The organism is Streptomyces sp. NTD91, from assembly GCF_059510455.1.
Window position 1 is genome coordinate 1 of the sequence record NZ_JCAJZW010000047.1, and the last position, 55,971, is coordinate 55,971.

51 protein-coding genes and 1 pseudogene (1 of these 52 only partly in view) are annotated in these 55,971 nt (G+C 73.6%); 28 read left to right on the forward strand and 24 right to left on the reverse strand.

From position 1 onward, the window contains the following. Positions 1-655: TMEM175 family protein (locus AC5WRT_RS32555; protein WP_496098290.1), on the forward strand; the 655-nt coding region annotated here is incomplete at its 5' end. Positions 656-971: 316 nt separating this feature from the next. Here AC5WRT_RS32555 and AC5WRT_RS32560 read toward each other — a convergent pair. The 5 genes from AC5WRT_RS32560 to AC5WRT_RS32580 form a co-directional block, all read right to left on the reverse strand. Further along, positions 972-1,394: an acyl-CoA thioesterase gene (locus AC5WRT_RS32560; protein ID WP_496098291.1), complete on the reverse strand. Its 423-nt coding sequence runs from the start codon at positions 1,392-1,394 to the stop codon at positions 972-974. Between the two features lie 51 nt (positions 1,395-1,445). After that, entirely contained in the window at positions 1,446-2,069 is a 624-nt protein-coding gene (locus AC5WRT_RS32565; protein WP_496098292.1) for a hypothetical protein, read from the reverse strand. Positions 2,070-2,177: 108 nt separating this feature from the next. Then, the gene (locus AC5WRT_RS32570) at positions 2,178-2,780 is read right to left on the reverse strand and encodes a histidine phosphatase family protein (RefSeq protein WP_496098293.1); all 603 of its coding nucleotides are present in this window, start codon (positions 2,778-2,780) and stop codon (positions 2,178-2,180) included. Between the two features lie 35 nt (positions 2,781-2,815). Then, positions 2,816-3,976 (reverse strand): serine hydrolase domain-containing protein, encoded by a 1,161-nt coding sequence (locus AC5WRT_RS32575; protein WP_496098294.1) that lies wholly within the window; start codon positions 3,974-3,976, stop codon positions 2,816-2,818. An 86-nt stretch (positions 3,977-4,062) separates the two neighbouring features. Then, positions 4,063-5,838, reverse strand: coding sequence for a trypsin-like serine peptidase (locus AC5WRT_RS32580; protein WP_496100867.1), 1,776 nt, complete (start codon positions 5,836-5,838; stop codon positions 4,063-4,065). A 136-nt stretch (positions 5,839-5,974) separates the two neighbouring features. On the opposite strand from AC5WRT_RS32580, the gene AC5WRT_RS32585 reads away from it, so the two are divergent. Then, on the forward strand, positions 5,975-6,175 hold the full coding sequence (locus tag AC5WRT_RS32585; RefSeq protein WP_496098296.1) for a hypothetical protein: 201 nt from the start codon (positions 5,975-5,977) through the stop codon (positions 6,173-6,175). A 129-nt stretch (positions 6,176-6,304) separates the two neighbouring features. Here AC5WRT_RS32585 and AC5WRT_RS32590 read toward each other — a convergent pair whose 3' ends face one another. Next, positions 6,305-7,513, reverse strand: a complete 1,209-nt coding sequence (locus tag AC5WRT_RS32590) for a pyridoxal phosphate-dependent aminotransferase (RefSeq protein WP_496098297.1) — start codon at positions 7,511-7,513, stop codon at positions 6,305-6,307. Between the two features lie 81 nt (positions 7,514-7,594). Here AC5WRT_RS32590 and AC5WRT_RS32595 point away from each other — a divergent pair, with 81 nt between their 5' ends. After that, entirely contained in the window at positions 7,595-8,221 is a 627-nt protein-coding gene (locus tag AC5WRT_RS32595; protein WP_496098298.1) for a winged helix-turn-helix transcriptional regulator, read from the forward strand. A 201-nt stretch (positions 8,222-8,422) separates the two neighbouring features. On the opposite strand, the gene AC5WRT_RS32600 is transcribed toward AC5WRT_RS32595, so the two are convergent. From AC5WRT_RS32600 to AC5WRT_RS32610, 3 genes are read right to left on the reverse strand one after another with little or no spacing between them, the layout of a single operon-like run. Continuing rightward, positions 8,423-9,226 (reverse strand): hypothetical protein, encoded by an 804-nt coding sequence (locus AC5WRT_RS32600; RefSeq protein WP_496098299.1) that lies wholly within the window; start codon positions 9,224-9,226, stop codon positions 8,423-8,425. Next, positions 9,226-10,488 carry a VWA domain-containing protein gene (locus AC5WRT_RS32605; RefSeq protein ID WP_496098300.1) on the reverse strand — a complete coding sequence of 421 codons (1,263 nt, stop codon included), beginning with the start codon at positions 10,486-10,488 and terminating at the stop codon, positions 9,226-9,228. Before AC5WRT_RS32605 ends, AC5WRT_RS32600 begins: the two co-directional genes overlap by 1 nt. A 24-nt stretch (positions 10,489-10,512) precedes the next feature. Next, positions 10,513-12,012 carry an IucA/IucC family protein gene (locus AC5WRT_RS32610; RefSeq protein WP_496098301.1) on the reverse strand — a complete coding sequence of 500 codons (1,500 nt, stop codon included), beginning with the start codon at positions 12,010-12,012 and terminating at the stop codon, positions 10,513-10,515. Positions 12,013-12,096: 84 nt separating this feature from the next. On the opposite strand from AC5WRT_RS32610, the gene AC5WRT_RS32615 reads away from it, so the two are divergent. Next, on the forward strand, positions 12,097-13,611 hold the full coding sequence (locus tag AC5WRT_RS32615; RefSeq protein ID WP_496098302.1) for an IucA/IucC family protein: 1,515 nt from the start codon (positions 12,097-12,099) through the stop codon (positions 13,609-13,611). 7 nt (positions 13,612-13,618) lie between these two features. Here AC5WRT_RS32615 and AC5WRT_RS32620 read toward each other — a convergent pair whose 3' ends face one another. Continuing rightward, positions 13,619-14,371, reverse strand: a complete 753-nt coding sequence (locus tag AC5WRT_RS32620; RefSeq protein ID WP_496098303.1) for a CAP domain-containing protein — start codon at positions 14,369-14,371, stop codon at positions 13,619-13,621. 778 nt (positions 14,372-15,149) lie between these two features. On the opposite strand from AC5WRT_RS32620, the gene AC5WRT_RS32625 reads away from it, so the two are divergent. Both AC5WRT_RS32625 and AC5WRT_RS32630 read left to right on the forward strand, forming a co-directional pair. Next, entirely contained in the window at positions 15,150-15,302 is a 153-nt protein-coding gene (locus AC5WRT_RS32625; RefSeq protein ID WP_496098304.1) for a hypothetical protein, read from the forward strand. Positions 15,303-15,541: 239 nt separating this feature from the next. Next, complete coding sequence (locus AC5WRT_RS32630; RefSeq protein WP_496098305.1) at positions 15,542-16,429, forward strand: hypothetical protein; 888 nt, start codon at positions 15,542-15,544, stop codon at positions 16,427-16,429. A gap of 334 nt (positions 16,430-16,763) precedes the next feature. On the opposite strand, the gene AC5WRT_RS32635 is transcribed toward AC5WRT_RS32630, so the two are convergent. Next, positions 16,764-16,946, reverse strand: a complete 183-nt coding sequence (locus AC5WRT_RS32635; RefSeq protein ID WP_496098306.1) for a hypothetical protein — start codon at positions 16,944-16,946, stop codon at positions 16,764-16,766. A 285-nt stretch (positions 16,947-17,231) separates the two neighbouring features. Here AC5WRT_RS32635 and AC5WRT_RS32640 point away from each other — a divergent pair, with 285 nt between their 5' ends. Continuing rightward, positions 17,232-18,146 (forward strand): HipA family kinase, encoded by a 915-nt coding sequence (locus AC5WRT_RS32640; RefSeq protein ID WP_496098307.1) that lies wholly within the window; start codon positions 17,232-17,234, stop codon positions 18,144-18,146. A 10-nt stretch (positions 18,147-18,156) separates the two neighbouring features. Continuing rightward, a complete protein-coding gene (locus AC5WRT_RS32645) occupies positions 18,157-18,432 on the forward strand; it encodes an Rdx family protein (protein WP_496098308.1) in 276 nt (91 codons plus the stop codon). A 3-nt stretch (positions 18,433-18,435) separates the two neighbouring features. On the opposite strand, the gene aceB is transcribed toward AC5WRT_RS32645, so the two are convergent. Both aceB and AC5WRT_RS32655 read right to left on the reverse strand, forming a co-directional pair. Then, positions 18,436-20,061 (reverse strand): malate synthase A, encoded by a 1,626-nt coding sequence (gene aceB / locus AC5WRT_RS32650; protein ID WP_496098309.1) that lies wholly within the window; start codon positions 20,059-20,061, stop codon positions 18,436-18,438. Positions 20,062-20,245: 184 nt separating this feature from the next. Next, entirely contained in the window at positions 20,246-20,848 is a 603-nt protein-coding gene (locus AC5WRT_RS32655) for a nucleotidyltransferase family protein (protein WP_496098310.1), read from the reverse strand. Between the two features lie 129 nt (positions 20,849-20,977). On the opposite strand from AC5WRT_RS32655, the gene AC5WRT_RS32660 reads away from it, so the two are divergent. Continuing rightward, entirely contained in the window at positions 20,978-21,295 is a 318-nt protein-coding gene (locus tag AC5WRT_RS32660) for a DUF5955 family protein (protein ID WP_496098311.1), read from the forward strand. Positions 21,296-21,321: 26 nt separating this feature from the next. On the opposite strand, the gene AC5WRT_RS32665 is transcribed toward AC5WRT_RS32660, so the two are convergent. Beyond that, positions 21,322-22,116 (reverse strand): IclR family transcriptional regulator, encoded by a 795-nt coding sequence (locus AC5WRT_RS32665; protein ID WP_496098312.1) that lies wholly within the window; start codon positions 22,114-22,116, stop codon positions 21,322-21,324. Between the two features lie 272 nt (positions 22,117-22,388). On the opposite strand from AC5WRT_RS32665, the gene allB reads away from it, so the two are divergent. The 3 genes from allB to AC5WRT_RS32680 all read left to right on the forward strand — a co-directional run bounded on the left by allB (position 22,389) and on the right by AC5WRT_RS32680 (position 25,847). Then, positions 22,389-23,729 (forward strand): allantoinase AllB, encoded by a 1,341-nt coding sequence (gene allB, locus AC5WRT_RS32670; RefSeq protein ID WP_496098313.1) that lies wholly within the window; start codon positions 22,389-22,391, stop codon positions 23,727-23,729. 54 nt (positions 23,730-23,783) lie between these two features. Then, complete coding sequence (gene alc, locus AC5WRT_RS32675) at positions 23,784-24,914, forward strand: allantoicase (protein ID WP_496098314.1); 1,131 nt, start codon at positions 23,784-23,786, stop codon at positions 24,912-24,914. Between the two features lie 120 nt (positions 24,915-25,034). Next, positions 25,035-25,847: an AIM24 family protein gene (locus tag AC5WRT_RS32680; protein ID WP_496098315.1), complete on the forward strand. Its 813-nt coding sequence runs from the start codon at positions 25,035-25,037 to the stop codon at positions 25,845-25,847. Positions 25,848-26,109: 262 nt separating this feature from the next. On the opposite strand, the gene AC5WRT_RS32685 is transcribed toward AC5WRT_RS32680, so the two are convergent. Beyond that, complete coding sequence (locus AC5WRT_RS32685; protein ID WP_496098316.1) at positions 26,110-26,709, reverse strand: Rv1733c family protein; 600 nt, start codon at positions 26,707-26,709, stop codon at positions 26,110-26,112. A 279-nt stretch (positions 26,710-26,988) separates the two neighbouring features. Between AC5WRT_RS32685 and AC5WRT_RS32690 the strand changes: the two genes are divergently transcribed. Together AC5WRT_RS32690 and AC5WRT_RS32695 are read left to right on the forward strand one after the other, a co-directional pair. Continuing rightward, positions 26,989-27,981, forward strand: a complete 993-nt coding sequence (locus AC5WRT_RS32690) for an Acg family FMN-binding oxidoreductase (protein WP_496098317.1) — start codon at positions 26,989-26,991, stop codon at positions 27,979-27,981. Positions 27,982-28,194: 213 nt separating this feature from the next. After that, a complete protein-coding gene (locus AC5WRT_RS32695; protein ID WP_496098318.1) occupies positions 28,195-28,635 on the forward strand; it encodes a pyridoxamine 5'-phosphate oxidase family protein in 441 nt (146 codons plus the stop codon). Positions 28,636-28,716: 81 nt separating this feature from the next. Here the strand turns inward: AC5WRT_RS32695 and AC5WRT_RS32700 are convergent, their stop codons facing one another. Both AC5WRT_RS32700 and AC5WRT_RS32705 read right to left on the reverse strand, forming a co-directional pair. Beyond that, entirely contained in the window at positions 28,717-29,172 is a 456-nt protein-coding gene (locus tag AC5WRT_RS32700) for a pyridoxamine 5'-phosphate oxidase family protein (protein ID WP_496098319.1), read from the reverse strand. 92 nt (positions 29,173-29,264) lie between these two features. Beyond that, on the reverse strand, positions 29,265-29,912 hold the full coding sequence (locus AC5WRT_RS32705) for a CBS domain-containing protein (RefSeq protein WP_496098320.1): 648 nt from the start codon (positions 29,910-29,912) through the stop codon (positions 29,265-29,267). A 244-nt stretch (positions 29,913-30,156) separates the two neighbouring features. On the opposite strand from AC5WRT_RS32705, the gene AC5WRT_RS32710 reads away from it, so the two are divergent. Then, positions 30,157-30,846, forward strand: a complete 690-nt coding sequence (locus tag AC5WRT_RS32710; protein WP_496098321.1) for a response regulator — start codon at positions 30,157-30,159, stop codon at positions 30,844-30,846. A gap of 111 nt (positions 30,847-30,957) precedes the next feature. Here the strand turns inward: AC5WRT_RS32710 and AC5WRT_RS32715 are convergent, their stop codons facing one another. Continuing rightward, complete coding sequence (locus tag AC5WRT_RS32715; RefSeq protein WP_496098322.1) at positions 30,958-31,413, reverse strand: cyclic nucleotide-binding domain-containing protein; 456 nt, start codon at positions 31,411-31,413, stop codon at positions 30,958-30,960. Between the two features lie 450 nt (positions 31,414-31,863). Between AC5WRT_RS32715 and AC5WRT_RS32720 the strand changes: the two genes are divergently transcribed. From AC5WRT_RS32720 to AC5WRT_RS32765, 10 genes and pseudogenes are all read left to right on the forward strand, one after another. Continuing rightward, positions 31,864-32,484 carry a hypothetical protein gene (locus tag AC5WRT_RS32720; protein ID WP_496098323.1) on the forward strand — a complete coding sequence of 207 codons (621 nt, stop codon included), beginning with the start codon at positions 31,864-31,866 and terminating at the stop codon, positions 32,482-32,484. A gap of 145 nt (positions 32,485-32,629) precedes the next feature. Next, positions 32,630-33,517: a universal stress protein gene (locus tag AC5WRT_RS32725; protein ID WP_496098324.1), complete on the forward strand. Its 888-nt coding sequence runs from the start codon at positions 32,630-32,632 to the stop codon at positions 33,515-33,517. A 97-nt stretch (positions 33,518-33,614) separates the two neighbouring features. Further along, positions 33,615-33,779, forward strand: a pseudogene (locus AC5WRT_RS32730) (zinc-dependent alcohol dehydrogenase); the annotation flags it as partial. A 5-nt stretch (positions 33,780-33,784) separates the two neighbouring features. Further along, on the forward strand, positions 33,785-34,648 hold the full coding sequence (locus tag AC5WRT_RS32735) for a universal stress protein (RefSeq protein WP_496098325.1): 864 nt from the start codon (positions 33,785-33,787) through the stop codon (positions 34,646-34,648). A 56-nt stretch (positions 34,649-34,704) separates the two neighbouring features. Then, the gene (gene gap, locus AC5WRT_RS32740) at positions 34,705-35,718 is read left to right on the forward strand and encodes a type I glyceraldehyde-3-phosphate dehydrogenase (protein WP_496098326.1); all 1,014 of its coding nucleotides are present in this window, start codon (positions 34,705-34,707) and stop codon (positions 35,716-35,718) included. A gap of 124 nt (positions 35,719-35,842) precedes the next feature. Continuing rightward, positions 35,843-38,566 (forward strand): bifunctional acetate--CoA ligase family protein/GNAT family N-acetyltransferase, encoded by a 2,724-nt coding sequence (locus tag AC5WRT_RS32745; RefSeq protein ID WP_496100868.1) that lies wholly within the window; start codon positions 35,843-35,845, stop codon positions 38,564-38,566. Positions 38,567-38,578: 12 nt separating this feature from the next. Further along, positions 38,579-39,310, forward strand: a complete 732-nt coding sequence (locus AC5WRT_RS32750) for a CBS domain-containing protein (RefSeq protein ID WP_496097821.1) — start codon at positions 38,579-38,581, stop codon at positions 39,308-39,310. A 111-nt stretch (positions 39,311-39,421) separates the two neighbouring features. Then, on the forward strand, positions 39,422-40,324 hold the full coding sequence (locus AC5WRT_RS32755; RefSeq protein WP_496097822.1) for a universal stress protein: 903 nt from the start codon (positions 39,422-39,424) through the stop codon (positions 40,322-40,324). Positions 40,325-40,341: 17 nt separating this feature from the next. Next, the gene (ppdK, locus tag AC5WRT_RS32760) at positions 40,342-43,026 is read left to right on the forward strand and encodes a pyruvate, phosphate dikinase (RefSeq protein ID WP_496097823.1); all 2,685 of its coding nucleotides are present in this window, start codon (positions 40,342-40,344) and stop codon (positions 43,024-43,026) included. A 228-nt stretch (positions 43,027-43,254) separates the two neighbouring features. Then, positions 43,255-44,457, forward strand: a complete 1,203-nt coding sequence (locus AC5WRT_RS32765; protein WP_496097824.1) for a globin domain-containing protein — start codon at positions 43,255-43,257, stop codon at positions 44,455-44,457. A 30-nt stretch (positions 44,458-44,487) separates the two neighbouring features. Here AC5WRT_RS32765 and AC5WRT_RS32770 read toward each other — a convergent pair whose 3' ends face one another. Beyond that, on the reverse strand, positions 44,488-44,823 hold the full coding sequence (locus AC5WRT_RS32770) for a cupin domain-containing protein (protein ID WP_496097825.1): 336 nt from the start codon (positions 44,821-44,823) through the stop codon (positions 44,488-44,490). A 556-nt stretch (positions 44,824-45,379) separates the two neighbouring features. On the opposite strand from AC5WRT_RS32770, the gene AC5WRT_RS32775 reads away from it, so the two are divergent. Then, positions 45,380-45,847 carry a PP2C family protein-serine/threonine phosphatase gene (locus tag AC5WRT_RS32775; RefSeq protein ID WP_496097826.1) on the forward strand — a complete coding sequence of 156 codons (468 nt, stop codon included), beginning with the start codon at positions 45,380-45,382 and terminating at the stop codon, positions 45,845-45,847. Positions 45,848-45,951: 104 nt separating this feature from the next. On the opposite strand, the gene narI is transcribed toward AC5WRT_RS32775, so the two are convergent. From narI to AC5WRT_RS32795, 4 genes are read right to left on the reverse strand one after another with little or no spacing between them, the layout of a single operon-like run. Next, the gene (narI, locus tag AC5WRT_RS32780) at positions 45,952-46,701 is read right to left on the reverse strand and encodes a respiratory nitrate reductase subunit gamma (protein WP_496097827.1); all 750 of its coding nucleotides are present in this window, start codon (positions 46,699-46,701) and stop codon (positions 45,952-45,954) included. After that, on the reverse strand, positions 46,698-47,477 hold the full coding sequence (gene narJ, locus AC5WRT_RS32785) for a nitrate reductase molybdenum cofactor assembly chaperone (RefSeq protein ID WP_496097828.1): 780 nt from the start codon (positions 47,475-47,477) through the stop codon (positions 46,698-46,700). Before narJ ends, narI begins: the two co-directional genes overlap by 4 nt. Further along, the gene (gene narH / locus AC5WRT_RS32790; protein WP_496097829.1) at positions 47,474-49,033 is read right to left on the reverse strand and encodes a nitrate reductase subunit beta; all 1,560 of its coding nucleotides are present in this window, start codon (positions 49,031-49,033) and stop codon (positions 47,474-47,476) included. Before narH ends, narJ begins: the two co-directional genes overlap by 4 nt. Position 49,034: 1 nt before the next feature. Continuing rightward, entirely contained in the window at positions 49,035-52,736 is a 3,702-nt protein-coding gene (locus AC5WRT_RS32795; protein ID WP_496097830.1) for a nitrate reductase subunit alpha, read from the reverse strand. Positions 52,737-53,220: 484 nt separating this feature from the next. Between AC5WRT_RS32795 and AC5WRT_RS32800 the strand changes: the two genes are divergently transcribed. After that, entirely contained in the window at positions 53,221-54,228 is a 1,008-nt protein-coding gene (locus AC5WRT_RS32800) for an Acg family FMN-binding oxidoreductase (RefSeq protein ID WP_496100869.1), read from the forward strand. A gap of 117 nt (positions 54,229-54,345) precedes the next feature. Here the strand turns inward: AC5WRT_RS32800 and AC5WRT_RS32805 are convergent, their stop codons facing one another. After that, on the reverse strand, positions 54,346-54,768 hold the full coding sequence (locus AC5WRT_RS32805; RefSeq protein ID WP_496097832.1) for a pyridoxamine 5'-phosphate oxidase family protein: 423 nt from the start codon (positions 54,766-54,768) through the stop codon (positions 54,346-54,348). Between the two features lie 294 nt (positions 54,769-55,062). Between AC5WRT_RS32805 and AC5WRT_RS32810 the strand changes: the two genes are divergently transcribed. Continuing rightward, on the forward strand, positions 55,063-55,971 hold the 5' portion of the coding sequence (locus AC5WRT_RS32810) for an MFS transporter (RefSeq protein ID WP_496100870.1). It continues 339 nt past the right edge of the window; 909 of the gene's 1,248 nt are visible here — the first part of the coding sequence; it begins with the start codon at positions 55,063-55,065; its stop codon lies beyond the right edge, outside the window.

The following is a 55,971-nucleotide window of genomic DNA, read 5'->3' on the forward strand; positions in this document are numbered from 1 at the left end:
CGCCCGCGCGTACGGCAGTCTTGGGCGCATGCCCATGAACGAGTCCGGCCGCGTCGAGGCCTTCAGCGACGGGGTGTTCGCCATCGCCATCACCCTGCTCGTGCTGGACATCAAGGTGCCGGGGACGGCAGACCACGGCGGCCTGTGGCACGCGATCGGCGCGCAGTGGCCGTCGTACGCCGCCTATGGGGTGAGCTTCCTCGTCATCGGCATCATGTGGGTCAACCACCACCAGTTGTTCAGTTACGTCACCCGGGTCGACCGGCCGCTGATGTTCCTGAACCTGCTGGTGCTGATGGTGGTGGCCGTCGTGCCCTGGCCGACCGCCATGCTCGCCGCGTACCTGCGCGAGGACGCCGCCTCGCACGCCGCGGCCGCGGTCTACAGCCTGGTCATGGTCGCCATGGCGCTCACCTTCCAGGCCCTGTGGTGGCACCTCACCCGCACCGGCCATCTCTTCGACGACCGGGTGGACACCGCGGCTGCCCGCGCCACCCGCCTCCGGTTCGCCCTCGGCTCCCTCGGCTACCCCCTCACGGTGGGCCTCGCCTTCGTGTCCGCGCCCCTCACCCTGGCCGCGCACGGTCTGCTCGCCCTCTACTACGGCTTCAATCAGGTACCGGTACCGCTCCGCCGGGACCCGGCCACGCCATGAGGTCCGCCGGCGGCTCCGGGTGACCACGGGGGCAGACGCGGAGGCAGTGCACCGAACCGGAGCGCGGCATCGAGGGCATCGGCCGCCGGATGCTCGCCCTCACCCGGCGCGAACCGGAGCGCGACGGCCTGGGCACCCGCACGGTGGATCCGGACGTGCGCCCGAGGCCGAGTACGAACGCACGGCCACGGCGCACGAGTCGACCGGCCCCCTGCGACGGCTCACCGGGTGCGCCGAGCGGAACCGGGTGCACATCGCCGAGGCGTGCGCGACCCACGACGCCGAGCACCGGCCCGAGCCGCTCGACGCACAGGCTCTACAGGCCGAACAGAGTGAGGTCCGTCGTCAGCTCCTTGAACACCTCCCGCGGATCGGCGACCAGCTTGCGCTCCTTCAGGTCCATCAGACCGCCCACCGCGCCGACCTCGGCCGCCAGGGTGCCGTCGGTCCTGCGCATCTCCTGCACGATCCGGAAGGTCTTGCCGCCGCTCCACTCGAACGCGCAGGTCACGTCGACCTCGTCACCGGCGAGCAGTTCGCGCCGGAAGCGGATGGTCGTCTCCAGCGCCACCGGACCCACCCCGCGGCCCATCAGCCGGGCCTGGCTTATCCCTGCCGCCTGGAGCAGCGACCAGCGGGCGTGCTCCGCGTAGTTGAGGTACACGGCCTGGTTGAGGTGTCCCTGGGTGTCGGTCTCGTAGCCCCGGACGGTCACACGGACGGAAAACGGTTCGGCCACTGTTTGCCTCTCTCGCGTCGGATCTCCGGTCGGTCGATCTTGGCACGCCGCTCAGACCCGGCGCGGCGAGGCCAGCAGATAGCGCAGCCCCGTGCGCGGTTCGGTGTACTCGCCGGGCTGCCAGCCCGCGCGCTCCAGCGTGGCCGCGCAGGCCGCCAGGCTCTCCGCGTCCGGCGCGTACACCGCGACCGCCTCCGGCTGCGGGGTGGCCCGCACGCGGTACCCGTCCGCCTCCCCGCCTGCCGGACGGTGCCCGGCCGCCTCCAGGGCGAGCGCGGCCGACCGCACCAGATGGGTGCGCTCCCAGCCGCACGGCCGGTCGGCCGCGCCGTCGGGGTTGGTCATCCGGCGCAGCTCCAGCAGTCCCTGCCAGGCGCTGTGCACCTCACGCGGCCGCGCCGCACCGTCCGCCGGCGGCTCCTTCTCGCCCCCGGCCCGCGCCATGAACACCCCCGCGTCCCGCGCGGGCTCCTCCGGCGCCGCCCGCGACACCGCCTCCCGGATCCGGTGGCCCGCCGGTGTCAGGAAGTGCTCGTGCGGCGGTCTCGGATGCCGGAAGGCCAGGCCCCGCCTCACCAGCGCCGCCAGCTGCGCCTGTGTGCCGCGCAGCCGCCCGGTCACCGGATCGGCGGCCTCGATCACCCGCCGCTGTGCGGCGCTCGGCGGTCGGCTCACGGCTCACCCCCATCCGCTCCCGTGTTCTGCCCCGGGCAGCCCGTCGGACGGCCCCATGCGCAGACTACGGCGGGGGTCCGACAACGGGACCTTCGCCCGCCGCGGTCCTCACTCCTCCCGCGGCCGGATGTTCCACCCGGCCAGCACCGGACGCCCGTGCTCCGTACCGAGGCGGCCCAGCGCCCCTGTGCCGAGCAGGAACAGGGCGCCGTGCCGGGGCGGCAGGCCGAGGCGGCGGGCGGTGAGGACGCGGAGGAAGTGGCCGTGGGCGATGAGGACGACGACGCCCTCGGTGTCGGTGAGTGCGGCGTCGGCCTTGGCCAGCATCCGGTCGGCGCGCTCGCCGACCTGTTCCGGGGTCTCGCCCGGATGGTCCGGCGGCCCCGGCGCCACCCCGTCCGTGAACAGGTACCAGCCGGGCCGGCTCCGCTGGATCTCCACGGTGGTGACGCCCTCGTACCCGCCGTAGTCCCACTCCTGCAGGTCGGCGTCGACCCGGGCGTCCGGGATCCCGATCAGCTCGGCGGTCTCCCGGGCCCGCTGCGCAGGGCTGACGAACGCGGCCCCGATGCGGTGCGAACGGACCAGCGGCGCCAGCCGGCGCGCCTGCTCCCGCCCGTGCTCGGTCAGGGGCACGTCGGTCCGCCCGGTGTGCCGTCCGGACCGCGACCACTCGGTCTCGCCGTGCCGGACGAGAAAGAGGTCACCCACGTCCGCGCCCTTCCCGCTCGTCTGTCAGTACCGTGTCACAGGCAACCGGCCGCCCGCAGGACGGACTCGGCCAGACGGCCGTTCTCCAGGGCGGCGCCCACCCCGGAGGGGAAGGCGAACCGGCGCCGGGTGTAGGCGTACGCGATGCCGTTCGCCGGGTCGGCGTAGCCGAGCGAGCCGGTCGCGCCGCTGTGCCCGAAGGTGCCGGCGTCGAGGAACGGGTAGAGCCCGGGGGTGTGCTCGAAGCCGCGCGCGAAGTGGTTCTCGCTGCCGGTGACCAGGTCCGGCCCGCCCGGCGTGCGCAGCTCGGCGAACCGGGCCGCGGTCTCGGGGGTGAGCAGCGGCGGCCTGCCGTCGACGGTGCTGATGGCGGCCGCGAACATTCCGGCGACCCCGCGTGCGTTGCCCACGCCGCCCGAGGACGCCGGTCCGAGCGCCTTCACCCGGGGGTGGTTGCCGAAGGCCACCAGGTCGATCGGCTCCGGCCCGTGCGCGCCGAACGCGATGCCACGGAAGCTGTCCGGAGCCGCCGCCCGCTCCTTCAGCAGCACGGCCTCCTCCGGGGTCGGCACCAGCGGCTGCACGTCCACCCAGCGCGGCTCCGCCTCCGCCGGCAGCCCCAGGTAGTAGTCGAGGCCGTACGGCGCCCGGATCCGCTCCTCGTACAGTTCCTGGATCGACCGGCCGGTCACCCGGCGCACCACCTCGCCGGTCAGGGCGCCGACGACGAAGGCGTGGTAGCCCCAGGCGGTGCCCGGCTCCCACAGCGGTTCGCGCCCTGCCAGCCGGGCCGCGGTGACCCGGTCGTCAGCCAACTCCTCCACGATGAAAGCCTGTTCGGCGTCGCCGACGAGACCGGCCCGATGTTCCAGCAGCTCGCCCAGCGTCAGCCGGTCCTTGCCGTGCACGCCGAACTCCGGCCAGTAGAAGGCGACTTCGCGATCCAGGTCGAGCACACCGTCCTGTACCAGCAGGGCGACGACGAGGTGCGCGGCGCCCTTGGCGATGGAGTACAGGGTCGTCAGCGAGTCCCCGTCGATGCCGTCGCCGCCCCACAGGTCCACCACGCGCCGCCCGTGCCGGAACACCACCAGCTGCGCGCCCGGATCGTCCCGTTCCCCGGCGAGTACGGCCGCGAACTCCTCGCGTACGCCCTCGAATCCGTCCGCCACCGTTCCGTGCACATCGATCCGCATGTGTCGTTCCCCCTGTCCGGTCCGTCGGCGACGGGGATCGTCAACGCGGGGCCGCGGCCGGACATTCCCGCGAGCCCCGCCGACGCTCAGGTGCCCGGCGGGACCAGGGTGTTCTCGGTGCCGAGAGCCTTCGCACCGGTGTCGGCGTACAGCGAGGTCTCGCCGTCGGACCAGCGCACGACCAGGTCGTCGCGGACGTGGTCGGGGGTGAGGTCGCCGGTGGTCATGACCTGGGCGTGCTGCCAGGTGCCGTTCGGGCCGCGCAGCTGCGACCGGGTGCCGAGCCCGGAGGCGGAGACGCCGGTGCGGGTGTCGAGCGAGCCGTCGGACCAGCGTACGAGCAGGTCCGCGCCGGCCGTGCCCTTGAGAGCGCCGCCGCTCAGCAGCGCGGCCTTGGTCCAGGTGCGGTTCGCCCCGAGGAGCCGCTTGCCGGTGCCGAAGGAGCCGGAGCGGATTCCCGTGTACAGCATCAGACTGCCGTCGGACCGGCGCGCCAGCAGATCGGTCGCGCCCGTGGCCGCGTGGAACTGCCCGGCGGTGAGCTGGACGACGTTCTTCCAGTCGGAGCCCTGCTTCGCCATCCGTACCTCACGGCCCACTCCGGAGGGTCCGAGGGCCGGGTAGAGGGTGACCTCGCCGTCGGACCAGCGCACCAGCAGGCCGGGCCGGCCCCCGCCGAACGTCCCGCCGGCCACGCTGCGGGCGTGCGTCCAGGTGGTGTTGGCCTTCAGCAGTCGCTTCTCGGCCCCGAATCCGCCCCGGCCGTCCCCTGGATACAGCGTGACCCCGCCGTCGGACCAGACGACGAGCAGGTCGCCGAGGCCGTCGCCGGTGTAGTCGGCGGAGGTCATCAGCGCGGCGCTCTTCCAGCGGGCGGCGCCGCCGGGCAACTGCAGCCCCTGGTACGGCGGCAGGCCGGAGGGCGGGTCCTGGCCGGCGACCGCGTCCGCGAGCAGGTTCGCGGCGTCGGTGCCGAAGGCCGGGGCGTAGCTGACGTAGTCGACGTTCGCGTCGTTGCCGCCACCGTTGTAGCCGCCGAGGTTGCCTATGACGTGGCCGGTGCGGGCGCCGTCCTGGTAGTCGGTGATCCAGGGGCTGCCGGACGTGCCGCCGTAGTAGCCGCCGCACGTCATGGACATCTGGCGGTAGCCGGGCAACTGGGCTGTCGGTACCGTGCACTTGACGGCCTGCCCGGTGCTGTTGTGGGCGTAGGAGGGATATCCGACGACGGTGACGTTCCTCTGCGTGTAGCCGCCGGGCCGGGTGAACGTCAGTCCGCCGCCCACCGCGTCCTGGAGGTTCTGCCCGTTCTGGTTGGGCGAGACGCGGGCGAATGCCGTGTCCAGGTCGGACGAGGGGCCCTTGGTGGTCGACGACCCCTTGTCGGGCGTGTACCGCGGGTCGATGTAGATGTGCTGGATGTGGAAGATGCCGTACGGCTGCTGGTCGGGACCGGCGCCCTGGGCGAACTGCGGGACGAAGACGTAGTCGCCCTTCATGTTCAGCGCGCAGTGGGCCGCGGTGAGGACCACGTTCCGTACGGCGGTGTCGATGACACTGCCGGTGCAGTGCCAGGTGGTGCCGCCCGGCCCGTCGGACCCGAAGAACGTCCCGACCAGCGGCGTCCCCTTGAACAGGGTGCCCTGCGGCCGGTTCGCCCCCGCGAGTCCCGGTCCGCTGCCGCCCGGCGCGGCACGTCCGGCGTCCAGCGGCCCGGCCTCCGCCATTCTTCGCGCGGTCCAGAACCGCGCGGCCTGCCGGGCCTCCCGTCCTGCGGCCGGTCCCGGCCACGAGGACGCCGTCGCCCGCCCCGCGGGCGCCGCGAGCCCGGCCGCCGCCCCGCACACCATGGCCACGGCCACGGCGGTCCAACGTATTCGGTACGACAACGACACCTTTACCCCCGGTCGTTCCCCCTGGTCATGTGGAACCGGGCCCATCTGGGCCGGTTCCTGATCACAAGTGGTGATCTTCGCACGGGCACCGCCGGAGGGACCAATGGCGTCGGGCCTCGCCCGAGTGATCGGCGGTGTACGTGAGGAAGGGCACGGGAAGTCCCCGCGCCCGCCGGCCGGGCGGCTGGACGCCCGGGGCGGGCCTCACGGCACGGAGGCGGACGAGACCGCCGTACCGCTCGTGGCCGGACTCGCCGCGCGGGCGGTGCGGCACGGGCGGAGGGAGGGACGCACCCTGCGGTGAGGCTCACCCTCGTCCCCGGCGGCCCGGCACTTCGCCTGGGGGTCACGGCCCTCGGCCCGACCGTCGCCCGCCCGCTTTCCCCCCGCACGGCCGCCGGCGTTCCCGGGGGCGGGGCGGTCCTCGGGCGAGTCACTGCCGGTAGCCGCCGAGGAACCGTCCGATCCGGCCGATCGCCGCCTCCAGGTCCTCCGCGTGCGGGAGGGTGAGGATGCGGAAGTGGTCGGGGGAGGGCCAGTTGAAGCCGGTGCCCTGGACCACCTGGATCTTCTCGCGGAGCAGGAGGTCCAGCACGAACCTCTCGTCGTCGTGGATCCTGTGCACCTTGGGGTCGAGGCGCGGGAACGCGTACAGCGCCCCCTTGGGCTTCACGCACGACACGCCGGGGATCTCGTTCAGTTTCTCCCAGGCCACGTTCCGCTGCTCGTGCAACCGTCCGCCGGGCAGGGTGAGTTCGCGGATGGACTGACGGCCGCCGAGCGCGGCCTGGATGGCGTACTGGGCGGGTGCGTTGGCGCACAGGCGCATGGAGGCCAGCATGGTCAGGCCCTCCAGATAGTCCTTCGCGTGCTGCTTGGGGCCCGTCACCACCAGCCAGCCGGAGCGGAAGCCCGCCACCCGATACGTCTTCGACAGGCCGCAGAAGGTGAGGACGACCAGGTCGGGGGCGAGGGCGGCGGCCGAGTGGTGCACGGCGTCGTCGTAGAGGATCTGGTCGTAGATCTCGTCGGCGAACACCATCAGGCCGTGCCGGCGGGCCAGATCGAGGATGCCCTCGACGACCTCCTTCGGGTAGACCGCGCCGGTCGGGTTGTTCGGGTTGATGACGACCACGGCCTTCGTCCGATCGGTGATCTTCGACGCCATGTCGGCCAGGTCCGGGTTCCAGTCGGCCTGTTCGTCGCAGAGGTAGTGGACGGCCTTGCCGCCGGCCAGGGTGGTGACGGCCGTCCAGAGCGGGAAGTCCGGTGCGGGGACGAGGATCTCGTCGCCGTCCTCGACCAGGGCGGTGACGGCCATGGAGACCAGCTCCGAGACGCCGTTGCCGAGGAACACGTCGTCCACGCCGACGTCCAGACCCAAGGTCTGGTACCGCTGGGCGACCGCCCGGCGGGCCGGAAGAATGCCGCGCGAGTCGGTGTAGCCGTGCGCCTGCGGCAGCATCCTGATCATGTCCTGGAGGATCTCCTCCGGCGCATCGAAACCGAAGGCCGCGGGGTTGCCGGTGTTCAGGCGCAGCACGCTGTGGCCCGCCTCCTCCAGCGCGTTGGCATGCTCGATCACCGGGCCGCGGATCTCGTAACAGACCTCGCCGAGCTTGTTCGACTGCCGGAACTCCATGCGCCCCTCCGGAAACTGGTGTTGCTTGGTTTTACCAAGTAGGCGCTTGGAAAGTCCAACAGGTTGTCTAGACTGCGTCGCATGTCACCTCGCCGAAGCTACGACCAGTACTGCTCCGCCGCCCGCGCCCTCGATCTCGTCGGCGACCGCTGGACCCTGCTGATCGTCCGGGAGCTGCTGGCCGGCCCCCGCCGCTACACGGACCTGCATGCGGACTTGCCCGGCGTGAGCACGGACGTACTCGCCTCCCGCCTCAAGGACATGGAGCGCGACGGCCTCACCACCCGCCGCCGGCTGCCCCCGCCCGGCGCCGCCTACGTGTACGAACTCACGGTCCGCGGGCGTCGGTTGCTGCCGGTGCTCCAGGCCCTCGGCCGTTGGGGGGAGGCCGAGCTGGGGGAGCGGCGCCCAACGGACGCGGTCCGCGCGCACTGGTTCGCACTGCCGCTGCTGCGCGGCCTGGAGGCGGAGGGACTGGTCGAAGTCCGCCTCGAGGAAGGGGACTTCCATCTGCGCGTCGGTGCGCAGGAGGGTCCGGTGTACGGCGACGGCCCGGCACCGGCCGAACCCGACGCCCGCCTGGAGATGGACGCGGCGACCTGCGAGGCGGTCGCACGCGGCGAGCTGGGCCTGCGCGACGCGGTCCGGGAGGGCCGGGTGCCGGTGAGCGGGGACGGCACACTGGCCAAGACGCTGCGGGAGGCGTGAGGCGGGGGCGCTCCGGCAGCGCACTGCGCAGCCCGAGGCGGGGCGCCTGCGCACCGCACGGCGACCGGGTGGAGAACGGGCTGACCGCCGGCCCGCGCGTGCGGACCGGCGGTCAGCCCTGCACCTGTGCCCGCGAGTCGGAGGGGCGGGTGGGCAGGAGGCCGAAGGCCCGCCGGAAGGCGGGCCCTCAGGCATGTCGCGTCACACGCTCGGCGGTATCCGGGACGGCCGCCCGGACCCCCGCGTCAGCGCGTACCCCCCGATCCCCGCGAGGGCCGCGAGTGCACCGCCGACCGCGGTCCACACCCAGCGGTCGGTCCACCAGCCGGAGGACCAGCCGTGGTCGGAGCCGAAGCTGGACAGCACGGCCGTCCTGGAACCGCCCCCGCCGTCCTGGGACTTGACGGCGATCCCGGGAACCAGCGGCTTGCCCAGCGAGCCGTCCACCGCCCCCGCGCCCCCGATGTCCTTGGAGTCGGCGCGGACGTCGACGCTCACCGGCTTGCCGAGGTCGGCGGGGCCGAGGTCCACCACGGTCAGCCGGACGTAGTACGTGCCCGGCAGCGGATCGTCGGCCCACGGCTCCGACCATCCGCGCACGGTCCGCAGCACACAGGCCAGGTGCACGGAGGACGCCCCCGGCTGTGCCGTACGGCTCGCCGCCCCGTACTGGCAGGCCTGCCGGCGCCGCAGTCCGTCGTACACGTCGATCTGCCAGGTCTGGGCCCCGTGCGTGGCGGGCAGCCGCACCGTCGCCCCGACGGTGGGGCGCTGCCCGGTGTCCGCCGGGAACGACCAGTACAGGTAGTCACCGGTGGAACCGGACGCGGTGGCCTGCTGCCCCTGCCGGATCTCCGTCGCCGTACGGAAGGAGGTGCCCGCCCGGCTGGGTGCGCCGCCGGCGCCGGAGGCGCTCGGCGAAGGGCTCGGGGAGTCCGCCGCGGCCGGTCCGGCCGCGAGCCCCAGTGCCAGCATCGCGGCACCCAGCAACCGTGTGATCCGCATCAGTTCGTCCTCCAGACCGCGACCCGCCAGCGTGACAGCCAGCCCCACAGCAGACCGGCGAGGAAGCCGGTCAGCACCAGCGCCCCCAGCAGCCACCAGCCCCGGCCGAGGCCGAACGAGGCCACGTCGTGATGGCCGGACGGGCCGTCCACGACGTCGACCGTCAGCTCCAGCGGCAGGCCCGGCGTCGTCTTCACGCCCGGTGCGGCCGAGAAGGAGTCGGTGACCTCAAGACACACCGTCTCCGCCGTCGCCGTGTCGTCGTCGGTCGCGGGCTTCGGGTAGCGAAGGCCCGTCGAAACGACGTCCGTCCGGCCCGTGCCGGCGGCCTCGCCGCGTACGATCTCCCGTCCGTGCACGGTCACCGCCCGCAGCAGCACCCCGTAGTCGGGGTTCACGGCACGGTCGTCGGCCACGCTCACCGAGGCACGCAGTTCCTTGCCGGGGTCGACGTCGACCTTGTACCAGCGCTGCTGCCCGAACTCCTCACGGTCCGTGTAGAGCCCGGACTTCAGCGTCGGCGCCTGCTCGCACCGCGCCGCGCCCTCGGCGGCCACCGGCGTCACCACCGGATCGGCCGCCCGGTCCACCAACTGTCCGACCCGACCGGACAGTTCCTCCTTGTGCCGTACGTCGGTGTAGGTGCCGCCGGTCGCGTCGGCGATGCAGCTGAGCTGGTCGCGGGTCTTGGCGTCCGGCACCAGGCCGAGGGTGTCGATGGTCAGGCCGATGCCCTTGGCCGCTATCTCGCGGGCCACCTCGCACGGGTCGAGCGGCTGGCAGGTGTCCTCGCCGTCGCTGATCAGGACGATGCGGCGGGTGCCGTCCCCGCCCCTGAGGTCGTCCGCCGCCTTCAGCAGCGCGGGCCCGATCGGTGTCCAGCCGGTGGGCTGCAGCGTCGCCACCGCCGTCTTCGCGTCGGTCCGGTTCAGCGGCCCCACCGGGTACAGCTGCGCGGTGTCCTTGCAGCCCTCCTTGCGGTCGTTGCCGCGATAGTCGGCCCCCAGGGTGCGGATGCCGAGCTGGACCTCCTGCGGGGTCGCGTCCAGCACGTCGTCGAACGCCTGCTTCGCGGCGGCCATCCGCGAGCCGCCGTCGATGTCCCGCGTCCGCATCGAACCGCTGACGTCCAGGACGAGTTCGACCTTCGGGGCGGCCGCCCGCGTCTCGTCGGCGACGGCCCCGCCGGGGAACGCGATCCCGGCCGCCAGGGCGGCGAGCAGAGCACAGACGCCCGCCGCCAGCCGTTGTCTTGTGATCATCGCCGGATCTTATTGATCAGACCGTCATGGCTCCAAAACGAGCGGGTTCGGCAGCGACGCCCACTGGTCGCCCGGGGGCCGTGCAGACAGCCGCATCAGCGTCAGCGCCTTCGCGGGGAGCGGCCCTTGAAGCAGGGCACGCAGGTCGGGAGTGTCGGGCAGGTCCGGTACGGCGGACGCCAGCGCCGCTCCCAGTGCCGGGCCCGAACCCGCGGTGCCAGCCAGGGCGCCCGCCACGAGAGAGCCGAACAGCTTGCGCCGCAGGGCCGTTTCGTCGTCCGTGACCAGACGGCCGGTGAGCGCGGGCGGCGCGATGCCGTGCCGGGTCAGCCGGTCCGGACTGATCCTGATGTCGGCGAGATCGCGGTAGACCAGCCGCAGCGGGGTGCCGTCGGCGGACAGGACGACCAGCAGGTTCTGGCCGTGCGCCTCCAGGGCCACCCCGAGGCCGAGCAGGCACAGCCCCACCGTCAGGGCCAGCCGGGCGAACGCCGCCAGCCAGCCGGGGGACTCGGGCAGCGCGGTGGTGGCGAGCGCGGCCACCGGCAGGACGCGTTCCCCGGATGCCGCGTACACCTCGGGCGACTCCCGCAGCAGCGCGGCCAGATCGGGGGTGTGCGCCGAGACCGCGCCCAGGGTGCGGGTGACGTGCAGCAGGCCGTCGCTGCGGGCGGCCAGTTCCTCGCCGAGCGCGGACAGGGGGGCCGCGGCCTCGACGGAGTACGGGGAGATGTCCCGCACGGACGACGTCAGCCGGGCGCTCAGCGCGGTCTTCACATGGGGGCCGTCCGGCAGCGCGAGGGTGCGCAGGGACAGCAGCGGACGCGCCGGGCGCCAGGGGTCGTACGACCGCCGCAGCACGTGGTCGGCCTGCCAGGGATGCACGGGCAGCAGCAGCCGTCCGCCGTCCCGCAGCTCGCGCGGCCACTCCCCGGTCACCAGGCACTCCCGCGCCGGTACCGGGACCGTCCCCAGCGCCACCACCGGCCGGTGCTCGGGGCCGTAAGCCAACTGGTCCGCCACCGAGAAGCCGGGCCGGGAACGGCAGTTGGGGTGGTACGGATGGCCGTCGGTCACCCGCTGTTCCCACTCCCAGTCGTGTCCCGGCCACTCCTTCGGGTGATCGGCGCCGGCCCGGGAAAGCGCCAACGAGGCCACGCTGTGGTCCAGTTCGGCGGCGAACCCGGCGCCGCCCGGTACGTCGAGAGCGGCCATCAGTCCGGCCGGATCCACCTCGCGCGCCCGGTCCAGGCGGACTCCGGTGACGTACGCGTTCGTGGCGTACGGGTCCGCGTGCGGGCCGTACAGCGTCCGGCCGTCGGCGAGGCGCAGCGCCAGGGTGTGCGCACCCCGCACCCGGCCGGTGATCCACGGCAGCGGCTCATGGGCGAGCGCCCGCCACAGCCGGGTGAGCACCGCGGCGCGCGCACCGGGCAGCTCCGCGGTGAACCGCGGCAGCAGCGCGGGCCGGACGGCGGCCAGTTCCTCGGCCACCCGGGCCTCGGCGGTGGGGGGACGGCGCACGGTCGGCTCCTCGGGTACGCGGGCGCGGACGACGATTCTCGACGACCACAGACATACTGATCGTGACCACCCCGGACGAAACGAATGGATCGCGTGGACTCCTCACCCTCCACCGGAGCGCCCCCCACCGGAGCCGTCGGCGCCCGGGCCGACGCCTACGCGGTCGCGCCCCTGCTCAACTGCCTGCTGCGCGAGGTGGCCGTACCGCTCGACGGCCCCGGTGACCGGCGCGTCCACCGGCTGCCCAGCGGGCGGCTGCTGCGGGTGCGGGCGGGCCGGCGCCCCGCCGACCCGGAGGTGCGTACGGCCGGGGCCTGGCACCGCGTCGGCCACACCGAACTGGTCAAACTGGTCGCCGAGGAGTTGCGCCCGCACACCGGGCTGCCGGGCGGTGATCTGCCCGCCGAGATGATCGACAGCCGGGACGCGGTAGCCGCCCTGCTCACCGCCAGGTCAGGGGCGACGCCGCCCGCGGACCTCTATCTGCGCTCCGAGCAGTCCCTGATCACCGGCCACCCCCACCACCCGGCGCCCAAGGCGCGCGGCGGTGGCCCGGTCGCCTCCTGGCTGCCGTACGCCCCCGAGGCGCACGCCCGTTTCCCGCTCACGCTCCTCGGCGTCCGCGAGGACCAGGTGACCGAGGAGGGCGACACCGCCGGCCTGGACGCGCTCGGCGCGGCCCCGCCCGGTTACCGGCTGCTGCCGGCCCACCCCTGGCAGCTGGAGCTGGTGGGCCGCGAGCTGGCGGCGGCCTTCGCCGACGGCCGCCTGCTCCGCCTCGGCACCACCGCCTTCGACACCTGGCCGACGGCGGCGATCCGCACGGTGTACGAACCCCGGCGCGACCTGTTCCTCAAGTTCAGCCTGGACGTCCGCATCACCAACGACATCCGCCGCCTGTGGCGCCACGACCTGCGCCGACTGCGCCGCACGGACACGGCGGCACGGCACGCCTTCGCGGCGCTGGACCCGCCCGCGGCCTGGCTCGGCGACCGCGGCTACCGCACGGCCGCCTTCGCCTTCGAGGAGCTGGCCGTCCTCGTGCGGGACGGCCTGCGCGGTCATCTGCTGCCCGGTGCCACGCCCCTGCTCGCCGCCGCTCTCGCCGAGGGCTTCGACGGCAGCCCGCTGGCCGCTGCGGCGGACCCGGCGGCCTGGTGGGAGGCCTATCTGTGCCAGGTGGTCCCGCCCGCGCTCACGGCGTTCGACGACCACGGGGTCGTCCTCGAGGCCCATCTGCAGAACACCGTCGTCGCCGTGGACGCAGCCGGTACGCCCGTCCAGGCGCTGTTCCGGGACGCCGAGGGCGTCAAGCTGCTGGCCGACGTGAGCCGGGCGGCGGGCTGGGAGCGGCTCGTGTACTGCCTGGTCGTCAATCACCTCGCCGAGATCGCCGCCGCCCTCGCCGACCACCACCCCGGATTCGACCCCTGGCCGGCGGCGCGCCGCGAACTCGTCCGGCACGCCCTGCCCGAGATCCCCGCCCTGCTCACCTCGCCGACCCTTCCCGGCAAGACGAACCTGCTGCTGCGCTGGACGGGAGCGGGCGGCGCGGACGCCCGCTATCTGCCCCTGCCGAACCCGCTGGCGGACCACTGAGCCGGGGTCACCGGGACGCGCCGAAGTCCTGCGTCCAGTAGCTGCCCGGCTGGGCGAGACCGACCCCGATCTCCTTGAACGAGCAGTTGAGGATGTTCGCCCGGTGTCCGGGGCTGTTCATCCAGCCCGTCATGACCTGTTCCGGGGTGGCGTAGCCGTAGGCGATGTTCTCGCCGTAGGCGCTCCAGATGTAGCCGGCCCGGGTGATGCGGTCGCCGGGGGAGGATCCGTCGGAGCCGGTGTGCGACATGTTCTGGTGGGCCGCCATGTCCGCGCTGTGCGCCTGCGCGGCCTGGGTCAGCTTCGCGTTCACGGTCAGCGGGTGGCAGCCGACCTTGGCGCGCTCGGCGTTCACCAGCTGGACGACGCGTGCGGTGGCCGAGGACGCGGTGGCCGAGGGCGTGGGCTGGGGAGAGCGGGGGGCTGGCGTGGTCGTCCGTGGCGCGGGGGCCGTGGTCTTCGAACTCGTGCTGGGGTGAGTGGTGGGTCCCTGTGCGGGGGACGCGGTGGCCCGCCGGGTGGGCGACGAGGTGGCCTGCTCGGTGGCGGGAAGGCGATGGCCGTTGCGGTGGTGATGGTGCCGGTGACCGTGGTGCTGCTGCGTCCGGGACGTGGTCGGCGTGGCGGCGTCGGACCGGTCCGCACCGCCGTACGGCCAGTCGGAACAGGCCAGGGCGACGGACGGCACGCCCACGGCTCCGATGGCGACGGCGGTGACGACTATGCGCCGGTAGTGCTGCGTCTTGCGGTGCTTGGCCATTCGTCAACCTCGTTCGGTGATCGCGGGGCGCTCATTTTCGGGAGGGCTTCACAAGGAGCGCAAAGGGCACCTCTACTAGGGGAGGCAGTAGAGGAAGACGCCTCTTGTCAGGCGGGCACAGAGGTGCCGTGTTCGCGGCCGCGATGTTTGCAGAGGTCTGATGGTTCGTCAGGTGGACTGCCATGGCGACGGATACGGGGGCGGCCCGGCCTGAGGTCGTGTCGTGGCCGGAGGAACGGTCGGCGTCGGCGGCAAGCCGGACAAATCCCATATGCCGGCGGAGTCCCACCTACTAAGCCGGATGCCTAGGTGCCGAGCAGGCTGTGAGGGATGTCACGCCCTCGTGCCTCCGGCGGGACCGGACCCGCCGGAGGCACGGTGGGCGGCGGTCGTGGATGTCGGTGCCGTTGGTGTCCTCGGCCTCGTCGTCGCCCCGCGCGGCGGCTACGCCACGACCATCCCCTCGAAGTTCCTCAGCGCGACGGCAAGTCGGTGTGGCCGCGGTCCAACGTCCGTCCCCGCGACGGCGGTCGCCCGGCGAACGACAGCCACGTCTCCTGCAAGGCGTGGGGGCGCCGGACCGGTGACGCCACCACCGCTGTCTCCGCACCTCGTGGAGCGAGTACACCTTCGAGTTCTGCGCGTCACCCACCCCCGGCCCGGATCTGATCCCGGTGTCGTGGTCGCACGCGTGAAGCATGTGAGCTGCGGCATTGCCCAGGGAGCGGCGAGCCCGCACGATGTGGCGGACCAGGAGCGTCAAGGAAAGCAGCTCATCATGGGTGATCATGTGCATGTGCGACTCAGGCAGGGGCTGAGCGTGTCGGAGGACGGCGAACTGGTCGAGCACTCGCGCTGCCGCTGTGGGGCGACCTTCACCAGGGTGTTCGACGCCGACGGCGGGGAACCGGAGCGTTCGAGCCGGCCCTGAGGCCCTGCGAGCGGGCACCCTCACCCGCATGGCCGAACCGCCGGCACACCGTCCGCGGGGCCGGGAGGGCGCAGGGCGGGCCGGGCTCCCGCACCGTCGCCGGCCCCGGCGAGCGCGCTCCCGACGGGTGATCTCGGCGCGGGTCCCGCAGGATGTTGCCGGCTGCTCAGCCGCAGGGGGACGGCCGGCTGGGCGGCCGTGGACGCCCGCCCGATCTCCGTACGCAGGGAGCAGCCCCCATGGCGATGACGCAGACCTTGATACCGGCGCTCGAGGATGCCCACCACGCCCACGCCGCGGCCCGCGACCGGCTGCGTGCGGACGCGGCTCTCGCGCCGCCCGGCCCGCACCGGCAGATGCTCGAGCGGCGGGCCGACGACATGCAGGACCACGTGCACCGCATCGACCGCCACGTCCGCGGACTGCGGCCCCGCGGACTGCTCGGCGGCGCGACCGACGTGACACGGTTCGCCGCCCGGATCACCTGGAGAACGGTCACGCTCCCGCTCACCCTCGGGCAGAGGACCGTGACCGGGGTGATGCGCGGGCACGGGCCGGCCGACGAGCGGCAGGTGCTGACGAACACCGAGGACGAGTACGCCGTCGCGGCGCGGGCGCTGGCCGCCGCCCGGGTCGGCGAGGTCCTCGCCGGGCAGGCCGAGGACCGCGCCGCCCTCGACCTGCTCCGGGAGATGGGTCACCTGGACGAGGAGTTGCTGGCCGCGCTCGAGGACAGCCTCGCCCGGCAGGCCCGCTCCGTGGCCGCCGCGAGCGACGGCTTCCGCGTGGAACAGCCGACGGACGGCGGCCTCGTCCGCACGGCCGCCCGCCCGCTGCGCGCCGTCGCCGAGCGGCTGCGCCACCTGACGCACCCCGGCGCCGAGGAGCAGCAGGCGGCGGGCACACCCGGGGTGAGCGCCGCCGCCGAGCAGATCCAGGGAGCGGTCAGCACCGAGGAGAGCCTGCCCATCGTCGGCTTCAGCCAGCTCAGCGTCGAGGAGATCGAACGGCGCCTGCCCGGACTGCCCGAGGCCGATCTGCACGTCCTCGAGGGGTACGAGCGCACCCACGCCCAGCGCAAGGGTGTTCTGGAGGCCATCGACCGGCTCGGCTCCAGTGGGCGCTGAGCGGGGCCGGCAGCCGAACACGTCCGACGCCCGATACGGGAAGGGCGACCCGCCGTGACATCCGCCGTCGTGATTCCCCCGGTCCGGCTCCTCGCCCGTCTCGCGCCCGGCGTGCAGCGGAGTTGCAGGGCGTGTGTCCGGCGGACGCGTCCGCCGGACACACGCCCTCCCGGAGCAGTCCGCTCACCGCCCGTCCCGGCGCCGGGACCGCACGGCTGCGGCGTCGCACGACGCGCCGGGCCCGTACCGGGCAAACGCGGAGCCGGCGCTCCTCCAGCCGTCTGCCGTCTGCCGGGCGCACCGTACGCAGGTGCGGTCCGCGGACTCCCGTACCTCACTCCCGCGGCGAACAGGCCGCGGTCGGCTCGGCAGGCACCGGATCCGGCGTGGGTACGTCCGTCGCGGCGTCCGGCCCCTCCGTCCCGGCGGGGCCGCAGGAGGCCAGCACCGAGGCGGTCAGCGCGGCTGCGAAGCTCCGTCCGCTGCTCTTGAGGGTGCGGATCTGCTGGGTGTCCATAGCTGATGCCTTCTGCACTGGCCGGCGCGGGCGGAACCGGCGCCCGGGCTCCGAGTCGCCGGCGGCCGTACGTCCCGCGACAACCCGCCAACGATCCGCCCGCGGGCAGGATGCGCCCACGCCACCCGAACAGGCCAACGCGCGCACGCGGACGCGTCGGGCCGCAGCTCCCGCCGCGTGCGCACGTGGGCGCGGCGTCAAGGCCGTCCTCCCCGGTCTCACGGCCGGTCACTATGCTCGCTCCATGCCGGAGGCCGGAAGCGAGCGACCCATGGGGGCCTTGAGATGCTGAGAGAGGTCACCGCGACCCGCTACGTCGCCCCCCTGCGGTCCGGCGGCTCCGTGCCCGGCATCGTCGAGGCCGACGACCTCGGCACGTACGTCGTGAAGTTCACCGGTTCGGCGCAGGGCCACAAGGCGCTGGTGGCCGAGGTGATCGTCGGCGAGCTGGCCCGCGCGCTCGGTCTGCGCTTCCCCGAGCTGGTACTCGTCCACTTCGACCCCGCCGTCGCCGCCGGCGAGCCGCACCAGGAGGTGCGGGAGCTGCACGGTGCGAGCGCGGGCGTGAACCTCGGCATGGACTACCTCCCGGGCGCCCGGGACCTCATCCCCGAGATCGCCGCGGTGTTCCCGGTGGACCCGCTGGAGGCCGGCCGGATCGTCTGGCTGGACGCGCTGACCGTCAACGTGGACCGTACGGTGCACAGCTCCAACCTCATGGTCTGGCCCACCCTCGGCACCGCACCGCCGCGGCTGTGGCTCATCGACCACGGCGCCGCCCTGGTCTTCCACCACCGCTGGGACACCACGGCCCCGGGCAAGAGGTACGACTTCCGCCACCACGCCCTCGGCCACTACGGCCCCGACGTCCGCGCCGCCGACGCCGAACTCGCCCCGAAGGTGACGGGCGAGCTGCTGCACGGGATCCTCGCTCAGGTCCCGGACGCATGGCTCGCCGAGGACGCCGGTTTCGCGACCCCGGACGACGTCCGCGCCGCCTATGCCGACTACCTCCTGGCCCGGGTGCGCCTGTCGCAGGAGTGGCTGCCCACCGACTTCCCGAGCCGCGAGCAGCTCGCGGCCGAGGAGGCCGCCCGCGCGGCGCGGACCCGGGCGGGGCGTCCGGACTGGCTCAAGCGCGTCCCCGACCTGCACGGCAAGCCGGCGGCGGAACAGGACTGGTCGGCGCACCTGGGATGAGGCACATCGGATGACCCATGTCGTACAGATCGAGTACTGCACCCGGTGCCGCTGGCTGCCCCGCGCGGCCTGGCTGGCGCAGGAGCTGCTCACCACCTTCGAGGCCGAGCTGACCGAACTGGCGCTCAGACCCGGCACCGGAGGCGTCTTCGTGGTCCGCGTCGACGGCGAGGTGGTGTGGGACCGCGAGGAACAGGGCTTCCCGGAGCCCACCGCGGTCAAGCGCCTCGTACGCGACCGAGTGGCCCCGGGCAGGCCCCTGGGCCACTCGGAACGCTCGTCGTGAGGCTCAGCCCTTGAGCTGCTGGTATGCCGGCAGAGTGAGGAAGTCGGCGTAGTCCTCGTCCAGGGAGACCTTCAGCAGCAGGTCGTGGGCCTCCTGCCAGTGGCCGGCGGCGAAGGCCTCCTCGCCGATCTCCTGTCGGATGGCGGACAGTTCCTCGGCGGCGACCTTGCGGGCCAGCTCGGGCGTGGCCTTGTCGCCGTTCTCGAACTCGACGCCCGCGTTGATCCACTGCCAGATCTGGGAGCGGGAGATCTCGGCGGTGGCCGCGTCCTCCATCAGGTTGAAGATGGCGACCGCGCCGAGCCCGCGCAGCCAGGCCTCGATGTAACGGATGCCGACCTGCACGGCGTTGACGAGACCCGCGTACGTCGGCCTGGCGGCCAGCGAGTCGACGGCGGTCAGGTCGGCCGCCTCCACGTGGACGTCCTCGCGCAGCCGGTCCTTCTGGTTCGGCTCGTCGCCGAGGACCCTGTCGAAGGACTCCATCGCGATCGGGACGAGGTCGGGGTGGGCGACCCAGGAGCCGTCGAAACCGTCGTTCGCCTCGCGGTCCTTGTCGGCGCGGACCTTCTCGAAGGCCACCTTGTTGACCTCGGCGTCCTTGCGGGACGGGATGAACGCGGCCATGCCCCCGATCGCGTGCGCGCCGCGCTTGTGGCACGTGCGCACCAGGAGTTCGGTGTACGCCCGCATGAACGGGGCCGTCATCGTGACCGCGTTGCGGTCCGGCAGGACGAACCTCGGGCCGCCGTCACGGAAGTTCTTGACGATGGAGAACAGGTAGTCCCAGCGGCCGGCGTTCAGCCCCGAGGCGTGGTCGCGCAGTTCGTAGAGGATCTCCTCCATCTCGTACGCGGCCGTGATGGTCTCGATCAGGACGGTCGCGCGGATGGTGCCCTGCGGGATGCCGACGTAGTCCTGCGCGAAGACGAACACGTCGTTCCACAGGCGGGCCTCGAGGTGCGACTCGGTCTTCGGCAGGTAGAAGTACGGGCCCTTGCCGAGGTCCAGCAGCCGCTGGGCGTTGTGGAAGAAGTACAGGCCGAAGTCGACGAAGGCGCCGGGGACCTGGCGGCCGTCGGCGTCGGCCAGGTGACGCTCGTCCAGGTGCCAGCCGCGCGGACGCATGACGACCGTCGCCAGCTCCTCGTCCGGACGCAGGGCGTAGGACTTGCCGGACCCCGGGTCGGTGAAGTCGATGTTCCGGGTGTAGGCGTCGATCAGGTTGAGCTGGCCGAGGACCACGTTCTCCCAGGTGGGCGCGGAGGCGTCCTCGAAGTCGGCGAGCCAGACCCTCGCGCCCGAGTTGAGCGCGTTGATGGTCATCTTGCGGTCCGTGGGGCCGGTGATCTCGACGCGCCGGTCGTTCAGCGCGGCAGGGGCCGGGGCGACCTGCCAGGAGTCGTCCGCGCGGATCGCGGCCGTCTCGGGCAGGAAGTCGAGCGTGGCGGTGCGGGCGATCTCGGCGCGGCGCTCGGCCCGGCGGGCGAGGAGTTCGTCACGGCGCGGGGTGAACCGCCGGTGCAGCTCCGCCACGAAGGCGAGCGCCGCGTCCGTGAGGACCTCTTCCTGCCGGGGCAGGGGCTCGGCGTCGACGATGGCCAGCGGGGACGGCGCTGGTGCGGACATGAGCTGTCACTTCCTTCAGCGTGGCACCGGGTGCCTAGTGGCACGAACAGGGCGAACAGCGCCGGACTGTGCGGACGGGCGCTTCTGAGCAGTGGATAGTAGTTTCCTCATCGTGGAACTTCAATGGTTTGTTGACGTCGAGATTCTCCGGGTCGAGGCAAGATGGCGCCCCGTGCCACCTCCCTCACTCAAGGTGGCGCAGGTCGGCCTCGGTGTCGATGTCGTACGGCTCGGCCACGTCCGCGCACTCCACGAGCCGGATCCGTGCCGCGTGTTCCCTCAGGTAGGAGCGTGCTCCCCGGTCCCCCGCGGCGGCCTCGGCGATCGCCGCCCAGTGGGCCGCGCCGAACAGCACGGGATGCCCGCGCACGCCGTGGTAGGCGGCCGAGACCAGCGACGTCTCGTCCTCGTAGGCGCCGAGCACGCGCGCCACGGCCGCCGCGCCGATACCCGGCTGGTCGACGAGGCTCACCAGGGCCGCGCGCGCCCCCGTACCGGCGAGCGAGGCCAGTCCGGCCCGCAGCGAGGAGCCCATGCCCTCGGCCCAGCCCGGGTTGTCAACGAGCACGCAGCCGCTCAGGTCGGCACGTTCCCGTACGTCCCCGGCGCGGGCGCCGAGCACGACGTGCACCCGTGCGCACCCGGCCGCGCGCAGCACGCCGGCCGCGTGCTCCACCAGCGGCCGTCCCCGGTGCTCCAGCAGCGCCTTGGGCCGTCCGCCGAGCCGTCGGCCCCCGCCGGCGGCGAGCAACAGTCCGGCGACCTCCCCGTGAGGGTTCCGCGTCATGGCTCCTGCATACCTGACGGCGCGGGGGACGGCCGCTTTCCTTGGGCTGAATTTCGGTCCGCGCTGTGGCGCTCCCGGACGCGGTGGCGTTTACTGGCCCGCGCACGACGGAGTGTGAGGGGGAGGGCTGTGTTGCGGAGCTTGGGGCAGAGGCCAGTGACCGGCAGCGGCGAGGACCCGAGGGTGGCGGAACTGCGGACCGCGGTGGCCCGCCTGCGCCGTGAACTCGCCACGCTTCCTGCCGACTTCCCCGACCGCGCCATAGCCGAGGACGAACTCGCGGCCCTCGCCGCCATGGCCACCGGCGGTTCACCGGAGACCCCCCGCCTGCGCGGCTCCCTGTTACTGATCGCGGGGGCCATCGGCTCGGTGAGCGCCCTGTCCCGGGGACTGAGGGAGGTCCGGCAGGCGGTGGACCTGTTCGGTGAACCGACGCAGAGGGGCTGACCGCACCCCCCGAAGGGCACGGGCCGTCAGGCGCCCGAACTGGCCAGAGCCTGGGACAGCTCAAGAGCGATCTGCTGCAACACCGGCACGATCTTCTCGGTCGCCTCTTCGGTGACCCGGCCCGCCGGCCCCGAGATGGAGATCGCCGCGGCCGTCGGAGAGTCCGGCACGGACACCGCCAGGCACCGGACCCCTATCTCCTGCTCGTTGTCGTCCACGGCGTATCCCAGCCGCCGTACGTCGTGAAGCGCGGCCAGGAACCCCTCCGGCGTGGTGATGGTCTTCTCGGTGGCCGCAGGCATCCCGGTACGGGACAGCAGCGCCCGCACCTCCCCGTCCGGCACCCCCGCCAGCAGCGCCTTGCCCACCCCGGTCGAATGCGGCAGCACCCGGCGCCCCACCTCGGTGAACATGCGCATCGAGTGCTTGGAGGGCACCTGGGCCACGTACACGATCTCGTCGCCGTCCAGCAGCGCCATGTTCGCCGTCTCTCCGGTCTCCTCGACCAGCCGGGCGAGGTACGGCCGCGCCCAGGTGCCGAGCAGCCGGGACGCCGACTCGCCGAGCCGGATCAGCCGGGGGCCGAGCGCGTACCGCCGGTTCGGCTGCTGGCGGACGTACCCGCAGGCGACCAGGGTGCGCATCAGCCGGTGGATGGTCGGCAGCGGCAGCCCGCTGGTCACGGACAGCTCGCTCAGGCCCACCTCGCCACCCGCGTCCGCCATCCGCTCGAGCAGGTCGAAGGCGCGCTCGAGGGACTGGACCCCGCCGGCGGCGGAGGGCTTGCCGGAGTCGGTGGTGCTGGCGCTGGACGTCGGCACGGCGCGTTCCTTTCGGGACAGGCGGGAGGTGAGAAGCCTACCCGGCGGCCGGTTGACTCCCTGCTTGTGCATAGCTACGTTCTGCTTGTTGGAATTCTAATTCCGCTTTGTGGAAACGTCCAGAGTGGATGCGCCGGGTGCGTGTCCAGCAGTGTGCCCCTTGACGGCGGACGGGTGGGAGTGAAGACTCCTTCAACAGAACGTTGAAATCCGTTACGTGGGTGTAAATCCCGTTTCTGGGGCGTAAAACGGCGGTACGGAGAGGGGTTCGGGTGTCCGAGGCTGAACTGGTCCTGCGCTCGACGCGCGTCATCACTCCGGAGGGGACGCGGGCCGCCACGGTCGCCGTGTCGGCCGGCACGATCACGGCCGTCCTGCCGTACGACGCACCGGTCCCGGCCGGCGCGCGGCTGGAGGACCTCGGCGACCACGTCCTGCTGCCCGGCCTGGTCGACACCCACGTGCACGTCAACGACCCGGGCCGCACCGAGTGGGAGGGCTTCTGGACCGCCACCCGCGCGGCGGCGGCGGGCGGCATCACCACGCTGATCGACATGCCGCTCAACTCCCTCCCGCCGACCACGACCGTCGAGAACCTGCGGATCAAGCAGGAGGCCGCCCGCGACAAGGCGCACATCGACGTCGGCTTCTGGGGCGGCGCCCTGCCCGACAACGTCAAGGACCTGCGCCCGCTGCACGACGCCGGCGTCTTCGGCTTCAAGGCCTTCCTTTCGCCGTCCGGCGTGGAGGAGTTCCCGCACCTCGACCAGGACCGGCTGGCCCGGTCCATGGCGGAGATCGCCGGCTTCGGCGGCCTGCTGATCGTGCACGCCGAGGACCCGCACCACCTCGCCGTCGCCCCGCAGCACGGCGGCCCCAGGTACGCCGACTTCCTCGCCTCCCGCCCGCGCGACGCCGAGGACACCGCCGTCGCCGGCCTCGTCGCGCAGGCCCGCCGCCTCCACGCCCGCGTGCACGTGCTGCACCTGTCCTCCAGCGACGCGCTGCCGCTGATACGCGCCGCCCGCGCCGAGGGCGTGCGGATCACCGTGGAGACCTGCCCGCACTACCTCACCCTCACCGCCGAGGAAGTCCCCGACGGCGCCAGCGAGTTCAAGTGCTGCCCGCCCATCCGCGAGGCCGCCAACCAGGACCTGCTCTGGGAGGCGCTGGCCGACGGCACCATCGACTGCGTCGTCACCGACCACTCGCCCTCCACCGCCGACCTGAAGACCGACGACTTCGCCACCGCCTGGGGCGGCATCTCCGGGCTCCAGCTCAGTCTGTCCGCCGTGTGGACCGGGGCACGCGCGCGCGGGTACGGCCTGGAGGACGTCGTGCGCTGGATGTCCGCGAGGACCGCGGTCCTGGCCGGCCTCGGCGCCCGCAAGGGCGCCATCGCGCCCGGTCACGACGCCGACTTCGCGGTCCTCGCCCCCGACGAGACGTTCACCGTCGACCCGGCCGGTCTCCAGCACCGCAACCGGGTCACCGCGTACGCCGGCAAGACCCTGCACGGCGTCGTGAAGTCCACCTGGCTGCGCGGCGAACGCGTGGTCGACGGCGGCGAGTTCACCGAGCCGAAGGGCACACTGCTCGCCCGCCCCCAGTGAGCCACCTCCCGCACCCGCACCCCGGCCGACTCCGGAAAGGACCCCCTGATCACCGTGACGGCGCTGCAGCACCCCAGCCCGGCCGGCTTCACCGGCGACGCGAACCCCTACGGAGGCGGCGACCCCTACGCGGACTACCGCACCGCCGACTTCCCCTTCACCCGGTACGCCAACCTCGCCGACCGGCAGCTCGGCGCCGGTGTCATCGCCGCCAACGACGAGTTCTTCGCCCAGCGCGAGAACCTGCTGGTGCCCGAGCGGGCGGAGTTCGACCCCGAGCACTTCGGGCACAAGGGCAAGGTCATGGACGGCTGGGAGACCCGCCGCCGCCGCGGCGTCAGCGCCGAGCACCCCTGGCCGACCGCAGAGGACCACGACTGGGCGCTGGTCCGGCTCGGCGCGCCCGGCGTGATCCGCGGGATCGTCGTCGACACCGCCCACTTCCGCGGCAACTACCCGCAGGCGGTCTCCGTCCAGGCGGCGTCGGTGCCAGGCTCGCCGTCCCCGCAGGAGCTGCTGGGCGACGACGTGAAGTGGGCGACGGTCGTGCCGCGCACCGCGGTCGGCGGCCACGCGGCGAACGGCTTCGAGGTCACCGTCGAGCAGCGCTTCACGCACCTGCGCCTCAACCAGCATCCCGACGGCGGCATCGCCCGCCTGCGCGTGTACGGCGAGGTCGTCCCCGACCCCGAGTGGCTGTCGGCGCTGGGCACCTTCGACGTGGTCGCGCTGGAGAACGGCGGCCGGGTGGAGGACGCCTCCAACCTCTTCTACTCCCCGGCCACCCACACCATCCAGCCGGGCCGCTCCCGCAAGATGGACGACGGCTGGGAGACCCGCCGCCGCCGGGACCAGGGCAACGACTGGATCCGCTACCAGCTGGTGGCGCAGTCCCAGATCCGTGCCGTCGAGATCGACACCGCCTACCTGAAGGGCAACAGCGCCGGCTGGGCTTCGGTGTCCGTGAAGGACGGCGAGAACGGCGACTGGACGGAGATCCTGCCGCGCACCCGCCTCCAGCCCGACACCAACCACCGCTTCGTGCTTCCGCGGCCTGCCGTCGGCACACACGCGCGGATCGACATCTTCCCCGACGGCGGCATCTCCCGTCTGCGCCTGCACGGCTCGCCGACCGAGCAGGGCGCGGCCGGGCTCGCCGCCCGGCACCAGGAACTGGGCGGCTGACCCGCCCCGGCGCGCGGGGCGCCCCGGCCGGGACAGCACCGGGGCGCCCCGCGGGTCACCCCTGAGGACCGGTTTCCGGCCTCCAGGAACTTACGGGTCCGTCTGCCGCGTTCTCCCCGCGTGACCCTTCAGCAAGAGATCGTCGGCAACGCCATGCAGATGGCGGTCGTCAACCTGCAGCCCGGCCAGACCGTGTACTGCGAGGCCGGAAAGTTCCTGTTCAAGACCACGAACGTGACCATGGAGACGCGGCTGTCCGGCCCGTCCGGCAACGGCGGACAGCAGCAGGGCGGCTCCGGCGGCATGGGCGGCCTGCTGCGCCAGGCCATGGGCACCGCCATGCAGGTCGGCCAGCGCATGCTCGCGGGCGAGTCGCTGGCGTTCCAGTACTTCACCTCCCAGGGCGGCGCGGGCACGGTCGGCTTCGCGGGCGTCCTCCCGGGCGAGATGCGCGCCCTGGAAGTGGACGGCACGCGTGCGTGGTTCGCCGAGAAGGACGCCTTCGTGGCCGCCGAGTCCACCGTCGACTTCGGCATCGCGTTCGCCGGTGGCCGCACCGGCATGAGCGGCGGCGAGGGCTTCGTCCTGGAGAAGTTCACCGGGTACGGCACGGTGATCATCGCCGGCGCGGGCAACTTCATCGACCTCAACCCGGCCGACTTCGGTGGCCGCATCGAGGTGGACACCGGCTGTGTGGTCGCCTTCGAGGAGGGCATCCAGTACGGCGTCCAGCGAGTCGGCGGCCTCAACCGCCAGGGGATCATGAACGCCGTGTTCGGAGGCGAGGGCCTGTCCCTGGCCACCCTCGAGGGCAACGGCCGGGTGATCCTGCAGTCCCTCACCATCGAGTCCCTCGCCAACGCCCTGAGAAAGGCCCAGGGCGGCGACAAACAGGGCCCGACCGGTGGACTGTTCTCCACCCACGCCGGCTGAACCGATGAGTTCCGTGTGCGTGCGGAGCCCGACCCTGTGACCATCCGTCCCGCACCCGGAAAAGAGGACACCCGCCACGGGCGAACTCGTCTCCTCGATCCTCGTCACGCTCGACGGCGTCCACCGGGCACCCGGCGGCCCCCAGGAGGACACCCTTCGGGCAACGACGCGAATCGTCGGACAGGCCGAGCACACCCAGCCGGTGATCGTCTCCACCGGTCCGGCGATCGAGCCCCTTGAGGACCGCCGCGAACCGGCGAGGTCAGCCGGTCCTGTGCCCCCACCGGGGGCCGATCAGGTCCCACTCCCGGTCCCACCGCGCGATGCGCCGCCGGTCGAGGTACCACCGCCCCACGCTCCCGGCGGCGAAGACCACGCCACCCAGCGCGAGGGCGGCCGAACCTCCCAGCAGTCCGGCCTCGACGCCGGCCTCGCTGCGGGTCGGCGGCCGGGTGCTCAGCCTGCCCTGCGGATCGGTCCAGATCCTGACCGTGGAGCCGGCCCTGCCCCCGGTGGACAGCAGCGTCGTGCCGTGGTGCCGGGAACCGTCCGGCGCCGTCCAGCCGACCCGGGCCGAGGTCAGATCCCTGCCCGGTCCCGAGGCCGCCGCCCGCGGAACGTCGTCGAGGAGCACGGCGCCGACGGGCGTGCGTCCGGCACGCTGCCGGGCGAAGACCTGGTCGGCGGCGTGCGCGGTCACCATGCCGGCGACCGTGCCGCCCACCGCCACGAGCGCCCACACCACCAGCAGGAGCCAGGCCTCGAGGACGTCGTCGTGCCGCCGGAGCGGGTTCTTCCGCCACCGCCACAGCAGCGGCCCGGTCCGTCGGCGCCTCCTGTTCGCGGGCTTGCTCTCGCGCATCTCTCCGCACCTCCTCGTCGTCTCCCCCAGGACGGTGGCAGTCCGAGCGCCGCCGCGACACGGGCCGATGAGGCAGAGGAGGAGGGCCGATCGGAACCGGGTCCGGGGCCTCCTCGGGACGTTCGGCCCCGCGTCTGTGCCGTCGGTCCCTGAGGTGCCCGTGACCGTGCCCCGACCGGGTCCCGCGAAGGGACCATCGGCCCCTGACCGGCCCGCCGCCGTGCTCCCACGCTCGAAGGACACCGGCATCCGTCCATGCCCGCACGGGAGGAGTCCCACATGCGCACCATGCCGGCCCTCGACGCCGCGACCCTGGAAGCCTGCATCTCGGCCGCCGTGGCCGCGCCCTCCATCTACAACACGCAACCGTGGCGGTTCCGGCTCGACCCGGAGACGGTCACGCTCCAGGTGCGCGCCGCTCCGGAGCGCGGCCTGCGCCACGCGGATCCCGTCGGCCGGGCCCTGCATCTGTCGGTCGGCGCCGCGGTCTTCAACCTCCGCGTCGCGGTCGCCCACTTCGGCTGGACACCCGTCGTACGCCTGCTGCCGGATCCCGAGGATCCCAGCCTGCTGGCCACCCTCCGGCCGGCGGGGCCGGGCCGGCGGCACACCGCCGCGCACCGCCCCGATCTCTACCCCGCGCTCTGGCGCAGGCACAGCAGCAGGTTCCCCTTCACGGGCCGGCTCCTTCCGGGGAGCGTGCGAGCCGAACTCGCCGAAGCCGCTCACGCGGAAGGCGCCTCGCTCACGCTTCCCGCAGCCGCCGGGACGGCCCGGCTGCTGCGCCTGGCCACCGAGGCGGAGCACCGCAACCGCACGGACCCCGACCGGGCCGCGGAGAGCCGCCGTTGGGTGCACCGGGACCCGGACGACTGCGCCGGCCTCGGCCTGCCGCGGGCGGCGCTGGGCATGCAGGACGCGCGCGAGCAACTGCCCATGCGGGACTTCACCGCGCAGCGGCACGCGGAGCGGCTCCCCGCCCAGCCCTTCGAGTCCCCGCCCGTCCTGGCGCTGCTGGCCACCGAGCACGACCGCCGCAGCGACTGGCTGCGCGCCGGACAGGCGCTGGAGCACGTCCTGCTGGTCGCCACGGCACACGGCGCGTGCGCGTCCCTGGTGCACCAGCCGATGGAGTGGCCCGACCTGCGCCGCGCCCTGGGCGCGGCGCCCGGCCTCACAGGCCACGCGCAGATGCTCGTCCGTCTCGGGTACGGCCCGGAGGGGCCGGCCACTCCACGACGCGCACCGCAGCGGGTCCGCACCGTCGGGTGACGGCCACGGGGCACCGCCGCGGGCGTGCGACGGGTACCTGAGCGGCGGGCGGGCCGATGGGCGCGCCGGAGGGGCCGGACGGCCCCCCTCGGCAGCCGCCCTTGTTCGGCCGGTCTCCGGCGAGGCCGGGGCCGGTGGTCCCTCACCGGCGGCCGTCACCCCGCTCAGCATGGAAGGTGACCCCAGTACACCGGGCGAAAGACGGGCAGATCGATGCACCCGAACGATGGTTTCCGCGAACTCGACCGGCAGGAGTGCCTGGCCCTGCTGGCCACGGTGCCGCTCGGCCGGATCGTCTACACGCGCCGGGCGCTGCCCGCGGTCCTGCCGGTCAACTTCGGCCTGGACCGGGACGAAGCGGTGCTCCTGCGCACCGCCGCGGGCTCGGAGCTGGCCCGAGCGGTCGACGGCGCGGTCGTCGCCTTCGAGGCCGACGCCGTCGACGTGGCCGCGCACTCCGGCTGGAGCGTCGTCGTCACCGGCCGGGCGGCCGTCGTGACCGACGCGGCCGAGCTGGACCGGCTGGACCGCACCGGTCCATGCTCCTGGGTCTCCGCGGCGCACGAGGTCTTCGTGCGGATCGAGCCGGAACTGGTCACCGGCCGCGAACTCGTCCGTGGCCGCACGATGTACGGCGTGCACCTCTCCGCCTGAGCACGGATGCCGGGGCGGGGGCCGTCCTGCCCCATGGCACAGGGGCCGGACGGCGCTCGGCGGGTCGGCGTCCGAGGGCGATCAGGGACCGTCGCCGGCGGTGAGCCGGACGCCGGTGATCAGGTCCGGGCGGATGCGCACCGCGTAGTCCATGGTCTGGTCCACCCAGGGGGCGAGCAGCGCCCGGTAGCGGGCCAGTTCGTCCGCGTCGGTCACCAGGTGCGCGTAGCCGGTGACCACCACGCTCCCGCCGAGGTGGTGGTCGGGGTCGATGGCGTCGGCCTCGTAGGCGACGACCACGCCCCGGGCGTCGGGGTGCAGGGCGCGCGAGGTCAGCGCGGCCCCCTCGTGCGTGCGGATGACGATGTCGCCGTCGTCCAGGATGTGGTTCACCGGTCGGACGGTCGGCAGCGCGTGACGCGTGAAGACGAGCCTGCCGAAGGACACGCCGCCCAGCAGGCGCAGGGCCTCGTCGCCGTCCAGCTCAATGCTCCTGCGCGGCCCGGAAGGAAGGGCCTCGGTGCTGTCGATGGTCATGGAGGGTTTCCGTACGGGTTCGTCGCTCACCGCCGCGAGGCGGCAGAACGCGGCCGGGCTCGGTCAGACCATGGGTACGGCGCCGCGGCCCCTCACGCCAGGGCCGAACGGCCCTGGTCCGCGTCCGGCGGGCGTTCTCCGGCAGACCGTGCGGTGCCGCAGTCGTCGATGTCGAACCCGAGCCGGCTCACCACACCGACGACGCCCTCCACACGCCACGCCGACCGCACCGCCGACGGCAGGTCGCTGCGGTGCCGGAGGCGTCCCTCCAGCGTGACCATGCCGTCCCGGACCGAGACGGCGACCGCTTCGGGCGGCAGGCCAGGCGCGGTCGCCGTGACCTCGTCGATCACCTGGCGGCGGATCTCCTCGTCCGTGCGCAGGAAGACCCGCAGCAGGTCGCGTCGGGTGGCGATGCCGATGAGGCGGTCGCTCTCGTCCACCACGGGCAGCCGGCCGACGCCCTGACGCTCCATCAGCCGTGCGGCGTCCGCCACCTCTTGCTCCGGATGAACGGTGACCGCCGGCGTCGCCATCAGCTCGCCCGCCGGAGTGGCCCCGCGGCCGTGCGGGAGATCGGTGCCGGAGACCACCCCCACCACCTTGTCGTCGTGGTCGACGACCGGCAGCGCGCTGATCCGGTGCCGGTCCAGCAGCCGCGCCACGACGTCCGACGGCGTCTGCCGGTGTGCGTGGACGACCTCGCTGGTCATGACCTCGCCGACGGTGTGGGTCCTCATGGCGCTTCCCTCCTTCACGACGGTGAGCGGGCGGCGGTCCACCACCCCTGTGCCTCAGCCTCGCTGCCGCCTCTGCCGCCGGGCAGGGCCGAGACGTACACGGCTCAGGGCCGGGAATACGGTGGAAACAGGGCCGACCGGCCCTGGTTGCGGGGCCTCGCCTCGGCGAGGATCTCGGTACGTGGGCCGGGGTACGGTCCTCGGTGTGGACAGCGACGAGGCACGCGGAGACAGGGAGCAACCGATGGCGGACAGCGAGCAGGCCGGTCCCGACAGCCCGACCCGGGTCTTCCTGCTGGACGACCACGAGGTGGTACGGCGCGGCGTGCGCGACCTGCTGAACGACGAGCCGGACATCGAGGTCATCGGCGAGGCGGGCACGGTGGAGCAGGCCCTGGTGCGGGTCCCCGCGCTGCGTCCGGCCGTGGCGGTGCTGGACGTCCGGCTGCCCGACGGCGACGGGGTGACCGTGTGCCGGGAGCTGCGTTCGCGCATGCCGGAGCTGGCGTGCCTGATGCTGACCTCCTTCGACGACGAGGAGGCCCTGCTGGACTCGATCATGGCCGGCGCCTCCGGATACGTCCTCAAGCAGATCCAGGGCTCCGACCTGGTCTCCGCCGTACGCACCGTCGCGGCGGGCCAGTCCCTGCTCGATGCGAGCGCCACCACCAAGCTGATGGCCCGGCTGCGGGGCGGACAGCAGCAGGAGGAGCCGGACGCCCTGCCCGGCCTGACCGAGCGGGAGCGGGAGATCCTCGCCCTCATCGGCGAGGGCCTCACCAACCGGCAGATCGGACAGCGGCTCTACCTCGCCGAGAAGACGGTGAAGAACCACATCTCCCGCCTGCTCGCCAAGCTCGGCGTGGAACGCCGTATCCAGGCGGCGGTCATCGCCACCCAGGTCCAGGACCGGCAGCGGCGCGACGGGCACTGAGGCCGTCCGGCGGTTCGCTCACGCGGGTGCCGCACGGCACCCGCGTGCGGTGCGTTCGGACTCCGGCCCCGCGGTGGCCGTCCCGGTGAGTCCTTCCGCTCGGTGGTCCGCTCACACCGTGCTTCCGGCACCGTAGGGGGCGTACAGGTCCAGCAGCCGGGTCCGTGCGGAGCGCAGGCGGTGGGCGAGCACCTCGCCGGCCCACTGGGTCACGGCCCGGCCCAGAGCCGGGTCGTCCGCGCACAGGGAGCGGACGGCGGCGGCGTCGAACTCGTAGGCCCGCACCGGCGTCGTGGCCGTGGCGCCCAGGTGCCACACATGGGGCGCGAACAGCCAGGAGACGCCGAGCATCTCGTCGTGCCCGAGGGTCTCCACGACGGCACGGCGGCGCCCCGGCACGCGCGTGTCGAGATCGATCGAGCCGGTACGGACGATCCAGAACCGGTCCGCGCGGCCGCCCTCGTCGAAGACACGCGTCCCCTGCGGGATCGACACCTCGCGGGCGAAGCGCATGAGCCGCAGCCGGTGCTCGGCGGGCAGTGCCCGCAGCATGGTGGGGGTGTTCATGGCCTGCCTCCCGGTCGGGGTGGGAACTGGCATCTCCAGCATGGGACGGAGCGCCGGAGCGGGGCAGGGGCCGTACGGCCCCGGCCGCGGACCGGTGGACCCGTCGGCTCCCTGCCGGCCCGCACGCTGCACGACGTCCTGCCCGGGTGCCGGATCGCCGCACACGTCACGCGCACCGCGCAGGCGGCGGCCCGGTTCGCCGAACGCACCGGGGCCCGGCGGCGATCGGCGCTCCGGACGCGGCCCACGACTGCGCGCCGGGCGCGCCGATCCGCCCCGAACTCCCGGACTGCTGACCGCTCGACGTCTTCCGGCGGCCCAACGGGCCCCGCCGGAGGGGACGTTCAGCCCTCTCGCCGTGGCCCTTCGGCATCGGGCGGTGCGCGGCGCACACGGCAAGAGTGACAGACGTCAGGACAACGACCCGACGTCCCCGAAGGGATCACCATCATGGCCGTGCACGAGCACCACCACCGGAACCCGGGTTTCCGCCTGTCCTTCCACCGGACCCGGAACGGCTCCGCGACCGCCGTGTCGACGGACACCGGCACCCTCGCCGTGCGGGCCTACGCCCTCGCGTCCCTGCGCCTGCTCACCGGGTTCGTCTTCCTGTGGGCGTTCCTCGACAAGACCTTCGGCCTCGGCTACGCGACCGCGTCCGGCAAGGGCTGGACGGACGGCGGATCGCCGGCGAAGGGCTTCCTCGGTTCCGTCGCCGCCGGGCCGATGAAGTCGACGTTCCACTCGTGGGCCGGCGACACGTGGGCCGACTGGCTGTTCATGCTGGGCCTGCTCGGCATCGGCGCGGCCGTCATGGCCGGTGTGGCGCTGCGGCCGGCGGCGGTCGCCGGTACGGCGTTGATGGCGCTGATGTGGATCGCCGAGTGGCCGCCCGCCAAGCACCTGTCGAGCGGGGCGCCCAGCATGTCGACGAATCCCCTCGTCGACTACCACGTCGTCTACGCGACGGCCCTGATCGCCGTGGCGGCCGCGGGCGCGGGCGACACCTGGGGGCTGGGCCGGCTCTGGGCGCGGCTCCCGGTCGTCCGTGACCACGCCTGGCTGCACTGACCTCCCGACGCGACGGCCCGCACCCGCGCCCCGCCTGGGCCCATCGACCCCGATGCGGGACCGGCGGCCCCTGCCCCGCACGACCCCCGAACACGACGCTGGAAGCGGGGATCCCCCCGGATCCCCGGTTCAGGAGGTGGAGATCATGCCCCGCACCATCACCGTAGGCCTCGACGGCTCGCCCGAGAGCCGGGCCGCCGCGGACTGGGCCGCCCGCGAGGCGAAGCTGCGCGGACTGCCGGTGAAGCTCGTCCAGGTCTGGGAACCGGTACCGCACCCCCTGGCCGAGGCCCCGCTGGGCACCGAGACGCAGCAGCACTGGACCGAGAGGGTGCCGCGCGAGGTGGCCGAAGCTCTGCGAGTGCGCCATCCCGGCGTCGAGGTGGCCACGGAGCACATCACCGGACCGCCCGCCGAGGCCCTCGTCCACGCGGCGGGGGATGCCGAACTTCTCGTCCTCGGCTCGCGCGGCCTGAGCGGGATCGGCGGCTTCCTGATCGGCTCCGTCGGACTCGCGGTCGTGGCGCACGCCGGGCGTCCCGTCGTGCTCGTCCGCGCCGGCGAGCACGAGAAGGACGAGGCCGGCAATCCCTCCACGGCCACCGCCCAACGCCCGGTCGTCCTCGGACTCGACCTCGGCGGCCCCGACGACGCGCCGATCGCGTTCGCCTTCGAGGCCGCCGCCCGCCGCAAGGCGCCGCTGCGCGTCGTGCACGGCTGGAACCCGCCGCCCTACTACGCCTACGGCATGGCCCTGGAACCCGTGGTCGAGCGGGAGATGGCGAAGGGCGACGCCGCCATGCTGACCGAGGTGCTGCGCCCCTGGCGGCAGAAGTACCCCGACGTCGAGGTCGTCGAGCAGTCCGACTACGGCAGCCCGTCCACCCTGCTGATCGACGCCTCGCGGGACGCCTCCCTGGTCGTCGTCGGCCGGCGTGTCCGCCGCTCCTCCGTCGGTGCGCACATCGGCCCCGTCACCCACGCCGTCCTGCACCACGCCACCGCCCCAGTCGCCGTCGTCGCCCACGGCTGACGCGCCCCCACCAAGGAGAGAGAAGACCATGAAGGCAGCGGTCGTACGAGCCTTCGGCGAGCCCCTGGTCATCGAGGAGCGCCCCGATCCCGAACCCGGCCCCGGCCAGGACCTCGCCGAGGTCTCCCAGTTGCACGCGGCCGGCCGGACGAGGGTCGTCCGCGACACCCGCCCGCTCGACTCCGTCAACGACTCCGTCGACGCCGTGCTGCGCGGCGAGGTCGAGGTCCGGATCGTCCTCGATCTGTGCGAGGGACGGTGAGCACGGTGGAACTCCCCCTGGTCGTCGGTGTGGACGGCTCCGAGCCGAGCCTGCGCGCCGTTGACTGGGCGGCCGACGAGGCCGCCCTGCGCGGGCTGCCGCTGCGCCTGGTGTACGCCTCGCTCTGGGAGCGGTACGAGGGCGTGTCGCTCGCCCGGGACCTCGGCAAGCCGTCCGAGGAGGTGATGGCGGAGGACGTCGTCGAGGCCGCGGTACGCCGGGCACGCGGCCGTCAGCCGGACGTGAAGGTCACCACCGACCTGCTGGCCGAGGAACCGGAGTACGCGCTGGTCCGCGAGAGCCGCGCCGCCCGCGCACTGGTCGTCGGATCGCGCGGCCGCAGCGGCATCGCCGAGGCCCTTCTCGGTTCCGTCGGCGTGACGGTGGCGGGGCACGCGCACTGCCCGGTTGTCGTGCTGCGCGGCAGCCACGACAACCGGGTCGGTCCCGGGACGGGTCGCGTCGTCGTGTGCCTGGGCGAGCAGCCGGCGGCCACCGTGCGCTGCGCCGCCGAGGAGGCACGCCTGCGCGGCGTGCCGCTCGAGGCGGTGCGAGCCTGGCGGCGCCCGGCGCACGAGAGCGCCGATCGCTCGCTGCCGGCGGGGGAGTCCGCCCGGCCGCACGAGGAGCGGGCCCTGGAGGAACTCGACGCCGCGCTGCGGGAGGTCCCGGCCGATGTCCGGGTGCTCCGGCGCGCCGTCGAGGGCCCCGCCCACCGGGTGCTGCTCGCCGCCTCGGCCGGCGCCGGCCTGCTCGTCGTCGGCGCCCGGCGCCGCGAGGGCCACTACGGCCTTCAGCTCGGCCGCGTCGCCCACGCGGTGCTGCACCACTCCGCCTGCCCGGTCGCCGTCGTACCCCGGCAGGTGTGAGGCACCGCGACCCCGTACGTGCGCAGCAGGTCCCCGAACCGGAGGAGTTCCCCGTCATGACCGTACGCGTCGGCATCAACGGTTTCGGCCGCATCGGCCGCACCTATCTGCGCGCGGCCCTCGACCGCGCCGAAACGGGCACCCAGGACGTCAGGGTCGTCGCGATCAACGACATCGCGCCGCCCGCCACCCTCGCCCACCTGCTGGAGTACGACTCGACCTTCGGCCACATCGGACGCGAGGTGCTGCACGACGACAGCTCGATCATCGTCGACGGCACCCGCATCGACGTCACCGCCGAGCGCGATCCCGCGGCCCTGCACTGGTCGGACTGGGGCGTGGACGTCGTCGTCGAGTCCACCGGCCGCTTCCGCGACCGCGACTTCGCCGCCCTGCACCTGAAGGCCGGCGCCCGCACGGTGCTGCTGTCGGCCCCCGGCAACGGCGCGGACGCCACCATCGTGATGGGCGTCAACGACCACACCTACGACCGCGAGCGCGACCGTATCGTGTCCGCCGCCTCCTGCACCACCAACTGTCTCGCGCCCATGGCCAAGGTCCTCGACGACGCCTTCGGCGTGGACCGCGGCCTGCTGACCACCGTCCACGGCTACACCAACGACCAGTCCCTGCTCGACGGCCCGCACAAGGACCTGCGCCGGGCCCGCTCGGCGGCCCTGAGCATCATCCCCACCAGCACCGGCGCCGCCCGCGCCGTCGGCCTGGTGCTGCCCGGACTCGCCGGAGCGCTGGACGGCGTCGCGGTCCGCGTACCGGTCGAGGACGGCTCGCTCACCGACCTCACGGTGGTGCTGAACCGCGAGGTCACGGCCGAGGAGATCAACGCCGCGTTCGCCCGGGCCGCACAGGGCCCGTTGCACGGCATCCTGCGCGTGTCGCAGGCCCCGATCGTCTCCCGCGACGTCATCGGCGACCCCGCGTCCTGCGTCTTCGACCCGGCCCTGACCCAGGCGAACGGCACCCTGGCCAAGGTCTTCGGCTGGTACGACAACGAGTGGGGCTACACCAACCGCCTCCTGGACCTCACCGCCCTCGTCGCCGACGGCTGACGCCGACGACTGACTCCCGAAACGCCGGGCCGACCGGCCCGGGGCCCGTCCCCGGACGGCCCCCGGGACCTTCCCCCGCTCCGCCGGATGCTCGAACCGTCAAGAGGCTTGGAGGACATCCGCCATGTCGGACACCGTGCTCAACCATCCCCCGGTCCACGCCCTGCTCGCGGACGGCACCACCGTGTGCATCCGCCCGGCCGCCCCGGCCGACCACGACCAGGTGCAGGGGCTGTACGAGGAGATGTCGCCGGAGAACCTGCGGCTGCGGTTCTTCTCCGTCAGCCGGCGCTCCGGCGCCCTGGCCGCCGACCGGGCCTGTGCCCCGGCGCGCCCCGGCTACCGGGCACTGCTGGCGGAGGCGCAGGGCCGGGTCGTCGGCGTCGCCGAGTACGACACGGCGGGGGAGAAGGACGAGGCAGAGGTCTCCGTCGCCGTCTGCGACGGGCTGCACCACCGCGGGGTGGGCACCCTGCTCGTCGAGCACCTGGTCTCCGCCGCCCGGGCCGAGGGCATCACCGCCTTCACCGCCGACGCGCTCAGCGAGAACCGTGAGATCCTCCGGCTCTTCGCCGACCTGGGGCTGCGCACCGTCCGCCGCTTCGAGGGCCCCGAGGTGCGCTGCACCATACGGCTGGACGCGGACGACGCCTACCTGTCGGCGGTGGAAGCCAGGGGCCGGGCCGCCGACGTGGCCAGCCTCGAGCCGCTGCTGCGCCCGGACGTGGTAGCTGTCACCGGTGCCGGACGCAAGCCCGGTTCCGTCGGCCGGGCGATCCTGCATCACCTGAAGGCGGGCGGCTACACCCACCGCCTGTTCGCCGTGCATCCCGGCGTGCAGCACATCCTCGGGGTGCCGTCCTACCCGTCCGTCAGCGCCCTGCCGAAGACCCCCGACCTGGTCGTCGTGGCCGTACCCGCCGTGGCGGTCCCGGCCACCGCGGAGGAGTGCGGCAAGGCCGGGGTCCGCGCGCTGGTCGTGGTAACCGCCGGTCTCGACGCCGGCCAGGCGCAAGCGCTGCTGACCAGCTGCCGCACCTACGGTATGCGCCTGGTGGGCCCCAACTGCCTCGGTGTCTGCAACACCGAGCCCGGCGTGCGGCTCGACGCCACCTTCGCCGCCGACCACCCGCGCCCCGGCACGGCGGGCGTCGCCGTGCAGTCGGGCGGGGTCGGCATCGCCCTGCTGGACGGGCTGTCCCGGCTGGGCATCGGCGTCTCCTCCTTCGCCTCCCTCGGCGACAAGTACGACGTCAGCGGCAACGACATGCTCCAGTGGTGGGAGAGCGACGGCCGGACCGACCTCGCCCTGCTGTATCTGGAGTCCTTCGGCAGCCCGCGCGCGTTCTCCCGCACCGCCCGGCGCGTGACCCGCCGTATGCCGGTGCTGACCGTGGACACGGGCCGGACCGGGGCGGGCCGCCGGGCCGCCGCCTCGCACACCGCGGCCGCAGCCACCCGCACCGTGACCCGGCAGGCGCTGTTCAGCCAGGCCGGGATCACCGCCACCGGCTCGGTCGGCGAACTGCTGGAGACGGCGGCCCTGATGCACTCCCAGCCGCTCCCGGCCGGCAGCCGCGTCGCGATCGTCACCAACGCGGGCGGGGCCGGGGTCCTCGCGGCCGACGCCTGCGCGGAGGCGGGACTCACTCTGCCGCCCCTGCCGCGGGAGGTGATCGACGACCTGCTCGCCGTGCTCCCCGAGGGCGCCGTGGCCGGCAACCCCGTCCACGCCACCGCCGCCGTCACCGAGGACCGGCTCGCGGACTGCCTGGACCGGCTGACGCGCCATCCCGGCGTCGACGCCGTCCTGGTGGCCCTGGTGCCCACCGCCCTCGCGGCGGCGACCGGCGACGACCTCGTCCGGGCCCTCACCGACGCGCCGGGGCACCGCACCAAGCCGCGTGCCGTGGTACGCCTCGAACAGGGCCTGCCGGTCACGCTGCTGCCCGCCGCCGACGGCGGGAGCATCCCCTCGTACGCCGAACCGCAGGCGGCGGCACGGGCGCTGGCCCACGCCGCCCGCCGCGCGGCCTGGCTCGCCCGGCCCGAGGGCACGGTCCCGGAACTCGACGGCGCCGACACCGCCCACGCCCGGGAAATCACGGACACCTTCCTGGCCGCACACCCGGACGGCGGCTGGCTCGACCCGCGCACCTGCGCCGACCTGCTGGCCTGCTACCGCATCCCGCAACGGCCGTGGGAGTGGGCGGAGACCGAGGACGATGCCGTCCTCGCCGCCCAGCGGCTGCGCGGCCCGGACGGCCGGGTGGTCATGAAGGCCCACTGGCCGGGACTGGACCACAAGAGCGAGCACCATGCCGTGCATCTCGACCTCCGGGGCGATGCCCAGGTCCGGGCCGCTTTCCGGGACTTCGAGACCCGGTTCGCGGGACTGCCGGCCGGTGTGGTCGTGCAGCCGCTCGCGGCCCGCGGCAGCGAACTGTTCGCGGGAGTCGTCCAGGACGAGGTCTTCGGCCCCCTCGTGCTCTTCGGACCCGGCGGCACCGCGAGCGAGATCCTCGGCGACCTCCCCCAGTCTCGACTTCGCTCGACCGGGGGGACCCCCATCGCCCGCCTGGCCCCGCTCACCGACCACGACGTCCACGACCTGATCACTGCGCCGGGCTGCGCGCCGCTGCTGTTCGGAGGCAGCGGGCCGGTCGATCTCGAAGGCCTGGAGCAGCTGCTCCTGCGCCTGTCCCGCATGGCGGCCGACCTTCCGCAGCTCGCCGAGGTCGACTTCGACCCCGTGCTCGCGACGCCGGAGCGGATCTCCGTGCTCGACGCGCGGGTGCGTCTGGTGCCGCGCCGGCCCCAGGACCCCTATCTGCGCCGACTCCGCTGAGGAGGAACCGAGATGAAGCATGACAAGGTCGGCTCCGTGATGACCACGGCCGTCGTCCGCGCCGCGTACGGAACCCCGTTCAAGGAAGTCGCCCGGCTGCTCGCCGCCCACGACATCAGCGGGCTGCCGGTGGTCGACGACGACGGCAAGGTCATCGGTGTCGTCTCCGAGTCCGACCTGCTCGCCCACCAGGCGCAGGCGCCCGGCCCGTACGAGCCCAAGCGCCGCTCGCCCCTCCCGGCGCTGACGCGCAGGGCCAGGCGGCAGGCCGCGAAGGCGACGGCGCGCACGGCCGGCCGGCTCATGACCGAACCGCCCGTCACCGTCCACACCGGCAACACCGTGGCCGAGGCCGCGCGGACCATGGTCCAGCGGCACGTGGAGCGGTTGCCGGTGCTCGACGAGGAGGACCGGCTCGTCGGCATCGTCACCCGGCGCGACCTGCTGCGGGTCTTCCTGCGACCCGACGCGGACATCCGCGACGAGGTGGTCGAGGAGGTCCTGGGCCGCGCCCTGTGGCTGCGGCCCCGCACCGTCGACGTCTCCGTCACCGAGGGTGTAGTCACGCTCGGGGGACAGCTGGAACGCAAGAGCGAGACCGAGATCGCCGTCTCCATGACCCGCCGGATCGACGGCGTGGTCGGCGTCGTCGACCAGCTCACCCACCGCCTGGACGACAGCCACGCCCGGCCCCCCGCGCAGACGCCGCACGGCGTGGCCGAGAACTGGCTGCGCGGGCTGTGACCCCGGGTGCAGTGGCCGAACGGACCCGGAGGGAGACCGTGTGGCCCATGTCCGCCGGGCGCCCCCGGCACGACGCTGGCAGTGACGAGCCGAACGAGCTCAGGAGGCATCATGCTGTCGCCCGTCATCGCCGGTGTGGACGGATCGGCCGAGAGTCTTGCCGCCGCCGAGTGGGCCGCCCGCGAGGCGGTGCGCCGTGACCGCCCGCTGCGCCTGGTGCACGCCCGGGACCGGCATCCTCGCGGACACGACGGCGAGCCGGCGAACGCCGCGCAGCGGCAGCCGGCACGCCGCGTGCTCAGGCAGGCGGAGGAGCGGGTCCGCACCGCCGTCCCCGCTGCGCGCCTCACCGACGAGCAGGTCGAGGGCCCGGCGAGTGCCGCCCTGCTGAAGGCGTCCGAGCAGACCGACCTGCTGGTGCTGGGCTCGCGCGGCCTGAGCGCCTTCACCGGCCTGCTGGCCGGCTCGGTCGCCCTGGGAGTCGTCGCGAAGGCGCGGTGCCCCGTCGTCCTCGTACGGCCCGGGGCAAGGGCCGGGGAGGACGACGTCCCGGCGGACGACGGCAGCCCGTCCGGGCGGGCCGGTCACCGGGACGTGGTGGTGGGCGTCGACCTCGCCGACGCCTGCGACGACATGATCGAGTTCGCCTTCGAGGCGGCCCGGCTGCGGCAGGCCCGGCTGCGGGTCGTGTCCGCGTGGCAGCCGCCGTCCGCCATCGGTCTCGGCCCCGGCGACATCGCCCTGGTCGACGAGCCGCATCGCGCCGAGGAGTGGCAGGGGTTCCAGGCCGCAGTGCTGAAGGTGTGGCGCGACACCTACCCCGGGACCGAGGTTCTCGGGACGGTCGTCGAGGGCAAGGCCTCCACCGCGCTGATCCGGGCCGCGTGCGAGGCGAGCCTGCTCGTGGTCGGCCGCCGTCCGTCCGAGCGGCCCGCCCTTCCCCGCATCGGCCCCGTCACCCATGCCGCCGTCCATCACGTCGGCTGCCCGCTGGCCGTCGTTCCCCATGTGTGAGAGGCCGGTGAGACACGATGAGCACACCGACGAAGTACGTGTACACGTTCGGCGAGGGCAACCGGGAGATGGCCGGCCTGCTCGGCGGCAAGGGAGCCGGGCTGGCCGAGATGACCCGGCTCGGACTTCCCGTGCCGCCGGGCTTCACCGTCACCACCGAGGCCTGCCGGCTCTATCTGGACACCGGGCAGGAGCCGCCCGAGCTGGGCGTGGAGGAGGCCCGTGCGCTGGCCGCCCTGGAGCGGACCATGGGCCGCACCCTCGGTGCGGCCGACGATCCGCTACTGGTGTCCGTGCGCTCCGGCGCCCGGTTCTCGATGCCCGGGATGATGGAGACCATCCTCGACATCGGCCTGAACGACGAGTCCGTCGCCGGGCTGGCCAAGGCGTCCGGGCAGGAGCGGTTCGCCTGGGACTCCTACCGGCGTCTGGTGCAGATGTTCGGCCGCACGGTGATGGGCGTCGACGGCGACCTCTTCGAACAGGCCATCACCCGGCACGAGGCGCGCCGCGGAACGCGCGACGAGCACGACCTCGACGCCGCGGAACTCGCCCTCGTCACCGAGGAGTTCAAGGAGATCATCCGTCGGGAGACGGGCGAGCGCTTCCCCCAGGAACCCGTCGAGCAGCTCGAGCGGGCCGTCCGCGCGGTCTTCGACTCCTGGAACGGTGAACGCGCCCGCGTCTACCGCCGCCGTGAGCACATCCCCGACGACCTCGGCACCGCCGTCAACGTCCAGGCGATGGTCTTCGGGAACCTCGGCCCCGACTCCGGCACCGGCGTCGCCTTCACCCGCGACCCGGCCACCGGCGCCCGCGGCGTGTACGGCGACTACCTGCCCGACGCGCAGGGCGAGGACGTCGTCGCCGGCGTCCGGGACGCCGTTCCCCTGGCCGAGCTGAAGCGGCTCGACCCGCACGCGTACGACGCGCTCGCAGGTCACCTGCGTACCCTGGAGGACCACTACCGGGACCTGTGCGACGTGGAGTTCACCGTCGAGCGCGGCCGGCTGTGGATCCTGCAGACCCGCGTCGGCAAGCGCACCGCCGAGGCCGCCTTCCGCATCGCCCACGACCTGCGCGAGGAGCGGACGATCACGGCCGACGAGGCGCTGGCGCGCGTCCACGGCGCCGAGCTGACGCGGCTGATGTTCCCCCGTTTCGACACCACACCCGCCGACGTACCCCTCGCGCACGGTGTGCCCGCCTCACCGGGCGCGGCTGTCGGCGTCGTCGTCTTCGACTCCGCCGAGGCCCGGCGCCGTGCCGCCGCCGGCGAGGACACCGTGCTCGTCCGCCGGGAGACGACCCCCGACGACCTGCCGGGAATGATCGCCGCACGGGCCGTGCTCACCAGCCGCGGCGGCAAGACCAGCCACGCCGCCGTCGTCGCCCGCGGCATGGGCAGGGTCTGTGTGTGCGGCGCCGAGTCGCTCACCGTCGACCAGACCGCCCGCAGCCTCACCACCGACTCGGGAGTCGTCGTACGCGAGGGCGACACCGTCTCCGTCGACGGCACCGCCGGCACCGTGCACCTCGGCGCGTTGCCGCTCACCGCCTCCGACGTCGGTCGCGCGCTGGAGACCGGCGAGAGCACCGGCCCGCTGACCGACGCGGTCCTGGCGGCCCTCGCCCACGCGGACTCCACCAGCCGCCTTGAGGTGCGGGCCAACGCCGACACCCCCGAGGACGCGGCACGCGCACGCAGGCTGGGCGCCCGCGGCATCGGCCTGTGCCGCACCGAGCACATGTTCCTCGGCGAGCGCAGGGCCCTTGTGGAGGCGATGATCCTCGCCCGCGACGACACCGCGCGGGAGGAGGCCCTGGCGGCCCTGCTGCCGCTCCAGCGGGCGGACTTCACCGGCATCCTGGCCGCGATGGACGGGCTGCCGGTGACCATACGCCTCATCGATCCGCCGCTGCACGAGTTCCTGCCCGACCGCACGGAACTGGCCGTGCGCCTGGCGAGCGACCCGCACCCGGACGCCCAGGACCGCGAACTGCTCGACGCCGTCGAGCGCATGCACGAGCGGAACCCGATGCTGGGCCTGCGCGGCGTACGGCTCGGCCTGGCCGTTCCCGGCCTCATGGGCATGCAGGTCCGGGCGGTCGCCGAGGCCGTCGTGCACCGCCGCGGTGAGGGCGGCCGGCCGTGCGCCGAGATCATGATCCCGCTCGTCGGAACGGCCGAGGAGCTACGGCTGGCCCGGGCCGAGACCGAACGCGTGCTCGAGCAGGTCGCCGCCGAGACCGGCGAGTCCCTCGACCTCCCGATCGGCACGATGATCGAACTGCCCCGGGCGGCCCTCACCGCGGGCCGCATCGCCGAAGCCGCCGACTTCTTCTCCTTCGGCACGAACGACCTCACCCAGACGACCTGGGGGCTCTCCCGCGACGACGCGGAGGCCTCCTTCTTCCCGCTGTACCTGGACAAGGGAGTCTTCAGCGTCTCCCCGTTCGAGACGATCGACCAGGAGGGCGTCGGCAGGCTCGTCGAACTGGCCGTCGCGGCGGGCCGCGCCACCGAACCCGGCCTGGAGACCGGGGTGTGCGGCGAGCACGGCGGCGACCCCGCATCCATCCACTTCTTCCACCGGGCAGGCCTCGACTACGTCTCCTGCTCCCCCTTCCGCGTCCCGTCCGCCCGCCTGGAGGCGGGCCGCGCCGCCCTCCCGGACACCGAAGCGGGGGACATCAGGTGACCGCCGCGGTGCGAAGAGAGGACCCGCGACACGTCGGCCGGCCCGCAAGAACGTGACGGGCCTCACGCCGGAGCAGGCCCGACGGGCCCTGCCCACAGGGCAGTTCGGCCCTGTTCGAGATCACCGCGCCACCGGCACGATCGATGTGCCGGTCCGGATCCGGGGGACGGATCCCGGCTGTGACGGTGAGCGCCGTCCACCCTCATGCCCGCACCCCAGAGGAGAGTCATGCTTTCGCCCGAGTCGGCCGCTGTCGTTCGCGCCACCCTGCCCGCCGTCGGCGGTGCCCTGGACGAGATCACGGCACGCTTCTACGGCACCATGTTCGCCGAGCAGCCCGAGCTGCTGGACGGCCTCTTCAACCGCGGCAACCAGGCCAGCGGTGAGCAGCGCCGGGCACTGGCCGGCTCCATCGCGGGTTTCGCCCAGGCCCTGCTGGCGAACCCCGACGCACGCCCGGACGCGCTCCTCGCCCGGATCGCCCACAAGCACGCCGCGCTGGGCGTCACCGAGGACCAGTACACGATCGTCCACAAGTACCTGTTCCGGGCGATCGGCGACGTACTGGGCGATGCCGTCACGCCCGAGGTGGCCGCCGCCTGGGACGAGGTGTACTGGCTGATGGCCGGCGCGCTCATAGCGCAGGAGGCACGCCTCTACCAGGAGGCCGAGGTCGACCCGCGCAAGCCGTGGCGGCAGTGGACCGTCGTGGGGCGGCGGGAGGAGACCGCCGACGTGGCGTCCTTCCTGCTGCGCCCGGCCGACGAGGGCCCCCTGCCCCGGGCGCGGGCCGGTCAGTACGTCAGCGTCCGGGTCCGCATGCCCGACGGCATCCACCAGACCCGCCAGTACAGCCTGTCCAACGCCCCGGGCGACCGGATGCGGCGCATCACCGTCAAGCGGGTGGCGAGCGTCGCCGACGCACCGGAGGGCGAGGTCTCCAACCAGTTGCACCGCACCGTGAGCACCGGCGACGAGCTCACCCTCTCGGCACCGTTCGGAGACGTGGTGCTCGACGACGCCGACACCCCGCTGGTGCTGGTCTCCGCCGGCATCGGCTGCACCCCGATGGCCGGCATGCTCGAACACCTCGCCGCCACCGGCTCGGGCCGGCGGGTGTGGGTGCTGCACGCCGACCGCACCCCGGCCGACTACGCCCTGCGTGCCGAGACCCTGCGCCTCGTGGAGCAACTGCCGCACGCGCGGGCCGAGTTCTGGTACGAACAGGACGCCGAGGAAGCCGGCTCCCGCCCGGGCCTGATGGACCTCGACTGCCTGGACCTGCCCGCCGACGCGGACGTGTACCTGTGCGGCTCGCTGTCCTTCATGCGCGCCGTGCGCGCCCAACTGCTCCAGCAGGGCGTCCCCGCCCGCAGCATCCGCTACGAGGTCTTCGGCCCGGACCTGTGGCAGGCCCACGCCGAAGACTGACGGTCCGCGTCCGCGGGCGGCCGGGGCGGGTCAGCGGTGCCGGGCGACCGTCAGCAGGACGGCGGAGTCCTCCAGGGCCTGAAGGCTGTGCCGGGCGGGCGGCACGACGAGCAGGTCGCCCGCCGTGCCTTCCCACGCCTCGTCGCCGCTGCGCAGCCGTACCCGGCCGCGCAGGACTTGCACCGTGGCCTCGCCGGGATTCTCGTGTTCCGACAGGTCGGTGCCGGCGCGCAGCGCGATGAGCGTCTGACGCAGGACGTGTTCGTGGCCGCCGTGGAGGGTCTCGGCACTGCGGCCGGGGGAGGACGCGGCGATGGCCCGTTCCAGGTGTTCCCGGATCCGGGCGTCGAGGGAGAGCTTCTGCATGGGACGAGTGTGCCCCTTCTCCGTCCGGAGCCCCGGGCGCCGCCGCGCCGGGGGCTCCGCGGCGTGACGACACGCACGGATGCGGCCGTACGACATGCACGGACGCCCGGGTACCACCGGCACGTCCCGCGACGCCAACAGCGTGTCCCGGGACCTGCTCGCGGTCGGACGAGCGCGGAGGGTGGCAGCACGGGGCGAGGTGAGGTCGACGCCGGACGGCGCCGGGGGGGAAGGACCATGGCGCACGACCCGGGGCAGCGGCACCAGGACGGCCCGCGGTCCGCAGTCCCGCCGGCGCACGGTCCGGAGCCGGCGGCTCAGGACGGCGGGAGCCCGCAGGTGACCCGGCTCCTCCTCGACCGGCAGCGGCTGCAGCGGCTGCCGGGCACGGTCGCGGCGATCAGCGCCGGCATGGACACCCGTACGGTGCTGCGCCGCATCGTGGAGGCCGCCACCGACCTCGTGGGCGCGCGGTACGGGGCTCTGGGCGTGCTGGGGCGGGCCGTGCCGACGCCATGGCCCTGCCGGACGGCGCGATCTGCGTCTGGTGGGCGACGTGACCGGCCACGATGTCGCGGCCGCCCGGCTGATGGGCCGGATCCGCAACGTGCTGCGGGCGCTCGCCTTCGACCGCGGCGGGCCGCCCGGCATGGTCGTCTCGCGCCTCGACCGCGCCCTGACGATGTTCGAGGACCCGCCGACGGCCACCCTGGTGCTCGGCCGTCTCGAACCGGGCCGCCGGGGACACGTCTTCGGCCGGAACAACGCCGGGCACCCGCCGCCGCTGCTCATCGGGGACGACGGCGCCACCCGCTACCTGGCACCCGCCCGCCACGGGATCCCCGTCGGCAGCGACGCCTCCGTACCCCGCTTCAGCCACACCTGCCCGCTCCCGCCGGGCGCCACCCTGCTGCTGTTCACCGACGGGCTCGTGGAGCGCCGCGGCCAGGACATCGACACCGGGCTGGACGAGCTGGCCGCATCCCTCGCCGGGCCCCACTGGACGACCTGTGCGACGCACTGATCACCCACGAAGGCCGGATGTGCGACGACGTGACCCTCCTCGCCCTGCGCGTCCCGGCCGGCCCGGCGCGCCGAGACCGGCGCCGGGCCGGCCGGGCGCGACGATCACGCGGCACGGCGGGTGCGGGGCTCGGCGCCCGGTACACCGCGCGCCACGGGCGCCGGGCCGGTCGCGCGGCGCCGGTAGACCAGGTAGGGCCGGACGAGGTAGCCGACCGGGGCGCTCCACACGTGCACCAGACGGGTGAACGGCCAGGCGGCGAAGAGCAGGCAGGCGCTCAGGGCGTGCAGCTGGAACAGGAGCGGTGCGCCGGACATGGCCTCGGGGCGCGGGTGCAGGGAGAAGACACCGCGGAACCAGACGGAGACGGTTTCCCGGTAGTCGTAGCCGCCGCCGAAGACGTTGTGCACGGCGGTGGCGCCGAAGCCCAGCAGCACCGTCAGGGAGAGCAGCGGGAAGAGCACCTTGTCGCTGCGGTCGGTGGTGAGGCGGATGCGCCGGGCGAGCAGCCGGCGGGCGCACAGTATGCCCAGCCCGCAGACCATGGCCACGCCCGCGACCGAGCCGAGCGAGACGGCCGCCGTGTGGTAGGCGCGCTCGCTGATCCCTGCGGCCTCCGTCCAGGACGCGGGGACGGCGAGACCGGCCACGTGCCCGGCGATCACCGCGAAGGCCCCGAGGTGGAACAGCGGGCTGCCCCACCGCAGCCAGCGGTGCTCCAGGAACTGGGTGGTGCGGGAGGTCCACCCGAACTGGTCCTGCCGGTAGCGCCATACATGGCCGACGGCGAACACGGCCAGGCAGACGTAGGGGAAGGCGACCCACAGCAGGAGGTCGGTTCCTGAAGCGCTCATCGAGGACCATCCGGGGACGAGGGGAGGGGCGGCACGAGGGTGGGCGGGGCCTGGCCGGGCGGGACGAAGGCGCCGGGCGGGGCGGACGGGCCGCCGGCGTACGGGTCGAGACCGACGTCCTCGTCCGGCGGTCCCCCGGCGGCCAGTTCGGCCAGGGCCGCGAGGTCGGCCTCGGTGGCCGGGGGCATCAGGGTGAGCAGCGCGGCCGGCAGGTGCCGGTAGGGCGAGTCCGCATCGGTCAGCGCCCGGTGGATCAGCTCAAGACCGCGCCGGTGCCGGCGCAGCGGCGCCTCGCCCGCGCCGGGGCCCGACAGGGCGGCGAACTCCAGCACCACGGGAAGGTGGTCGGGGAGTTCCCCGCCGTCGACGTCCCAGCCGGCCGCGCGGTACTGCTGGGCCAGGGCGAGCAGGGCCATGCCCCGGCGGCGGGTGTCGCCGTGGAGGTAGTAGGTGAGGTAGAGGCTGCTCCTGCGGCGCAGGTCGAACATCTCGACGTAGTGCCGCTCCAGTGCCTCGGGCTCCTGCCCGGCGAACCAGGCGGCGAAGGAGGCCAGTTCACCGGCGGCCGGTGACGGGGGCAGGGACCGGACGGCGGCGAGGACGGCGGGCCTCGCGGCGGCCAGCTCGGCGTCCGGGTACTGCAGCAGCAGCGACAGCAGCCGCAGGACCAGCGCCCGGTCCCTGACCTCCTTCGGGGTGAGTCGGGACGGGCGGCGTACGGCGGCCCGCAGGCGGGTGCGCACGATGGCGGGGACGGTGCCGGGGAGCGGGCTCACGGGCGGCCTCCTGCGGGGGCTTCGGGGGTACGGCGGCGCAGCGTCGGGATGCCGAGCATCACCTTGCGCTTGCCCGGCTCGGCGGAGGTCTCCACCGGGCAGCGGTTCTCCATCGCCGTGAGTGCGGCGGCGTCCTCCGTGTGGGCGGCCGGCACGACGTAGCGGTCCTTGTACTTGGCCACCGCGAGCAGCCGGTGCAGGTCCCGCGCCTCCCGGGCCGTCAGCCCCACGGCCTTGATCGCGGCCTCGTCCGGACTCTCGCCCAGGGTCCACGCGCGCATGTACGAGCGCAGCGCCGTCAGCTTCATCAGCACCCCGGCGACCACCTCGGTGTCCCCGGCGGTGAACAGCTCCGCCAGGTACTCCAGCGGGATGCGCAGCCGGGTGACCGCGGCGAACACATGGTCCGGGTCGTCCTGGTCGCCGCCCGCGACGGTGACCGCGTCGAGGACGGGGGACAGGGGCGGCACGTACCAGACCATCGGCAGGGTGCGGTACTCCGGGTGCAGCGGCAGGGCCACCTTGTACCGGCACACCAGGTCGTACACGGGTGAGCGGCGGGCGGCCTCCAGCCAGTCCTCGGGAATGCCGGCCTCCCGGGCCGCCGACCGCACCTCGGGATCGCGCGGGTCGAGGAAGACGCCGCGCTGGGCGTCCAGCAGGTCCCTCTCACCCGGCGCGGCGGCGGCCTCGCCGACGCGGTCGGCGTCGTACAGCAGCAGCCCGAGGTAGCGCAGCCGCCCGACGCAGGTCTCGGAGCAGACGGTGGGCTGACCGGCCTCGATGCGGGGGAAGCAGAACGTGCACTTCTCGGCCTTGCCGGTGGCGTGGTTGACGTACACCTTCTTGTACGGGCACGCCGTGACGCACATGCGCCAGCCCCGGCACCGGTCCTGGTCGACCAGCACGATGCCGTCCTCGACCCGCTTGTACATCGCCCCCGACGGACAGGCGGACACGCAGGCCGGGTTGAGGCAGTGCTCGCACAGGCGGGGCAGATGGAACAGGAAGGTCTGCTCGAACTCCATCTTCACCTTCGCGGCCCACTCGCCGCTCAGGTTCGGGTCGCCGCCCGCGTGCTCGGGAGCGCCGCCCAGTCCGTCCTCCCAGTTGGCGCCCCAGGTGATGGAGGTCGGCTTGCCGGTGAGGACCGAGCGGGGGCGGGCGACCGGCATGTCCGGTCCCGCCGGGGCGCTGACCAGGTTGTCGTAGTCGTACGTCACCGGCTCGTAGTAGTCCTCGATGGCCGGCAGGTGCGGGTTGGAGAACAGCGACAGCAGCCGCTCGACCCGGCCACCGGAGCGCAGGACGAGACGCCCCCGCTCGTCCAGCGTCCAGCCGCCCTTCCACCGCTCCTGGTCCTCGTAGCGGCGCGGGTAGCCCACGCCCGGCTTGGTCTCCACGTTGTTGAACCAGGCGTACTCGACACCGGTGCGGTTGGTCCACGTCTGCTTGCAGGTGACCGAGCAGGTGTGACACCCGATGCACTTGTCGAGGTTCATCACCATCGCGATCTGGCCCATGACGCGTCCTATGGTGGCTTTGCCACGGGGCATGTCAGTACTCCACTTCCTGCGAGCGACGGCGGATGACCGTGACCTCGTCGCGCTGGTTGCCGGTCGGGCCGTAGTAGTTGAAGGCGTACGTGAACTGGGCGTAGCCGCCCGCGAGGTGGGTGGGCTTGAGCAGCAGGCGGGTCAGCGAGTTGTGGATGCCGCCGCGCCTGCCGCTGACCTCGGTCTTCGGCACGTTCACCGTGCGGTCCTTGGCGTGGTACATGTACACCGTGCCCTCGGGCATCCGGTGGGTGACCACGGCGCGGGCGGCGACGACGCCGTTTCGGTTGTAGGCCTCGATCCACTCGTTGTCCCGGACGCCGATCCTCTCGGCGTCCGCGGTGGACATCCAGATGACCGGGCCGCCGCGCGACAGCGCCAGCATGTAGGCGTTGTCCTGGTACTCGGAGTGGATGGACCACTTGGAGTGCGGGGTCAGGTAACGCACCGTCACCTCGGCCCGGCCGTCCTCGTGCAGATGCTCGTCGCCCCAGTGCCGGATGGCGTTCAACGGCGGTCGATAGACGGGGAGCTGCTCGCCCAGTTCGGCCATCCAGTCGTGCTGGACGAAGAAGTGCTGGCGGCCGGTGAGGGTGTGCCAGGGCTTCTTGTGCTCGACGTTGATCACGAAGGGGGAGTAGCGGCGCCCGCCGGCCTCCGAACCGGACCACTCGTACGACGTCAGCACCGCGCGGGGCTGCGTGCGGGTGTCGGCGAAGGTGATCCGCTCCGCTTCGCGCTCGGCGGCCAGTTCCACCAGGCCCTCGCTGCCGGTCTGCCGCTCGAGCTCCCGGAACCCCTCGGTGGCCAGACGGCCGTTTGTGGTGCCGGACAGGGCGAGGATCGCCTCGCACAGGTCGCTCGCGGTGGCCAGGGACGGGCGTCCGGCGCCGACCCCCTCGCGGACCGTGCCGCAGCGGTGCCGCAGCTCCTCGACCTCGCGGTCGGGGTGGACGGTGACGCCCTTGGTGGTCGTGCCCAGGGTGTCCAGCAGCGGTCCGACGGCGCGCATCTTCTCGGCTACGGCGGCGTAGTCACGTTCGACCACGGCCAGCTTCGGCATGGTCCTGCCCGGTATCGGCTCGCACTCCCCGGTCCTCCAGTCCCGTACCGTCCCGCCCGGCTGGGCGAGTTCGTCGGGGGTGTCGTGGGCGAGCGGCACGGCGAGGACGTCGGTGCGGGTGCCGAGGTGCTCGGCGGCGAGTTCGCTGAACTTGTCGGCGACGGCCAGGAAGGTGTCGTAGTCGGTGCGGGCCTGCCAGGGCGGGGCGATGGCCGGGGTGAAGGCGTGCACGAAGGGGTGCATGTCGGTGCTGGACAGGTCGTCCTTCTCGTACCAGGTCGCGGCCGGCAGGACGACGTCGGCCAGCAGGCCGGTGGAGGTCATCCGGAAGTCCATGGTGACCAGCAGGTCGAGCTTGCCCTCGGGAGCCTCCTCGTGCCACACGACCTCCTCGGGCCGCTGCCCGGCCGGGGTCTCGGCGCTGCGGACCGCCGCGTCCGTGCCCAGCAGATGGCGCAGGAAGTACTCGTTGCCCTTGCCGGAGGAGCCCAGCAGGTTCGCCCGCCACACGGTCAGCACCCGCGGGAAGTTGGCCGGGGCGTCCGGGTCCTCGGCGGCGAACCGCAGCCGCCCCGCCTTCAGCTCGTCCACGATGTGCGCGGCGACCTCGCGCCCCTGCGCCGCGGCCTCGTCGCACAGGTCCAGCGGGTTGCGGTCGAAACCGGGGTGGCCCGGCGTCCAGCCGAGGCGCACGGCCTGGGCGAGACAGTCGGCGAACGCCTTGCCCCTGAACCTTCCCGCGCCGAGCGGGGAGGCCAGTTCCTCGGGGCCGAAGGACTCGTAGCGCCACTGGTCGGTGTTCAGGTACCAGTACGAGGTGCCCGCCATGTGCCGGGTCGGCCGCTGCCAGTCGAAGGCGAACGCCAGGTGCTGGAAACCGGTCAGCGGACGGACCTTCTCCTGCCCGACGTAGTGCGCCCAGCCGCCGCCGTTGACGCCCTGGCAGCCGGTCATCGTGGTCAGCGCCAGGAAGGCCCGGTAGATCGTGTCGGAGTGGAACCAGTGGTTGGTGCCCGCGCCCATCGCGATCATGGAGCGGCCGTTCGTGCGCTCGGCGTTGCGGGCGAACTCCCGGGCGATCCGGGTCGCCTGCGCGGCGGGCACGGACGTGATGGTCTCCTGCCAGGCCGGGGTGTACGGCTGGGAGGCGTCGTCGTACGCCAGCGGCCAGATGCCCGGCAGACCCGGCCGGGCCACACCGTACTGGGCGAGCATGAGGTCGAAGACGGTGGTGACGAGCCGGCCGCCGATCCGGCGCACGGGCACCCCGCGCACCATCACCGAACCGCCCTCGGTGGCGCCCTCGTCGAACCGGGGCAGCGCCACCCGCACCCTGTCCTCGGCCGCCTCCAGCAGGCTCAACACCGGCTCGACATCGCCGAGTGCGAGGTTCCAGCGGCCCTGTTCGGCCTGCGCCCAGCGGAAGCCGAGAGAGCCGTTGGGCACCACCGGCTCACCGGTGACCCCGTCCAGCAGCACCGTCTTGGACCCGGCGTTCTCCTCGTCCGTGCGGCCCAGGTCGGCGGCGGTCAGGAACCCGTCCGGGACCAGCCCGCGCTCGCTCTCCCGCAGGGTCACCAGGAACGGCGCGTCCGTGTACGTCCGCAGGTAGTCCCGGAAGTACGGCACCTCCCGCTCGACCAGGAACTCCCGGAGGATCACATGCCCCATCGCCATCGCCAGCGCCCCGTCCGTACCGGGGTGAGGGGCGAGCCACTCGTCGGCGAACTTCACGTTGTCGGCGTAGTCCGGGCTGACCGCGACGACCTTGGTGCCGTTGTAGCGGGTCTCGGTCAGGAAGTGCGCGTCCGGGGTCCGGGTGACGGGGATGTTGGAGCCCCACATGATCAGATAGCCCGCGTTCCACCAGTCGGCCGCCTCCGGCACGTCGGTCTGGTCGCCGAAGACCTGCGGGGAGGCCACCGGCAGGTCGGCGTACCAGTCGTAGAACGACAGCAGCGTTCCGCCGATCAGCGACATGAACCTGGAGCCGGCCGCGAACGACGCCATCGACATCGCCGGGATCGGCGAGAAACCGGCGACGCGGTCGGGGCCGTACGTCCTGATGGTGTGCACATGGGCGGCGGCGACCAACTCGGTGACCTCGTCCCAGTGGGCGCGCACCAGACCGCCCTTGCCCCGGGCCCGCTTGTAGGCGCGGGCCCGGGCCGGGTCGCCGGTGATCTCCGCCCATGCCGCCACCGGATCGCCGAGCCTGCGCCGGGCCTCGCGCCACATCTTCAGCAGCGTGCCCCGCACGTACGGGTGACGGACCCGGCTGGGCGAGTAGGTGTACCAGGAGAACGACGCGCCCCGCGGGCATCCACGGGGCTCGTACTCGGGGCAGTCCGTGCCGATCGAGGGATAGTCGGTGGCCTGGTGCTCCCAGGTGATGATGCCGTCCTTGACGTACACCATCCACGAGCAGGAACCGGTGCAGTTGACGCCGTGCGTGGAGCGCACCACCCTGTCGTGCGCCCAGCGGTCCCGGTAGAAGCCCTCCCACTTCGGGTCGCCCGCACCGAAGACGGCACGTCCGTCGGCGGAGACCTCGCGGCGCGTCAGCAGCCTGCGGGCGGCCAGCGGCCAGCCTTCACCGGCGCGCCGCTGCGACGGGCGCGCCCTCTCGTCGTTCTCCATGGTCACGAACGCTAGGTGCCGGCCCCGCCGGGGTCCTGGGGCCGAACGGCCCTGTCCGGCAGACCTTCCGGCCCGGTCTCGTCTGTGCCGCCGGGACGCACGGCCCCGGGGCGGTGCGGCGCGTTCCGGCTGCCCTTCGGCATCGCCCCGAGTGCCGAGCGGGGACCCTCGGCCCCTGCGGAGGGGCTGGGCGGCCGCCGCGCACGGGCGGCTCGGCGTCGGATGCTGACTGCCGACCGATCCGGAGGTGTCCCGTGTACCACTGCACCGCACGTCCGTGCGGCAGCCTCCACCGCCGTCCCCCGTCACGGATGCCGCGCACGGGCCGGACCGGTCACCGCCCGGCCATGGCCTGGCACAAGGGCGTCAGGCGCGGCCCCGCAGCAGGCGTGTGTCGCGCCGGAGGAACCCCCGTGCTCCCCGGCCGGCCCCGTGACCCCCGGACAACACCTCCGGCCCCGGAGAAGAGAAGAAAGGAAGCACCGTGCGCATCCCAGACCTGGACGCGACCGCCCTGGAGGCGCTGCTCGCCGCAGCCGTGGCGGCTCCGTCCATCCACAACACACAGCCCTGGCGCTTCCGCGTGAGCCCGGACGGCCGGGCCCTGGAGGTCCGTGCCGTGCCGGAACGGTCGCTGCCGCTGGCCGACCCGGACGGCCGCGCCCGGCATCTGTCCGTGGGAGCGGCCGTGTTCAACCTCAGGGTCGCCGCCGTGCACCTGGGCCGGCGCCCCGACGTGCTGCTCCTGCCCGATGCGGGCGACCCCGGTCTGCTGGCCGCCGTGCGGCTCGCCGCTCCGGCCGGTCCGCGCGAGCTGCGCGGACGGGAGGAGGAGCTGTACGACGCCGTCACGCGGCGGCACACCAGCCGTATGCCGTTCACCGGCCGCCCGGTGCCGGATCCGGTCGTGGCCGAGATGTCCACGGCCGCGCGCATCGAGGGCGGGCGACTGCATCTTCCGGACATCGCCGGAACCCGTCGGCTGCTGCGTCTGACCGCCGTCGCCGAGGCCCGCAACCATGCGAGCCCGGCGCGCATCGCAGAGTCCCGGGCCTGGATCACGGCGCCGGCCTCGGACCGGCCGTACGGCATCCCGGTCACGGTCATCGGTCCGCCGGACGCGGCGGGCCGGATGCCGATGCGGGACTTCACCGGCCCGCTGCCCGCGCTGCATCTGCCGGCCCTCCGTTTCGAACGGCACGCCCAGGTGGCGCTGTTGTGGACGTCCCGGGACCGGCCGGAGGACTGGCTGCGCGCGGGCCAGGCCTTGCAGCACGTGCTGCTGACGGCGACCGTGCACGGCGTGCGCACCTCACTCCTGCACCAGGCGATGGAGTGGCCGGACCTGCGGGCGGCCACCAGCATCCGGCACCAGCGGTGCCACTCCCACCTGCTGATCCGTTTCGGCTACGGCCCGGACGCCGGCCGCACACCACGCGCCCGCGTGCAGGCCGTGGCAGGCATGCATGACGGGAGCCCGGACGTCCTCTGACGCACGCCGGGCGGATGCCCCTTTCGTCCACCGTGTCCGCGCGGCCGGACGGGCCGCTCACCCGGGGGCCCCGGTGGACCGCGGGCGACGCGGAGGCGCCCGCTCTTCGCGACGGGTTCAGTCCGGGACGCGCGTACCGCTGATCTCCCGTCCGGTGACCATCTCGGAGTCGATGCGCACGAACACCCCCTCGTCCCTGACGACCCAGGAGCGCGGGCCGGTGCGCAGCAGCCGCTCGTGCTCCCCGGGGTCGGTCACCACGGTGGCCCGGCCGGTGACGACCACGCTCCAGCCGGAGTGGGTCGCGGCGTCGAAGTCGTCGGCCTCGAAGGCCACCACGACCCCGTCGACGGCGCGGACCAGGTCCGAGCTCGTCGACGTGCGCAGGAGCACGGAGGTGTCCGTGTCCAGGGAGAAGTTGACCGGGAGGACCGCGGGCAGCGCCTGACGGGTGTATACGACACGACCGACCGGCGCCTTCGCCAACAGGCGCAGGCACTCCTGCCGATCGAGCGCGCGGAAGCCGTCGTTGTGGAACACCCCTCCATGCTGCCTTCCCCGGCCGGGCCGCCGTTAGGGCCGGTCGGCCCTTGTGCGCCGGCCCGCGTCCTGGCGGCGGCGCACGGCGGCCTCGTCCGCGGTCTGGGGGGCGGGCCCGTCATGACGGAAAGCGGGGACCGCCGGGCCGGGTGATGAGGCCGGACGGCCCACTGTCCGGGAGATCGCGTGTACGGATAGTGGCGTCGGGCCACCGGCACGCGGCGCGCGGCGGCGGCCCGCGCCCCCGGACTTCTCCGGGGCCGCACGACTGCGAGGACGAAGGGACGGGCGGCGATGCTCCAGCCGTCGAGGAAGCGGAACCAGGTACCGGACACGGCCGCGTCCGTGTCCGGCCGGGCGTGGCTGATGCTGGCGCTGGCCACGACGGGCTTCGCCGTCAACTTCTGGGCCTGGGCGCTGCTCAGCCCGCTCGGCCCGCGCTTCAAGGACACCCTGCAGCTGACCTCCTTCCAGCAGTCGCTGCTGGTGGCGGTGCCGGTGGTGGTCGGTTCGCTGGGCCGGATCCCGGTGGGCGCGCTGACCGACCGGTTCGGCGGACGCGTGATGTTCCCGCTGGTGTCCGCCGCCACGACCGTCCCGGTGCTCTGTCTGGGCCTTGCCGGCCACTCCTCGCTCGCCGAGTTGCTGGTCGGCGGGTTCTTCCTCGGCGTCGGCGGCACCGCGTTCGCGGTCGGGGTGCCCTTCGTGAACGCCTGGTTCCCGCCGGAGCGGCGCGGCCTGGCCGTCGGCGTCTTCGGGGCGGGCATGGGCGGCACCGCGATCAGCGCGCTGACCACGGTCGACCTGGTGAAGGCATACGGCATGGCCGACCCCTTCCTGCTCACCGCCGGCGTGCTGGCGGTCTACGCGGTGGTGGCCGCGCTCGTGCTGCGGGACGCGCCCGGCCGCACGGTGCCCACCGAGCCGCTGGCCCGGCGTCTCGGCGCCACCCTCGGGCTCGGCGTCACCTGGCAGGCATCGGCGCTGTACGCGGTGACCTTCGGCGGCTACGTCGCCTTCTCCGTCTACCTGCCGACCTATCTGAAGACCGGCTACGGCCTGGCCCCGGGGGACGCGGCGAACCGGATGGCCGGCTTCGTGCTCCTCGCGGTGGCCATGCGGCCGGCCGGCGGCTGGCTCTCGGACCGCTTCGGCCCGGTGCGGGTGCTCGCCGGCGTCCTGGCCGTGGTGACCGCCGGAGCC

Excerpts from the sequence above, each read along its gene's own strand:
- AC5WRT_RS32575 (WP_496098294.1), bottom strand. The coding sequence starts at position 3,976 with ATGCGGATCGATGTGCACGGAACGGTGGCGGACGGATTCGAGGGCGTA.
- AC5WRT_RS32585 (WP_496098296.1), top strand. The coding sequence starts at position 5,975 with ATGGCGTCGGGCCTCGCCCGAGTGATCGGCGGTGTACGTGAGGAAGGG.
- AC5WRT_RS32590 (WP_496098297.1), bottom strand. The coding sequence starts at position 7,513 with ATGGAGTTCCGGCAGTCGAACAAGCTCGGCGAGGTCTGTTACGAGATC.
- AC5WRT_RS32595 (WP_496098298.1), top strand. The coding sequence starts at position 7,595 with ATGTCACCTCGCCGAAGCTACGACCAGTACTGCTCCGCCGCCCGCGCC.
- AC5WRT_RS32600 (WP_496098299.1), bottom strand. The coding sequence starts at position 9,226 with ATGCGGATCACACGGTTGCTGGGTGCCGCGATGCTGGCACTGGGGCTC.
- AC5WRT_RS32605 (WP_496098300.1), bottom strand. The coding sequence starts at position 10,488 with ATGATCACAAGACAACGGCTGGCGGCGGGCGTCTGTGCTCTGCTCGCC.
- AC5WRT_RS32615 (WP_496098302.1), top strand. The coding sequence starts at position 12,097 with ATGGATCGCGTGGACTCCTCACCCTCCACCGGAGCGCCCCCCACCGGA.
- AC5WRT_RS32620 (WP_496098303.1), bottom strand. The coding sequence starts at position 14,371 with ATGGCCAAGCACCGCAAGACGCAGCACTACCGGCGCATAGTCGTCACC.
- AC5WRT_RS32625 (WP_496098304.1), top strand. The coding sequence starts at position 15,150 with ATGGGTGATCATGTGCATGTGCGACTCAGGCAGGGGCTGAGCGTGTCG.
- AC5WRT_RS32630 (WP_496098305.1), top strand. The coding sequence starts at position 15,542 with ATGGCGATGACGCAGACCTTGATACCGGCGCTCGAGGATGCCCACCAC.
- AC5WRT_RS32635 (WP_496098306.1), bottom strand. The coding sequence starts at position 16,946 with ATGGACACCCAGCAGATCCGCACCCTCAAGAGCAGCGGACGGAGCTTC.
- AC5WRT_RS32640 (WP_496098307.1), top strand. The coding sequence starts at position 17,232 with ATGCTGAGAGAGGTCACCGCGACCCGCTACGTCGCCCCCCTGCGGTCC.
- AC5WRT_RS32645 (WP_496098308.1), top strand. The coding sequence starts at position 18,157 with ATGACCCATGTCGTACAGATCGAGTACTGCACCCGGTGCCGCTGGCTG.
- aceB (WP_496098309.1), bottom strand. The coding sequence starts at position 20,061 with ATGTCCGCACCAGCGCCGTCCCCGCTGGCCATCGTCGACGCCGAGCCC.
- AC5WRT_RS32655 (WP_496098310.1), bottom strand. The coding sequence starts at position 20,848 with ATGACGCGGAACCCTCACGGGGAGGTCGCCGGACTGTTGCTCGCCGCC.
- AC5WRT_RS32685 (WP_496098316.1), bottom strand. The coding sequence starts at position 26,709 with ATGCGCGAGAGCAAGCCCGCGAACAGGAGGCGCCGACGGACCGGGCCG.
- AC5WRT_RS32690 (WP_496098317.1), top strand. The coding sequence starts at position 26,989 with ATGCGCACCATGCCGGCCCTCGACGCCGCGACCCTGGAAGCCTGCATC.
- AC5WRT_RS32695 (WP_496098318.1), top strand. The coding sequence starts at position 28,195 with ATGCACCCGAACGATGGTTTCCGCGAACTCGACCGGCAGGAGTGCCTG.
- AC5WRT_RS32700 (WP_496098319.1), bottom strand. The coding sequence starts at position 29,172 with ATGACCATCGACAGCACCGAGGCCCTTCCTTCCGGGCCGCGCAGGAGC.
- AC5WRT_RS32705 (WP_496098320.1), bottom strand. The coding sequence starts at position 29,912 with ATGAGGACCCACACCGTCGGCGAGGTCATGACCAGCGAGGTCGTCCAC.
- AC5WRT_RS32710 (WP_496098321.1), top strand. The coding sequence starts at position 30,157 with ATGGCGGACAGCGAGCAGGCCGGTCCCGACAGCCCGACCCGGGTCTTC.
- AC5WRT_RS32715 (WP_496098322.1), bottom strand. The coding sequence starts at position 31,413 with ATGAACACCCCCACCATGCTGCGGGCACTGCCCGCCGAGCACCGGCTG.
- AC5WRT_RS32720 (WP_496098323.1), top strand. The coding sequence starts at position 31,864 with ATGGCCGTGCACGAGCACCACCACCGGAACCCGGGTTTCCGCCTGTCC.
- AC5WRT_RS32725 (WP_496098324.1), top strand. The coding sequence starts at position 32,630 with ATGCCCCGCACCATCACCGTAGGCCTCGACGGCTCGCCCGAGAGCCGG.
- gap (WP_496098326.1), top strand. The coding sequence starts at position 34,705 with ATGACCGTACGCGTCGGCATCAACGGTTTCGGCCGCATCGGCCGCACC.
- AC5WRT_RS32745 (WP_496100868.1), top strand. The coding sequence starts at position 35,843 with ATGTCGGACACCGTGCTCAACCATCCCCCGGTCCACGCCCTGCTCGCG.
- AC5WRT_RS32750 (WP_496097821.1), top strand. The coding sequence starts at position 38,579 with ATGAAGCATGACAAGGTCGGCTCCGTGATGACCACGGCCGTCGTCCGC.
- AC5WRT_RS32755 (WP_496097822.1), top strand. The coding sequence starts at position 39,422 with ATGCTGTCGCCCGTCATCGCCGGTGTGGACGGATCGGCCGAGAGTCTT.
- ppdK (WP_496097823.1), top strand. The coding sequence starts at position 40,342 with ATGAGCACACCGACGAAGTACGTGTACACGTTCGGCGAGGGCAACCGG.
- AC5WRT_RS32765 (WP_496097824.1), top strand. The coding sequence starts at position 43,255 with ATGCTTTCGCCCGAGTCGGCCGCTGTCGTTCGCGCCACCCTGCCCGCC.
- AC5WRT_RS32770 (WP_496097825.1), bottom strand. The coding sequence starts at position 44,823 with ATGCAGAAGCTCTCCCTCGACGCCCGGATCCGGGAACACCTGGAACGG.
- narI (WP_496097827.1), bottom strand. The coding sequence starts at position 46,701 with ATGAGCGCTTCAGGAACCGACCTCCTGCTGTGGGTCGCCTTCCCCTAC.
- narH (WP_496097829.1), bottom strand. The coding sequence starts at position 49,033 with ATGCCCCGTGGCAAAGCCACCATAGGACGCGTCATGGGCCAGATCGCG.
- AC5WRT_RS32795 (WP_496097830.1), bottom strand. The coding sequence starts at position 52,736 with ATGGAGAACGACGAGAGGGCGCGCCCGTCGCAGCGGCGCGCCGGTGAA.